The sequence below is a fragment of the Pedobacter sp. L105 genome (assembly GCF_009765875.1).
Classification (GTDB): domain Bacteria; phylum Bacteroidota; class Bacteroidia; order Sphingobacteriales; family Sphingobacteriaceae; genus Pedobacter.
The window spans coordinates 230,687-275,505 of sequence record NZ_LMUP01000001.1; the positions used below are offsets into that span (position 1 = coordinate 230,687).

General features: G+C 38.9%; 31 protein-coding genes and 1 tRNA gene (1 of these 32 cut by a window edge). 21 read left to right on the forward strand and 11 right to left on the reverse strand.

Annotation, left to right across the window (positions count from 1 at the left end):
* Positions 1–725, forward strand: partial view of a hypothetical protein gene (locus tag GSQ84_RS01070; RefSeq protein WP_158795395.1) — the 3' portion only. Its footprint begins 772 nt before the window's first position; 725 of the gene's 1,497 nt are visible here — the last part of the coding sequence; its start codon lies off the left edge, out of view; it ends in the stop codon at positions 723–725.
* A 1-nt stretch (position 726) separates the two neighbouring features.
* On the opposite strand, the gene GSQ84_RS01075 is transcribed toward GSQ84_RS01070, so the two are convergent.
* The 4 genes from GSQ84_RS01075 to GSQ84_RS01090 form a co-directional block, all read right to left on the reverse strand.
* A complete protein-coding gene (locus GSQ84_RS01075) occupies positions 727–2,259 on the reverse strand; it encodes a hypothetical protein (RefSeq protein ID WP_158795396.1) in 1,533 nt (510 codons plus the stop codon).
* A gap of 78 nt (positions 2,260–2,337) precedes the next feature.
* A complete protein-coding gene (locus GSQ84_RS01080; protein WP_158795397.1) occupies positions 2,338–3,165 on the reverse strand; it encodes an alpha/beta fold hydrolase in 828 nt (275 codons plus the stop codon).
* A 20-nt stretch (positions 3,166–3,185) separates the two neighbouring features.
* On the reverse strand, positions 3,186–4,049 hold the full coding sequence (locus GSQ84_RS01085) for a beta-1,6-N-acetylglucosaminyltransferase (RefSeq protein ID WP_216848841.1): 864 nt from the start codon (positions 4,047–4,049) through the stop codon (positions 3,186–3,188).
* Positions 4,050–4,070: 21 nt separating this feature from the next.
* Positions 4,071–6,674, reverse strand: coding sequence for a non-ribosomal peptide synthetase (locus GSQ84_RS01090; protein WP_158795398.1), 2,604 nt, complete (start codon positions 6,672–6,674; stop codon positions 4,071–4,073).
* Positions 6,675–7,011: 337 nt separating this feature from the next.
* Between GSQ84_RS01090 and GSQ84_RS01095 the strand changes: the two genes are divergently transcribed.
* Both GSQ84_RS01095 and GSQ84_RS01100 read left to right on the forward strand, forming a co-directional pair.
* A complete protein-coding gene (locus GSQ84_RS01095; RefSeq protein WP_158795399.1) occupies positions 7,012–7,923 on the forward strand; it encodes a glycosyltransferase family 2 protein in 912 nt (303 codons plus the stop codon).
* Between the two features lie 6 nt (positions 7,924–7,929).
* Positions 7,930–9,096 (forward strand): glycosyltransferase family 2 protein, encoded by a 1,167-nt coding sequence (locus GSQ84_RS01100; protein WP_158795400.1) that lies wholly within the window; start codon positions 7,930–7,932, stop codon positions 9,094–9,096.
* A gap of 9 nt (positions 9,097–9,105) precedes the next feature.
* Here GSQ84_RS01100 and GSQ84_RS01105 read toward each other — a convergent pair whose 3' ends face one another.
* Positions 9,106–9,801 carry a 4'-phosphopantetheinyl transferase superfamily protein gene (locus tag GSQ84_RS01105; RefSeq protein WP_158795401.1) on the reverse strand — a complete coding sequence of 232 codons (696 nt, stop codon included), beginning with the start codon at positions 9,799–9,801 and terminating at the stop codon, positions 9,106–9,108.
* Positions 9,802–10,120: 319 nt separating this feature from the next.
* On the opposite strand from GSQ84_RS01105, the gene GSQ84_RS01110 reads away from it, so the two are divergent.
* Genes GSQ84_RS01110 through GSQ84_RS01135 form a run of 6 tightly spaced genes read left to right on the forward strand, consistent with a single transcriptional unit; the run spans position 10,121 to position 19,939 of the window.
* Positions 10,121–10,708, forward strand: coding sequence for a TetR/AcrR family transcriptional regulator (locus tag GSQ84_RS01110; RefSeq protein WP_158795402.1), 588 nt, complete (start codon positions 10,121–10,123; stop codon positions 10,706–10,708).
* Between the two features lie 21 nt (positions 10,709–10,729).
* Positions 10,730–12,031 (forward strand): Pycsar system effector family protein, encoded by a 1,302-nt coding sequence (locus GSQ84_RS01115; protein WP_158795403.1) that lies wholly within the window; start codon positions 10,730–10,732, stop codon positions 12,029–12,031.
* Position 12,032: 1 nt separating this feature from the next.
* Positions 12,033–14,057 carry a polyphosphate kinase 1 gene (gene ppk1, locus GSQ84_RS01120; RefSeq protein WP_158795404.1) on the forward strand — a complete coding sequence of 675 codons (2,025 nt, stop codon included), beginning with the start codon at positions 12,033–12,035 and terminating at the stop codon, positions 14,055–14,057.
* Between the two features lie 11 nt (positions 14,058–14,068).
* Positions 14,069–14,938 (forward strand): SdiA-regulated domain-containing protein, encoded by an 870-nt coding sequence (locus GSQ84_RS01125; protein WP_158795405.1) that lies wholly within the window; start codon positions 14,069–14,071, stop codon positions 14,936–14,938.
* Positions 14,939–14,982: 44 nt separating this feature from the next.
* Positions 14,983–17,346 (forward strand): GAF domain-containing protein, encoded by a 2,364-nt coding sequence (locus tag GSQ84_RS01130; protein WP_158795406.1) that lies wholly within the window; start codon positions 14,983–14,985, stop codon positions 17,344–17,346.
* A gap of 10 nt (positions 17,347–17,356) precedes the next feature.
* Positions 17,357–19,939: a BamA/TamA family outer membrane protein gene (locus GSQ84_RS01135; protein WP_158795407.1), complete on the forward strand. Its 2,583-nt coding sequence runs from the start codon at positions 17,357–17,359 to the stop codon at positions 19,937–19,939.
* Positions 19,940–19,973: 34 nt separating this feature from the next.
* Here the strand turns inward: GSQ84_RS01135 and GSQ84_RS01140 are convergent, their stop codons facing one another.
* Positions 19,974–20,771, reverse strand: coding sequence for a hypothetical protein (locus GSQ84_RS01140; protein WP_158795408.1), 798 nt, complete (start codon positions 20,769–20,771; stop codon positions 19,974–19,976).
* 218 nt (positions 20,772–20,989) lie between these two features.
* Here GSQ84_RS01140 and GSQ84_RS01145 point away from each other — a divergent pair, with 218 nt between their 5' ends.
* Positions 20,990–22,396, forward strand: coding sequence for a glycogen synthase (locus GSQ84_RS01145; protein ID WP_158795409.1), 1,407 nt, complete (start codon positions 20,990–20,992; stop codon positions 22,394–22,396).
* A 12-nt stretch (positions 22,397–22,408) separates the two neighbouring features.
* The gene (locus tag GSQ84_RS01150; protein WP_216848842.1) at positions 22,409–23,683 is read left to right on the forward strand and encodes a glucose-1-phosphate adenylyltransferase; all 1,275 of its coding nucleotides are present in this window, start codon (positions 22,409–22,411) and stop codon (positions 23,681–23,683) included.
* A 161-nt stretch (positions 23,684–23,844) separates the two neighbouring features.
* On the opposite strand, the gene GSQ84_RS01155 is transcribed toward GSQ84_RS01150, so the two are convergent.
* The 4 genes from GSQ84_RS01155 to GSQ84_RS01170 form a co-directional block, all read right to left on the reverse strand.
* Positions 23,845–24,711 carry an Rpn family recombination-promoting nuclease/putative transposase gene (locus GSQ84_RS01155; RefSeq protein WP_158795411.1) on the reverse strand — a complete coding sequence of 289 codons (867 nt, stop codon included), beginning with the start codon at positions 24,709–24,711 and terminating at the stop codon, positions 23,845–23,847.
* Between the two features lie 162 nt (positions 24,712–24,873).
* Positions 24,874–25,926, reverse strand: a complete 1,053-nt coding sequence (locus GSQ84_RS01160) for a ferredoxin--NADP reductase (protein ID WP_158795412.1) — start codon at positions 25,924–25,926, stop codon at positions 24,874–24,876.
* Positions 25,927–25,948: 22 nt separating this feature from the next.
* The gene (locus tag GSQ84_RS01165; RefSeq protein ID WP_158795413.1) at positions 25,949–27,307 is read right to left on the reverse strand and encodes a PAS domain-containing sensor histidine kinase; all 1,359 of its coding nucleotides are present in this window, start codon (positions 27,305–27,307) and stop codon (positions 25,949–25,951) included.
* Between the two features lie 4 nt (positions 27,308–27,311).
* Complete coding sequence (locus GSQ84_RS01170) at positions 27,312–28,682, reverse strand: sigma-54 dependent transcriptional regulator (protein ID WP_158795414.1); 1,371 nt, start codon at positions 28,680–28,682, stop codon at positions 27,312–27,314.
* 176 nt (positions 28,683–28,858) lie between these two features.
* Between GSQ84_RS01170 and GSQ84_RS01175 the strand changes: the two genes are divergently transcribed.
* From GSQ84_RS01175 to GSQ84_RS01215, 9 genes are all read left to right on the forward strand, one after another.
* Complete coding sequence (locus GSQ84_RS01175) at positions 28,859–30,103, forward strand: efflux RND transporter periplasmic adaptor subunit (RefSeq protein ID WP_158795415.1); 1,245 nt, start codon at positions 28,859–28,861, stop codon at positions 30,101–30,103.
* A gap of 34 nt (positions 30,104–30,137) precedes the next feature.
* A complete protein-coding gene (locus GSQ84_RS01180) occupies positions 30,138–30,836 on the forward strand; it encodes an ABC transporter ATP-binding protein (RefSeq protein ID WP_158795416.1) in 699 nt (232 codons plus the stop codon).
* A gap of 100 nt (positions 30,837–30,936) precedes the next feature.
* Positions 30,937–33,312 carry an ABC transporter permease gene (locus GSQ84_RS01185; protein ID WP_158795417.1) on the forward strand — a complete coding sequence of 792 codons (2,376 nt, stop codon included), beginning with the start codon at positions 30,937–30,939 and terminating at the stop codon, positions 33,310–33,312.
* Between the two features lie 57 nt (positions 33,313–33,369).
* A complete protein-coding gene (locus tag GSQ84_RS01190; RefSeq protein WP_158795418.1) occupies positions 33,370–35,739 on the forward strand; it encodes an ABC transporter permease in 2,370 nt (789 codons plus the stop codon).
* Positions 35,740–35,762: 23 nt separating this feature from the next.
* Entirely contained in the window at positions 35,763–38,147 is a 2,385-nt protein-coding gene (locus tag GSQ84_RS01195; protein WP_158795419.1) for an ABC transporter permease, read from the forward strand.
* Positions 38,148–38,171: 24 nt separating this feature from the next.
* The gene (locus GSQ84_RS01200; RefSeq protein ID WP_158795420.1) at positions 38,172–40,562 is read left to right on the forward strand and encodes an ABC transporter permease; all 2,391 of its coding nucleotides are present in this window, start codon (positions 38,172–38,174) and stop codon (positions 40,560–40,562) included.
* A gap of 40 nt (positions 40,563–40,602) precedes the next feature.
* Complete coding sequence (locus GSQ84_RS01205) at positions 40,603–41,289, forward strand: ABC transporter ATP-binding protein (RefSeq protein ID WP_158795421.1); 687 nt, start codon at positions 40,603–40,605, stop codon at positions 41,287–41,289.
* A 90-nt stretch (positions 41,290–41,379) separates the two neighbouring features.
* Positions 41,380–42,177, forward strand: coding sequence for an ABC transporter substrate-binding protein (locus tag GSQ84_RS01210; RefSeq protein ID WP_158795422.1), 798 nt, complete (start codon positions 41,380–41,382; stop codon positions 42,175–42,177).
* Positions 42,178–42,284: 107 nt separating this feature from the next.
* Positions 42,285–42,366 (forward strand) — tRNA-Leu (locus tag GSQ84_RS01215).
* 92 nt (positions 42,367–42,458) lie between these two features.
* Here GSQ84_RS01215 and GSQ84_RS01220 read toward each other — a convergent pair.
* Positions 42,459–43,133: a DUF6266 family protein gene (locus GSQ84_RS01220; RefSeq protein WP_158795423.1), complete on the reverse strand. Its 675-nt coding sequence runs from the start codon at positions 43,131–43,133 to the stop codon at positions 42,459–42,461.
* Positions 43,134–43,509: 376 nt separating this feature from the next.
* Between GSQ84_RS01220 and tig the strand changes: the two genes are divergently transcribed.
* A partial coding sequence (gene tig / locus GSQ84_RS01225) for a trigger factor (protein WP_158795424.1) occupies positions 43,510–44,819 on the forward strand: 1,310 nt, incomplete at its 3' end.

Consider the following 44,819-nt stretch of genomic DNA (forward strand, 5'->3'; position numbering starts at 1 on the left):
ACCTATGTTTTGATGTAGTTAATTTTCACATGTATTCCAACGATAATATTGGCTGGTATGATAAATTGAAATATAAATTTAAATCTAAAAAAAGCGGTGTAGCCCCTGAAACAAATTCTATGGGTGAAATGGCTGATAGTTTTGTAGCCTTAGCTGGGGAGTTAGGGAAAAATATGGAGGTGTGGACCACGGAAACGGGCTATGACCTTAGAGATGGAAGTATTCAGGGTGTAAAAACTATAGAGGGAAAATCGGCGATGCTTACACAGGCGGATTGGATTTTAAGAACTTCTTTAATGTATGCCAGGCATGGTATTAATCGTGTGTTTTTCTATGAGGCTTATGATTCTGATGCTCCGGGATCTGATTCAAAGAATCCTTTTGGAACTTCCGGTTTGTTAAACGAGGGTAGCAGGCGCCCGTCAGCAGATTATCTTTTGCAGGTAACTAAACTGATGGGAGAATATGTCTATGACAATACGGTTAGCCAAGATCCCGCTGTTGATATCTATAAGTTCAGGGATAAAACGATGTATGTATTGGTAGTGCCTGATGAAAATGACAGAAGGGAAGATTATACACTCAACCTGAAAAAGGCAAAAAAAGCACGTATCTATACACTCCAGCCTGGTGCCAATGCCATGACTTTTAAAGATTATGAAACTTCCCATGGCAATTTAACTGTACATGTAACTGAGACACCTGTTTTTGTAGAGGCGCTGTAAATTAAAATTTAATAGGCTGCCCTGCATAATTGCAAACGTGCATTTTATGGTTGCCTGTTTGTATAGCGTCTCCCAGCTGCATACGGTAAAATAATGTTTGAGGTGACTGAACTGTATTCAGCAGGTGCAACTGCCATGTTTTGCCGTCGCCGCTTAATGAAATTACTTTATTTCCAGGAACGTCATAACCTTCTATTTTAGATTGTGTAACCGGTTTATCGTACAAGAGCAGTATGATTTTTCCCTTTGCAACAATACTGGTGATTTGCGGAGGCAGCGCATCCTGATATGGATCAATTACTTTAGAACGGTCTGTTTTATAAATATTTATTAAGCCGGTTAAAGGATTAAAAGTAATATCATTGCTACCCTGTCCGTGTACGGTACTGATAGTTCCACCGGTAATTTTAAGGCTTAGATTTCTTGAAACTACATTAGGATCTACATTTTTCATATCCAGGATGATGATGAATTTTTTTGTAGCCGCGTCATAATGTTTGGAAATGACAATTACAGCTGCCTTGGTTTGTTCATAATTCATCAGGTCTTTGGAAGAAGTGATCCATGCGCTGTCATGGTTCCCCGGGTGGTTCTGAATATAGGTTAGGAAAGCGAAGAAATTATCGGGAGCATCTTTACTCTCTTTAAATGGTCCATGGCTAAAAGCCGCTCCGATTGGTTTTTTGCCTGTATTTGAACCACTAAATATCTCGTCTATAAAATTTTCGGAAACTTTTAGCTCGGCACTGTTCCATTGGTCACCCAGGTTATATCTTGAAACCAATACTTTATTGAAATTCTGTGTAGTCATGGGAATAAAACTTCCCCATGAAATATTTTGGTTCCCAGGGTCGTTGTTTCCATCAGGAACGGGCTCTCCGAATTGTGACGTGATTAAATGATAACCCAATTGCAGACCGCTTGTTACATAACCTTCATCATTCGATGGGACTGCAATCTCTGTCATTCTATAGTGAGTATGTGTCCACATATTTTTTTCCGCATCTTTAATGGCTTTTAACTTGTCTGTACCACCATGAAAAAGCGAATGGTTCATGAAAGCATGTCCTTTAGCAATGATTTGATTGATCTGATCCCAGCTAGTTACGTTTTCCAGGTCGGTGGTATGACCTTCGTTGGGATTAATGGCAAATGAGTATTTATAGCCTATTTTTTTTCCTGTGCCGTCTGTATAAGTAAAACCAGGATAAGTTTTACCATTGACCACACCACCGCTTAAAATCTTCAGCACCATGGTATAGTCTGTTATGGAGGCATCATCTTTCATCAGCATCAAACCTTTATTCTTATCATATGGCAGATCTGTAAAATAGAAATCGGGCTTAATGGCTTTTTTCATCTCTATTTCCAGCCTCACATATCTTGCCGTATCCCCCAAGGGAAGTTTTGGGGCAATATATATTGAAGCCGTTTCTTTAGCTGCTCCTGCAGGAAGAGGATGATTGCAATACGGGATGTGCGCACTTACCAGTACAACAACATATTTTAATGCTTTGTGAAGCGTATGTAGCATTTACAATTTTTATTTATACTACTAATATAAGTTCATTTGGATGAAATTACGATGATGGTTTAGGATATTCGAGCTTAATTAATATGTATTTGTTTTCTGATAATCACTGCTGAAAAAATTATTGACATAATGTTCAAATTTCCATCGGTGTTCAAATAGGGTTCCGTGACCCGAATTGTCAAGAATCCATAGATTTGCCTGAGGAATATTTTTATAGATAGCGGTAAGATGGTCTTTTCTGATCATATCATGATCACCACCCATTACTAAAACCGGGCATTTTATATGATGGAGTGATGAAAGCGTGATATGAGGCTGATCCCAGTCTAACATGAAAAACTTCCAGTCCTCTTTTTCCTGAGCTGTTTTTCTTGGATTGTTAACGGTTAGCGTATATTTTTTATTTTCTTCTTCCCATATTTTAGGATCTATAGCGGTAGAATCGGGCCACAGATTCGGGCCGGAGGCAGCGATCTTTTTCACTTTTTCAGGGTGGCGCATAGCCATCAGTAATGCGTTAATGCCGCCGTCACTCCAGCCGATGATATAAGCCGAATCGATATGCAAGGTATCCAGTAAGGCGGCATAATCATCGGCCATCATTTCAAAACTTAAAGAATCTTTACTGTCGTAAGAATTACCCTGAGAACGGCCATCAGCAACGATTACCTGATAATGGTCTGAAAAATAGGGAATGATACCTGCAAATGTTTTAATGCTGCCTTCATTTCCGTGGATCATTAACATCGGCTTTCCTGTGCCATAAGTCTCACAATACATCTTAAATCCGCGGATATTATAATATCTGCCTGCTTTTTTGTTATTTCCATAGGAAGGAGGGCTACACCCTGATATGATGATTAATACGGATAAACAGCAAAAAAGCACGACAGTAATCTTTATCATATGATTTTTTAATTATTTAGTTACTCCTTGTATTCATTGATGTCAGCCAGTTGATCCAGATAATCCAGTATCTCACTATCCACTTCAGCGCTAAACTTACGGGCATAAAATTTACCTGAGTCTGCTAATATTTTTTTATCCTGTATGGTTAGTGTTTTTGGTCTTGAGCCGCCTTTATCAAACCTGATATAGCGCAGGTGATCATTTACGATCGTATCTTTCAGCTTTGAATTTAACAGAATGGTTTGAAAAACCAGTTCATCAACACCCCATGTCATCCTGAAAAACCTTCTTACTGCATTATTCTTTTTTAGATAATCGAGAGTGTATCTGATGCATTCCGGAGTCATGGTAAGCCATTGGGAAAAACCATAGGGTTCTAATTTATTGGGTAATTTCCGGTCTGGCAGGAAACGGTTCATTAAAGACTGAACCTGGAATTTAAGAGGCAAATTGTAATCCCCAAGGTTGTATTTGGTAAACCTGGATTTTGATTCCTGCCATTCACTATCAATATGGCGGAAGCGCATAAATGTTTTATCAGCATGTGCGAACAGGAATTTTTGGATCGTACCTGCGCTTTTAAGTGGATAATCCACACCACTCAGCAAATTGATATGGCTATAAGCTTTTCCCGTTTCCAATATTTCTTCAAAGCTCTTTAAGGTGGCTTTGACCATGCTGTAATCGCCCCATATAATAGCCGTTCTGTTGCTGATGAAATAAACATTTTCCAATGCTTTCAGATGCAGGAATGGGGTCAGGTCTTTTTTCTTGTCCAGATGGATGTAAATATCTGTATCTGTGTAAATGAGACGTTTGATTAGACGTTCCAATTGTAGTTGATTGTCGTGGGCAAGAATTAAATGTGCTAATCTCATCATATTATTATGCCGTGTTCATCATTACAGTAGTTGGATTTTGTTTAATCTTTGTTGCAATACTTCTGCCAAAACTTTATCATTGGGTGCGCTGAACATTTCTTTATGATCGCCAGGCACATTGAAAACGCTTACTCCTTTGGTCGCATATTTTCCCCATCCCAGATATTTAGGATCGTCTACATAATACATTCTGGTACCAGCCCTGAATAAATCAATTTTAACATCCAGAGGTTTTATTTTGTAATTATAAAATGCAGCGTATAAGCGTTTTACAATTTCCTGCATAAAATCTGGCAGCTCATTAGAGTCATAGACTTCCAATAAACCTTTTTTGCTGACAGGGAGGTTTAATTTCTGCGTATAATACGCTTTAAGGTATTCCATAGTCAGCACAGGATGAGTAAGTAATGTATTTGTCCTGAAGAAAAGTTTATGAACTTGTCTGCTAACCTTTACAGCTATTTTTTTTGCCGTAGGGTATTGATGGGTTGGATATTGAATATTGGTATCGAACATACCCAAAAAGCATACTTCTTTCCCCATCTTTTTTAACTGTCTGGCCATTTCGAAGGCTATAACTCCTCCAAAAGAGTAACCTGCTATAGCATAGGGGCCTGAGGGATTATGTTTAATAATCTCGCGGATATAAAATTCGGCAATAGCCTCCATATTATCCAATGGTTCAACAGTACCATCTAGCCCAACTGCCTGCAATCCGTACACAGGCTGGTCGGGGTCTAAATTCGAAACCATACTGTATAAATTCAATATGTTTAAGCCAATGCCGTGCACAATATACAAGGGCGGCTTAGTTCCTTCAGGTTTAATTGCGGCAAGTGATTTATAGGGTGAATCTGGCTTGTCATTTTCCAGATAAGTAGCAAGCTGTTTAATGGTAGGACATCCGATCAGGATGGATAGCGGGATTCTTTTTCCCAGCTGTTTTTCAATCTGTACCATTATTTTAACAGCAATCAGCGAATCTATTCCTAACTCAAAAAAGTTATCATTGATACTGATTTCACTCAGCGCTATATTCTGAAGGCAAATTTTCGTTAACAGGACTTCCATCTCTGTATTTGGAGACTTAAATTCATGGAGACCCGGTTCTCTGAGAATAGGATCAGGTAGTGATTTCCTGTCTACCTTTCCATTTGCCATGAGTGGAATAGCAGGGATAACCATATAGTTATCCGGCATCATATATTCCGGGATAACTTTTTTTAGTTCTTCCTTCCATCCTTTTATGCGTTCTGCATTCCTTGTAGCATCTGCGTTATAGTCTGAAACGATGTAAGCAACCAGGTGCATATTTTCCAGTGCATCTTTGAAGAGTACAACAATAGCCTCTTTAATATGATCCAGGTTTTTTAACTTGAATTCGATCTCTTCAGTTTCAATGCGGTAGCCCCGGATCTTTATCTGGTGATCAATCCTGCCCAGGCAGTGTATCTCCCCGTTTTCCAGCCATTTTCCAAGATCGCCGGTTTTATACATTTTCTCACCCGCTATTGTCGAAAAGGTATTGTCAATGAATTTTTCTTCTGTTAGATCTGGTTTATTGATATAGCCAAGGGCAACACCGGCACCGGCTATACAAATTTCACCAACTTCACCATTGGGCACTTCTTTTTGATGTTCGTCCAGGATATACACCTGTGTATTTAAAATAGGTTTTCCTATCGTGATGATTTCATCATTGAGGGTTACCTGTTTAATGATAGAATAAATGGTGGTTTCTGTAGGGCCATACATGTTCCATAAGGAATTGCATTTACCCAGGAGTTTTCTGGCGAGATCTTTTGCCATAGCTTCTCCACCGCAGAAAACTTTTATCGAAAGAGGTTCATCCCATCCGGCTTCCAGCATCATGCGCCACATAAAAGGGGTTCCCTGCATAATGGTCACCTGCTCGGCTTTAGCGAGTTCCAATAAAGAACGGCCATCTTTAGCTGCCTGGGCTTCTGCAATGATCATGGTAGCACCACTAATCAGGGGGAGAAATACCTCCAGCTCAGCAATATCAAAGGAAATTGTAGTAGTGGCCAGAATAATATCATCACTATTCATTCCCGGTTCCTGCTGTACGCTCAGTAGCAGGTTCAGTAAGCTGGAATGTTTAACTTGCACACCTTTTGGGTTCCCAGTTGATCCGGAAGTGTATAATATATAAGCAAGACTATCTGCTGGAATCTCTATTTCTAAGTTTTCAACCGGATATTTTTCATAAATCCCCCTTATTTCCTCCAGAGTGATCACCTCTGTTTCTGGCCGATATTTGTCGCGGAAGTTCTCTGAAGTGACTAAAACTGTTGCCCCGGCATCTTTGAGCATATAGTTGATACGTTCAATCGGGAAATTATAATCAATAGGTAAATACGTTGCACCGACTTTTATCAAGGCAAGCAATGTGATAGGTAAAGATGCAGATCTTTCAACCGCTACACCAACCATATCTCCTGGTTTGATGTTTCGTTCTATAAAATAGTGAGCGAGCTGATTGGCAATTTCATTGACTGTTTTATAGGTGAACGTCCTTGAACCATGTTTAATTGCAACTTTATCGGGCGACTTGACCGACTGAGCGTCTATTAATTGGTCAAGTCTATATATATTTTTATGCACAAAATTCTTTTTAAGATTTATTGGGGAAAATATCCAGATGTTACTAATTTATAAAAAATTCGATAATTAGTTCGTATCATTTATAAGACCATTTCATTTGTAGTTAAAGCAAAAGTATACTGTCATTTTACATCTATCGGTGTTGGCATACTTTTATAAGTAACACTTATTAATTTTACTACAAAATCACTTTTTTAATGTATATTGATAATATCATGCCAAACATATTTGTATAATTTTCATCGCTTATTAATCCGATATTAATGCTTTTTTAATCGTTTTCTAATCTTTTCGGAATCTAATAATATTCAAATGAAAATATATACTTTTACTTTAGATGAAGCGTATCTCCATAATTACTGTTAATTTTAATCAGCCCAAAGTTACCCTTGATTTTTTAAAATCAATTAAACTTTATACAGTTCAAAAAGAGGTGGAAGTAATTATTGTTGACAATGGAAGCCGTGAGGATTGTGGTGCTCAGTTTGTAGAGGAATATCCCGGATTGGTGTACCTCCGTTCTGAACTCAACCTGGGTTTTGCAGGTGGGAACAATCTGGGAATTAAAGTTGCTAAGGGAGAATATCTGTTGCTGCTAAATAATGACACAGAAATCACCGCTAATTTACTTTCCGAACTAAGCGCTGAACTGGATGCGCATCCTGAGATTGGGATGGTCTCACCTTTACTACTATATTTTGATGCTCCTGATGTAATTCAATATGCAGGATTTACCGAAATGAATTACGTTACCTGCAGAAATAAAGGGATAGGGAGTATGGAAATTAACAAAGGACAGTATGATAATGACAGCAGGGAAACAGCTTTTTGTCATGGTGCTGCGATGATGTGCCGCAGAAAAGATCTGGATACGATAGGTTTGATGGAAGAACAGTTTTTCCTTTATTATGAGGAACTGGACTGGTGTGAAAAATTTAGAAGAGCGGGTAAAAAAATCTGGTTTACAGGCCGCACATCCGTATATCATAAGGAATCCATGAGTGTAGGTAAAGAAAGTATCATTAAAACTTACTTTATGACCAGGAACAGGATGCTCTATATCAGAAGAAATACGAGTTGGGTAAATGCATTTGTTTTTAGCTTGTACTTCATCTTGCTTGCCTGCCCGAAACAGCTATTAATATATCTTAAAAAAGGCAGGGGAGATTTAGCAAAGTGGTTATATAAAGGTATATTATGGAACCTCACCCATTCAAAGAATAGTACCAATTTAGGATTTAAAATTTAAGTTTTCATGATTATAATTTTCTGGATCAGCATTTTTCTGATCGTTTATACCTTTGTTGGTTACGGTTTTATTTTATTTCTGCTGGTAAAAATCAAGCGTTTATTTAGTAAGCCATTTTTATTTAAAACAGAGGCTATTCTGCCTACCGTTACCGTCCTCATCGCAGCTTATAATGAAGAAGATATCATTGCAGAGAAAATTACCAATACCCTGGAACTGAATTATCCTAAAGATAAGATACAGGTGATTTTTATTACTGACGGCTCTTCAGACCGTACAGCGGAGATCATCAAAGATTTTGATGAAGTTACTTTATTGCACCAGGACCAGCGTTCTGGTAAAATGGCTGCTATAAAAAGGGCCATTCCTTTTATTGAGGGGAATATTACTGTTTTTACAGATGCCAATACATTTTTAAATAAAGACGCTATTCTGGAACTGGTAAAACATTATCAGAACGCCAAAGTTGGTGCTGTAGCGGGTGAAAAAAGAATCCTGGTAGAGGAGACAGCAGATGCAAGTTCGGCAGGAGAGGGTTTCTACTGGAAATATGAATCGAAGCTAAAAAAATGGGATTATGAGCTCTACTCCAATGTTGGTGCTGCAGGAGAATTGTTCAGTATCCGCACTTCCCTTTATCAGCCTGTAGAAAGTGATACCATTATCGATGATCATATGATAGCCATGCGTATTGCAGAAAAGGGTTATATCATTGCTTATGAACCGGAGGCCTATGCAATGGAAACCGCATCGGCTGATGTAAAAGAAGAACTCAAAAGGAAGATCAGGATAGCTGCGGGTGGTATACAATCAATTTTACGTTTAAAACAAGCTGCGAACCCATTTCATAATCCGGTTTTTACTTTTCAATATATTAGTCATAGAGTATTGAGGTGGACAATCACACCTTTTCTTTTATTCCTTGTATTTATCCTGAATGCTGTTATTGCTTTTGAAACACAGTCTGCATTTTATACCCTGTTTTTTATTCTGCAGGTTTGCTTTTACGCACTTAGTTTAATTGGCTTGTATTTTGAAAGCAGAAACATACGGGTGAAAGCACTTTTTATTCCCTATTATTTTTGTGTGATGAACTATGCTGTGCTGGCAGGAATTATCAGGTATTATAAAAAGAATCAAAGTGCTGCCTGGGAGAAATCTAAAAGAAAATAAACCGGGTTCTTATTCCCAATTCCAGAATTGGAGGATCGTATTTTCCTGCGGATGAAAAGCAGCAGTAACGATATAATCATCACTGACTTCTATACTTTGAACCTTAAATAATTGTCCTTGACGATGAACTTCGGTGGCTAAAGAAGGCACGAGATGAAGATGGTCTGTTAACCCTTCTCCTGTTGCCTTAAGTATGGCTTCCTTCCTGGTCCATAAAAGAAAAAAGCTGGAAAGCTGATCCTCGTTGCTGAGGATGAAAGATGATTCTTCTTCTGAAAAACACATTTCCATTAGATCCATGAATTTAAAATCCTTTTTGATAAATTCTATATCCACACCAACTGGAAGCTGGCTTACAGCAATGACCACATAATTTCCTGCATGGCTAAGATTAAATTCTATGCCCGAGAGAGCTGGTTTGCGATGACTAGTGTAACTGTATGTAATGGCAGAGTTAGCTAAATGGAGAAAACGGGATAACAGCAGACGGAGATAATATTTGCTCACGAGATAACTCTCCCTGTCGTGCTGATGAACAAAACGATTGCCTTTGTCTATTTCATCAGCAGATAAAATAGAGGTATCAATGGCCGGGTAATGTGTGTCTACTTTTATTTTAATAACCTGTACAAAATCTTCAATGGATAATTTCTCTCCACTATAGGGTAACCAATTTACATCATTTTCCAGGAGATTTTCTTCCATTTAAGGCGAAATTAGTGATTTTAAGATGATTCTCCTATTGGTTATCACAGGCTTATTCTTTTAGTAGCAATGTGATTTTGTCTTTAAGGTTAAACCCCACGCTTGTTGTTCTGGATAAGGAAGAAGAAAATTTGACGTTTCCATTTTACAAGCTTTGTTTTTTTAAAACTTATTGATTAATTACGTTGTAGTTTGTTTAAGCAAAAATAAAATACATTAGAAACAAGCTTTTTTATTATAAATGGTATTATTATCCCGGATAATAATCAATACTTTTGAAATAAAGCGGATTAAACATTATGTTGATAGCGTTGCAATTATGGAAAAGGACGAAATAGTTATTGGTGAAATATTGGTAGCTGCAAAGTCTTTATTTGCGAAATTTGGATTAAAAAAGACAACTATTGAAGATATTTCTATTGCGGCAAACAAGGGGAAAAGTACCTTGTATTATTATTTTCCTGGTAAAAATGAAATATTTGAAGCAGTAGTGAAGTACGAACTAGAAACCGTGATCAGAAACCTGAGGGAAAATGTGAGTGCTGTACATTCCGCTAAAGACAAGCTGAGGGCATTTTTAACTATCCAGGGAATTAACATTCTTGAATTGCGTAGCCTTTATAAGGTGCTTTTTGAGGATATTCTCGAATCCCGCAGAATGTTAATGCCTTTACGGTTGAAATATGAGCAAATCCAGATAGAAATGATCACGGAGATTCTTTCCGGCGGAGTGATCAGCGGGGAATTTAAAAACCTGTCTGCGGAAAACATAAAAAAATTATCCTTTTTCATGATTATTGCCTTTAGAGGACTCCATTACCCGTTGTCCATTAATCCCGCAGAAATACAATCTCAGGAATATTTTGATGAACTTATAGATATGCTTATTGAAGGCATTGGAAATTAATAATTTAAAGTGACATACGATATGACAAACTACCTGGAATTACTGGATCAGGTCAGGAACTATACCGCCGGCTTGTTCCATGATAATAAAGACGACAAATTAATCTATCACAATATTCTTCATACAGAACAGGTGGTAAAAGCGGTAGTGAAAATCGCTAACCATTATCAGTTATCAGATCAGGATTTTTTTGTGGTCAGTGCAGCTGCATGGTTCCATGATATCGGATACCTGACCAGTTTTGAACTCCATGAAGGAAGGGGGGCAGAAGCTGCAAAAGTATTTTTAACTTCAAAAGGTATTGAACCGGATATCATAAAGCTGGTAGCCAATTGTATCCTGGCTACAAAGATGCCACAGCATCCTGTAGGGCTATTGGAACAAATTGTATGTGATGCTGATCTTTTTCATTTAGGCAGTGACGATTTTAAAGGAAGGAATAAACTGATGCGCAAAGAGGCAGAGGCTTTTTCCGGGCATGACATCGATAAAAATGAGTGGAGATTAAAAACCATCACACTATTTGAAAACCATCATTACCATACTGAATACTGTCAGGAATTGCTGAATGCAAAAAAGGAACTTAATTTACAGGAACTGAAGGATAAGGCGGTCAAAGAAGAAGATGCCCATATGGATAAAAAAGAGAAAAAGCACGATCAGCACGACAAAAAGCATGATCATAAAAAAAAGCACGGGGAAGAGAAAGAAGAAGTCATAGAAACAGATGATAAAGGGCTGGCTGTTCTGGAGGACAAGGCAGAGGTAAAAAAGAAAAAGAAAGATCGTCCAGAAAAAGGGATAGAAACGATGTTTAGGATCACCTCGGGCAATAATCAGCGGTTAAGCGATATGGCTGATAGAAAAGCACATATTATGATACAGACCAATGCGATCATTTTATCAGTCATCCTGAGTATACTGATGCGCAAACTGGAAGATAATCCGCATCTGATCATTCCTACCTTGCTGTTACTGATCATTTGTGTGACTACCATGGTATTTTCTATTCTGTCAACCAGGCCAACTGTACCTACAGGAACATTCACTGCTGACGATATTACCAGGAAAAAGGTAAACTTACTGTTCTTTGGTAATTTCTATAAGATGCACCTTCCGGATTATCAGGCTGGTATGGAGCAGATGATGGAAGACCGTGAGTTTTTATATGGCAGCCTCATAAAAGATGTATATTCTCAGGGCGTAGTTCTTGGACGTAAATACCGGCTGTTGAGAATTGCCTATAATGTATTTATGTTTGGGATCATTATAGCAGTTCTGGCGTTTATGATTGCTATTGCATGGGTTAGATTACAGGGTTAATATGGCGGAATATTCATTTTTTAACCGCGACCTGAGCTGGCTTAGTTTTAATGACAGGTTATTAATGGAAGCGGAGCGTGCTGATGTCCCTTTATTGGAGCGGATTAAATTCCTGTCTATCTTTTCTTCTAACCTGGACGAGTTTTATAGGGTTAGGATGCCTGTTCTGATGGCTATTGACAATTTTGATGATCGTAACGGGTTAAATAATACCTATTACAAAGCCCGGTTCCTGATCAATCAGCAGCAGGAAAGATATGGACATCTGCTGGCAAATTATATCTTACCGGCGCTGAAAACAGAAAATATTCATTGGTTATACAATGAAGCAATCCCTGATCACATACAGGATGAGTTGGCTGCTCTTTTTTTTAATGAAGTGCTGGCTTATATCAGGCTGTTTTCTGTAGACAAGGACGACGATGGTTTTTTTGCTGAAAATAACAAGCTCTATCAGGCGGTGATGCTGACGGATAAAGCAGGAGTTGAACGCTTAGAGCTGATCACCATTCCTTCGGATGTATTGCCAAGATTGTATGCGGTAAACAAGGGAGAGGATAAATATGTAGTTTTCCTGGATGATATCATTAAAAATAACCTGGCTTATCTTTTTCCGGAGGAAACAATTACAGGTGTTTTCAATATTAAGATCACCAGAAATGCTGAGTTGAACCTCAGGGATGAGATAGGTGAAGATATCACTGCTGCCTTAGAAAAGGAATTAAAAAAACGTGATCTAGGATTTGCCACCCGGTTTTTGTGCCAGCCGGGTGTTCCGCTGCGACATCTTTATCGAATTATTTACACACTTAATTTATCCAATTCTTCTATTGTAGAGGGAGGATATTATCATAACCTGAAAGATTTGAATAGCTTTCCATTGCAGGATGCGAAGCTAAGTGATTCCAAATGGCCTTCCATTAAAAGTCTTGCAATAAAAAAGGAAGAAACCCTATTTGATCTGATCCAGAAAAAAGATCTGATGGTACATGTGCCTTATCAGCAATATGATCCTGTACTCAGGTTTTTCAATGAGGCGGCAAATGATGCTTTTGTGGAAGAGATTTCTGTTACACTTTACCGGGTGGCCGACAATTCCAGAATTGTTAATGCGCTGATGACGGCGGCCAAAAATGGTAAAAAGGTAACCGTGATGGTAGAACTAAAGGCCAGATTTGATGAAGCCAATAATATTAGATGGGCTTCCAGGATGAAAGCTTCGGGCGTGAAGATCATTTACAGTGATGCGGATATGAAAGTGCATGCTAAAGTTGCACTGGTAAAAAGAACATTAAGGGATAAAAGTCAGTATCTTGGTTTGCTGGCTACCGGTAATTTAAACGAGTCTACAGCCAGATTTTATACCGATCATATTCTATTAACGGCAAATCAGCTTATGCTGCAGGAATTGCAATGGCTTTTTGACTTTTTAGGAAAAAAGAAGAAAAACCCGCTCATAGAGGAAGTGATTAATTTTAAACATCTGCTGGTTGCTCATTTTAACCTGCAGCAAAAATTTCTATCCCTGATAGACAGGGAAATCGTTAATGCAGAAAAAGGCCTTCCTTCCGGTATCACCATTAAATTAAATAATCTGGAGGAGAAAATCCTTATTTCCAAATTATATGAAGCTTCGGCTGCGGGAGTGAAAATCAATTTAATTGTACGCAGTATATGTTGCCTCATTCCCGGGGTTCCCGGACAAAGTGAAAACATTACGGTAAGACGCATTGTTGATAAATATCTGGAGCATGGACGGTTGTTTTTATTTCACAATAATGGCAAGGAAGAAGTTTTTATGGGTTCCTCAGATTGGATGAACAGAAATATTTACAGCCGTATAGAAGTTTGTTTTCCAATTTATGACAACGTACTCAAACAGAAACTGATAGAATTGTTAAATTTACAATGGAAGGATACTATTCAGGCTGTGCAGCTAAACGAGGCCATGCAAAATAATTATGTGACAGGAGAGGAAAAGATCCGTTCCCAGCAAGCTATATATTCGCTTTTAAAAGGGGCATAAAATGTAAAACAATGAAACTGTTTTTTAAAAAACCGACTTATGTATTTCTGGTTCTGACCCTGGTTACATTTTATGCTTGTAAACCTATCGCGAGGTCGTACCCAAGTCCTAAAGGTTATAACCTGAACCATCCTGAAAAATTCAGTATGCCAGAGAGCCTGCATGAAATTTCGGGTATTGCTTTTTATCATAACAGGGGCGACTCCGTTTATTCTATTCAGGATGAAGAAGGCCGGCTTTACAGGCAGGCATGGCTGGGCAAAAAACAGAAACATTCAACTTTTGCTGAAAAGGGTGATTTCGAAGATTTGGCCATTTTAAATGAAACCGCAGTAATTTTAAAAAGTGATGGCAAGCTCTATACCTTCCCCTTTAATGAAGCCAGGGATGAAAAGGTAAAAGACGTAAAAGAATGGGAAGATATACTGCCAAAAGGTGAATATGAGAGTATCTACGCTGATCAGCAAACGAATCAGCTTTATCTCCTTTGCAAAAATTGCAAACAGGATAAAAAAGATGAAACCGTATCGGGCAGCATCTTTACTTATAATGCCGCAAAGCAGGATTTAATTGGATCTGGTAATTTTTCTATGGATATCTCGAAGCTGGTAACGGAGAATAAGGTATTAAAAACCGGGCTTAAAGCTTCTGCACTGACTAAAAATCCACATACAGGGGAGTGGTATATTCTTTCTTCGGTTAACAAACTACTGGTTATCGCTACTCCCGACTGGAAAATTAAAAGTACCTACCGTCTGGATTCATCCATATTTACACAACCTGAAGGTATAGCATTTGATGACCAGATGAATTTGTATATCTCTAACGAAGGCGATGAAATTTCGACGGGTAATATTCTAAAGTTTACTTATAAGCCCTAAAGCTCATCATCTCCGTAAAGGCGTAAAACTTAATCACAAGAAACATGCAGGCAATAACTTTAGATTTAAATAAGAGCATATACGGTAATGGAAAGAGTATACTTGAAGCAGATATTGAACTCTCTTTAAAGCCTTTTATTGTCTTTCTTAAGGATCGGGCCGATCGTGAAAAAACCGGCAAGATAAATTTCTACAATTATTTACTGGAGCAGTTTTCTGCCTATCCTGAATTGTTGTTCTCTATTCATCAGGAGGATACAGCGAAATATAACCATCTTTTTGAATTGATTTATACGGCGCTTTCGCCTATTATAAATGATGAACATGAGCAGCTTTGGGCGGTCGGAAAGCCGGTTTCCGCCTGTTTTTACTATGGGACCAATGCTTTTTACAATGTTCTACTGGACCATAAAAAAGAAAGCCTTAAGCCAGATCTTAGCCTGCCTTCCAAAACGGATATGGATAAGAATATGCTTAGGAATTTCTATAATCTGATCCTGCAAAAATTTTACAACTTTACTTTAGGCGGAAAACAATATACTATTAAGTCGGTAACGGATCAGAAAACACACTTAACGAAGTATTACCGTTTGAATGTGGATAACCGGTTTATGGACGTTCAGTGTGAAGGAGAACTACCGGAACTCACTTTGCAGCATGCAAAGGATTACATGAACGATGAAAATAATAGTCTCGAGATATTAACGAAGTTGCTGCCATCAAAGCTATTTAGTATTCAGGGTATTTCTATTGTTATTCTGACTGATGTTACCGGAGAATATGCTCTGGAAGGCATAAAAAATACAATCATTGAGCATAATCAATGTATGGAAGGGTGGAATAGTTCAACGATCTCAGGGGCACTCAAATCGTTGGTAGGAACAGATGCCATAGACTTTGGTTTACTTCCTTATATCCGGCTAAATAAAAAAACACTGCTGTACAGTCATCCAGGATTTCAAAGCGTAATCATTCAACAGGCAAAAGAAAGTGGAATGCCTGAAACTGAATATACTGCTCTCGTAGATTCTTTTGTTGATCATCCCCGCAGCCTGATTTTTTCTGATATTGAAATGGAAGCCTCTGCTGAATACCCGATGCTTAAGCTGATCAAGGACAAGGGAATCCATTCCTATGCGTTATTTCCTTTGTATTTCAATGCCAAACTGGTAGGCTGTTTAGAGTTATATACCCATGATCCTGCAGAGTTTAATGGAGCTACCCTCTCAAAAATTGAAACGGCATTTCCGTTACTGGCCCAGCTCTATCAAAATATTATTACTGATTTTAATAATGAGATTATCAATATTGTAACCGATAAGTTTACAGGTTTACAATCTTCAGTTCAATGGCGTTTTTATCAGGCGGCGTATGACTATATGAAATCGGGCGACTGGGAGAAAAACCTGCCTATAGAGCGGGTCTATTTTGAAGACGTGCATCCTTTTTATGGTGCTATAGATATCAGAAATTCCAGTATTGAACGTAATCTGATGATCAGAAAAGACCTCTTTACTCATTTTGAGATCTTAAAAACAACTTTAAAAAACCTGAGTGAAAAATTTCCTGGCAGACTGGATAAAGACTTTCCAAAAAGATATATTGACTGGAGCAGTTTAGATTTTGACGAACTATCTGACAAGGAGATCATGAAAGCCGATGACTATCTGCAGCGCCAGCTTCCGCCTTATTTCAGGCTGTTAAAAGATATAGAGCCAGATGCCGCGCCTTTTCTGGATGAATATTTTGAATTGACGCAATCGGGAGGAAAAGTATTTGAAAACAGGGACCATTACGAGCTGAGCATGCAGATGATCAATCATGCTGTAAACCGGAGCCTGGATGCGTTCAACACAGAGCTGCAGGAAATTTACCCTTGTTATTTTGAGAAATTTAGAAGTGATGGAGTTGAATTTGATATTTATCTGGGACAGTCAATTACTCCTGATATCAAATTTAGCGATGATTTACTTTCTGATTTTCGTTTCAGACAATTGAAGGTGATCACTGAAATTGCACAGGATACCGCAAATCTTACTTCGCATTTACCTATTCCACTGGAAACCACTCAGCTGATTTTTGTTTACGCAAATTTGATAGACATCAGTTTTCGTATTGATGAGCAACGCTTTGATGTAGAAGGGGGATATAACATCCGTTACCAGATGGTAAAGAAAAGGATTGATAAAGCGCATATAAAGGATAGTACAGAGCGCCTTACCCAGCCCGGAAAGATTGCAATTGTTTATTTTAACAGTAAAGAAGCGCAGGAATATATGGGATATATTCATCAGCTGCAGGCAGCGGGACTGTTAACCAAACTTATTGAATATATAGAAGTAGAAGAATTACAGGGAGTTGAAGGACTCAAAGCATTGCGCGTGGAGGTTGCAGTGAAAACAGTTTAAATTAGCGTGAATGGTTCTCAAAAAAAATAATACCCGTATAACTGCAATAACTTTATTTCTAATTATTCCTTTTTTTGGGAAAGCACAGGAACACAGGACAAAAGATTCTATAACCATTGCCATCGCTCCGGCTTACGATTCTGTATCGAAAACCCACCGTTTCTTTTTTGGTGAAAGCTACCGTAAGCTTTGGGCAACCCCGGTTAGAATGAGGATTGTAGATCTTCAAAAAGAACACGGTGGAATGAAGATTTTGCAATTGGGTGGAGGAATGCAAACCAAGTCGCTGCGTTTAGAAGATGCATCTGGCCGTGAATGGGCGCTCCGTACCGTACAGAAATATCCTGAACGCGCATTGCCGAAAGATCTGCGGGCTACAATTGCCAAAGACATTCTGCAGGACCAAATTTCTACCAGCCATCCTTTTTCTTCTGTTGTTATCCCGCCTTTGGCAGATGCACTTCAAATTCCACATTCTGATCCAGAAATTGTTTATGTAGGAGACGATCCCGCACTAGGGCAATACAGGAAAGAGTTTGGCAATGCCGTTTATCTGCTGGAAGAACGTTATCCTGTAGGTTATGAAAAAAGTGATAATACAGAAAAGGCTGAGCGAAAGGTGGAGGAGGATAATGATACACGTATTGATCAAAAGCTGGTGTTAAGGGCAAGGCTGCTCGACTTTGTGGTGGGCGACTGGGACAGGCATGAGGACAATTGGAGATGGCTTAAAGATGATTCGGATAAAAAAGAAAAGAGATATATACCTGTTCCGCGTGATAGGGACAAGGTTTTTTATAGTACATCAGGCTTGTTTCCATGGGTACTATCACATCAGTGGCTAAAGGCCAACCTACAGCCTTATCAGGAAAACATCAGGGCAGTCGATCAGTATAATTTTAACCAGCAAACGTTTGACCGGTACTTTTTAAATGGATTATCCGAAAAAGACTGGAAGGAAGAGGTAAAATATGTTCAGGAGAAATTGACTTCAGATGTGTTAAGAAAGGCTATGCTGCGGATGCCGGCTGATATCTTTTCAAAAGGAGGGGAGGAAACCTTAAAGATCATGATTGCTAGAAAAGACAAGCTGGAAACAAGTGCTCTGGCCTATTATCGTTTCCTGGCTGTCACTGTAGAAATTCCTGGTTCTGATAAAAAAGAATATTTTGATGTCAGGCATAAGAAAAATGGTAATATTGAACTGACTATAAGTAATTTTAAGAAAACTGGTGAAAAGGGCCGGGAGATCTATCACCGTACCTTTAATCCCAAAGTAACCCATGAGATCCGCTTATATGGATTAGGCGGAGAAGATGTTTTTGATGTTAACGGTAATACAAAATCACCAATCAAAGTTCGTTTGGTTGGTGGGGATGATGAAGATCGTTTTCAGGTCAGTCCGGAATCAAAGGCAAAATCCACTACCTATGTTTATGACCGCTCTGATCAAAAAAATGAGCTGCCGGCATCTTCAGTGGCCAAATTGCGTTTAGCTCCGGATACAGCTGTTAATTCCTTCAATAAAACCCGTTTTATTTATGATCAGTTTGGACCTTTATTCCATTTGAATTACAATATTGATCAGGGTATACAGGTGGGCGGCGGCCTCATCCTGGAAAAACAGGGGTTCAGGAAATATCCTTATGCTTCAAAACAGGAATTTTGGGTAGATTATTCAACAGGAAGGCAGTCTTTCATTTTAAATTACCAGGGAGATTTTAAGAAAGTCATCGGGGATAACGATTTTAAGATCAATGCAAATTTTCTCGGCCCGAATAACCTGAGTAATTTTTTCGGATTGGGCAATGCTACTGCATTTGACCAGCATGATCCTAAAGGAATTTCTTATTACAGAAATAGATATGACTATTTAACGGCTGATTTTCAGCTATACAGGAAACTAGATAAATGGACAGTGGGAGGCGGGCTGGCAACAGAATATTATACCAGCAGCCGTACTGGTAATGAGAGTAGATTTCTGAATGTCTTTAACCAGAGTAATCCCGGAGAAGCTGTTTTTAACGACCATATATATGCTGGTGTGATCGCCGATTTAAAATATGATTCGAGGGATAATATTGCTATTCCAAAAAAAGGTATTTACTGGAATACGCAGCTAAATGCAGATCAGGAATTAAGCGGAGACAATAAACGGTACGGGAAGGTGCAAACAGAATTTCGATATTACCTGAACCCTGGCAATTCAGGTTTTGTAATTGCCAACCGCCTGGGTGGAGGAACCACCTTTGGTGATCCCGAATATTTCCAGCTGATGCAACTGGGGGGCGTACATAGCCTGCGTGGTTTTCATACAGACAGGTTTACCGGAAAGACAATGGCTTATTATAACTTAGATTTAAGGTTAAAACTGTTAAATTTCACCTCTTATATCACCCCCGGATCATTGGGCTTGCTTGGATTTAATGACGTAGGCAGGGTATGGCAGCCAGGACAATCTTCAAATCAGTGGCATCAGGGATATGGCGGAGGGATATATATTGTACCTGCAGATTTAATTCTGATACAGGCGGCAGTAGGCTTCTCTAAAGAAAGCACAATGCCTTATATCTCTGTAGGGTTCAATTTCTAATTAAATTAAGCCAGGCCGCAACCTGGCTTAATTATTATTTTACCTGTTTATAGGTAACCTTAAAAGTTGAAGAGATACCATTTGAGGTTGAAATGATAGTTTCGGGATATTTATCTGCATTATATGCATAACTAAAAGTCTGATTACTGTCTGGCATTAGCGTATAATTACATTGCTGTATATTATTAATTACCGATAGTAATAACCTGTTTTCTTTTTCTACAGCAAAAAGCCATGCATAATTTACATTTTTAAAAAGGCCATTTTTATCGTCATACTGATAACTCAGGGAAAGCCCGGGTGATGTACTATCGTCGCTTAACAGATTGCCGGATGTTGTATAAGTTTTCTGTTGTTCATTCAGCAGCTGATCTTTTGTTGAATAGTAGCTAATTGCAGTTAACTGCGAAGCGGTATTGTAGATTAAATTATAAGATCCTATTGCATAAGAATTCTCGTCTTCTAAAGTAAACTGAGCTGCGCTGATCACTATTCCTGTTTGATCCAGGGAATATTCACTGGAGTAGATTAGTTTTTTGTTTTTGTACCGCAAAAAATTAAGTGGTTTTCCATCGGCAGTATAATTGAGCACCACACTGTCACCTCCTGTATAGTCAATTTTTGAGAGCGACAAATTTGAGGTGTAGCTAAATACCATTTTGGATTTTCCTGATTCCAGCTGAGTGGGAATATAAGCTTTCTCCGGAACCGGAATATTTGGAGGTATTGCAACTGATGTTTTTTGAACCGGTGTTTTGTCTTTTTTGCATGCTGTGGTGATGCTAATTGCTATAAAGAGATATAGCGGCAGGTTTTTTCTATGAACTTTCATAATAATCGTAATTAATGATTGATTTATTTAAGTTCTAAGTTAATTCAGTTTATATATAAAGTGTTTAAATAGTTAAAAATATTTCTGAACATAGAGCCTGAAATATAAGTGCTAATTATTTTAAAATAAAGACAAACAAAGTTTACTAATCCGGGTTATAACTCATATTTTACTCTAGATTTTGTGTCTCTCATTGACTCCAATCCTTTTTTATTTATATGGAAATAATTCATTTAAGCGCAGAGTGTTACCCCGTGGCCAAAGTTGGCGGGCTGGGTGATGTTGTTGGCGCATTGCCAAAATACCAGAACAAACTGGGCCATTTTGCAAAGGTAGTTATGCCTGCTTATAACGTTCCCTTCTTGCAGGAGAATGATTTCGAGGTGGTCTACGACGCCTGGGGCAATCTTGGGGAACGCAGTTATCCTGTCCGTGTGCTCAGGGAAAAAACCAATAAACTAGGGTTCGACCTTTACCTGGTTTATATCGAGGGGTTGACTGACCGTGATAAAGTTTATGGTTACGATGATGATACCGAGCGCTTCCTGGCTTACCAGATTGCTGTACTGGACTGGATCAATCAATGGGAACACCGCCCTGATGTGATTCATTGTCATGATCACCATACAGGTTTAGTGCCATTTATGACTGCCAATTGCGAAAGATATAAATCGCTAAGGGATATACCTACTGTATTCACTATTCATAATGCACAATACCAGGGTCAGTTTGGATGGGACAAACTATACTATCTTCCTGCTTTGGATTTATGGAAAGCCGGTCTGCTGGGATGGGAAGAAGATATTAACCCACTTGCATCTGCTATTAAATGCGCATGGCGCGTCACTACGGTTTCTCCCACATATCTTGATGAGCTGAGTTACCAGGCCAACGGACTGGAAGGTTTACTGGCTAGCGAACGTGGAAAGTCAGCAGGTATCCTTAACGGGATCGATTTTGAAGTATGGGATCCTAAAACTGATCCTATGCTCGAAAAAACTTACACTTCACGGACAGTAGAAAGTGGAAAGAAAACAAACAAAGCAGCTTTATGTGATGTTTTTAACTTAGATCCAACGAAACCCCTGTTTACATTTATAGGCAGGTTAGTAGGCGAAAAAGGTGCCGATTTGTTACCTGATATTTTTCATAATGCATTGGCACATAGCAGAGGCAATATAAATATCCTTGTTTTAGGCTCGGGAGATAGAATGATAGAGGGAAAACTGGAAGAATTGAAGAACTGGTTTCCTGGAAATTATAATGCTTATATTGGTTATAACGAGAAGCTATCCCATCAAATTTATGCAGGGGCAGATTTTTTGCTGATGCCATCCAGGGTAGAACCCTGTGGCCTTAACCAAATGTATGCATTACGGTATGGAACTATTCCTATCGTAAGACGTATAGGAGGATTAAAAGATACAGTGGTAGATATTGGCGATGGAGGATTTGGCATTTGCCATGATCAAACCAGCGTATGGGATGTGGGACAGGCTATGGGAAGGGCCTACGAACTTTACCAGAATAAAAAAAGAATAAAAGATATCCTAAAATACACGATGCAGTTGGATCATTCCTGGGATAGGGCAGCCCAACAATATATAGATCTGTACCAAATATAATTTTCAATGAACATGACTGAAAAAGTATTAGGAGTTATTCTTGGCGGTGGCCAGGGCTCCAGATTATCACCACTTACACAAACGCGCTCCAAGCCAGCAGTTCCTATTGCAGGTAAATATAGACTGGTAGATATTCCTATTTCTAACTGCCTGAATTCTGGTATACACCGGATGTTTGTATTGACACAATTTAACTCGGCGTCGTTAAATAAACATATAAAAAATACCTACTATTTTAGTCATTTCAGTGATGCCTTTGTAGATATTCTGGCTGCTGAACAAACTCCGGATAACCCTACCTGGTTCCAGGGAACAGCTGATGCAGTTCGTCAAACGATGCATCACTTATTACAACATGAGTTTGAATATGTGTTGATCCTTTCAGGAGATCAGCTTTACCAGATGGATTTTAACGAAATGCTGACTGCACACGAAGAGAGTGGTGCAGAGGTTACACTCGCTACAATTCCAAGTACGGCAAAAGATGCTACCAGTTTTGGTATCTTAAAAGCTAATGAAGATAATATTATTACTTCATTCATTGAAAAACCAAGTACAGAATTATTGGTAGACTGGGCTTCGGATACTGGTCCGGAAATGCAGGCCGAAGGCAGAAATTATCTGGCTTCTATGGGAATCTATATCTTTAACCGGGATCTCCTGGTGAAGATCTTCGCTGAAAATCCTGACGAAAAGGATTTTGGTAAAGAGATTATACCAAGGGTATTGAAGGAACAAAAAGTGTTAAGCTTTCAGTATGAAGGTTACTGGACTGATATTGGTAATATTTGTTCTTTTTTTGAAGCCAACCTGGGATTAACTGATGATATTCCAAAGTTTAACTTATTTGACAGTCACCAGAGTATTTTTACCCGTCCAAGGATGCTTCCTCCTACAAAGATATTAAGCACTTCTTTAAATAAGGCGGTAATTGCTGAAGGGTGTATTCTGAATGCAGATAATATCCAGCATTCTGTGATTGGCATACGCTCCAGGATAGGGAATGGAACGACGATTGAAAACGCCTATATCATGGGTAGCGACCGTTACCAGACACTTGCTGAGATCGCCGAAGAAAATGCGAAGGGAAATCCGTTGATCGGAATTGGCGACCGCTGTAGAATTGTAAATGCAATTGTTGATAAAAATTGCCGTATTGGAAACGATGTAGTGATTAACGGCGGCATACATATACCTGATGGTAATTATGGCTTTTATACCGTAACTGATGGAATTGTTGTTGTGAAGAAAGGTTCACTTGTTCCAAGTGGCACAGTAATAGGTTAAGGTTCCTAATTTTATTGTAGAGGATGATTTAACGATCATCCTCTTTTTTTTGGTTTTTATTTTAAGTTTCTATTTCTTCTATTGGAAGTTTAGTGACTTTCGAAATCATATCAACCGAGAATCTTTTATTAACGTGTTTTTAAGAATTGAATTTAATTCTATCATGCCGGTATATCTAAATTTTCGATTTCTTGAACAGGTAGCTTTGTGATCTCTGCGATCTCTTCTTTAGAAAACCCTTTCATCTTCAATTCTATTGCGATTTCAATTGCTTTTTGCCTTTCTCCTTTTTCTTCCGCAATTTCTGCTGCATAAGCTATGGAATTGTGATAATCCCAATAAGCTTTTAAACCTGAATCATAATCCATACGTTCCTCCTTTGTTAAATTTGCTAATTCTGCTATTTTAAATATTTTCTCAAATACCGGGCTATCAAGTACATCTGGTCTTTCAGTTAACTCATGTATGTTTTTTAATATGTATAGCCATTTATCCAAATCTGTAGTCAATTTTTCTACCGGTTTATTGAAATTTGGTAACTCTATGAATTTAATCCCTATTTTTTCATAGAATAATTTTTTAGTGTATTTCTCCACCAGTGAAATGTGATGCAAATAACCCTTCTCATCGCCATATTCTAAGGGAAATTCAACTACTCCAATAAGATATATCTCTTTAAATTCTGCGTTCCAGTTGGATTCGCCTCTTGGCAGCTGCTCATTGAACAAACGTGATAGGTAGTAGATGCATCTTTCACGAAAGTACCGCTGTGGATTACGCTGCATTTCAATAATGAACTGTTCACCATTTTCTCCTGTACACAATACATCGAAATACACTTTTTTTAGTTCTTTATACTCGCCTGCATATTCTGTAGGATTATAAATAATATTGGCGATCTTTTTTTGATCCTCAAAAATCACATTTAAAAAGTCGATCAGGATGTCTTTATTGGATTCCCTTCCAAAAAAATGTTTAAACCCGAAATCAGATAGCGGGTCGAGGTAACGGTGATTTTTTTCTGACATACACATAGTTGGTTAGTGATAAGTCAAATGTAATCTGTATTATTTATTTAAGCAAATAATATTTCATTTAAAGTAAATATAATTAATCAAATATTTATTTTAAATTCAATAGATTTATTTCTCTCTTCAAAAAATATGAATTGAATAATCCAATAATATTTATCAAAACACAATTTTTGTGTTATTAGCAGTAGGGTGACCGGTACAGATCAATACCCTTCCTTTTGCTATTTCCTGATCAGTCAGGATCTCATTGTAATCCATTTTTACGCCTCCTGCGGTGCAGGTCGCTACACATGAACTACAAATTCCTGCCCTGCAGCTATAAGGTACATTGATGTTATGTTCCAGTGCAACCTGTAGAATCCGTTTATACCAGGGTACTTCCAATTGGTATGTATTACGGTTAAAATCAAGGATAACGGTATAGGTATTTTTATCCTTTACTTCTTTCTCCGTCATGTCATCATCATCGGCCTCATCCTCCGGAATAAAATAGGTTTCCCTTTTTATCTGGTCCATTCGGAATCCCATCGCCAATAACGAAATCCTGCACATTACCATATAATCAATGGGTCCGCAAGTATAACAAAGCGCGTCAGACTGATCAAATTCAAGATTGTCATTAAACAGATCATGAATTAAAAAGCCATTTAACCGCGCAAACTGAAGTCGTTTTGCATCACTGAATAAATAGAACAGTTTAAACCGTTGCGGATACCGCAGCTGCCAATCGTTTAGTTCCTCATAAAATAAGGTTGAATCTTTTGATTTATTGCTGTATATCAATACAATATGGGATTGCTCTTCCTGGATTAAAGCTGTTTTTATAATTGAAAAAACTGGTGTAATACCTACTCCGGCGGCAAAAAGAAAAACGCTGCGTTTAATGGAAGCGACAGGAGTGTAGGTAAAAAGACCATTAGGCGGAAGCGCTGTCAGGATATCGCCTACAGCGGTTTTATGATGCAGGTTTTTAGAGATCTCTCCGTTTTCTACCAGCTTAACCGCAATGCTGAGCGGTTCATCTACAGCCGGAGAGCTGCAGATAGAATAAGAGCGTCGGATCTCTTTACCATTCACCTGGAAAAGTACAGTTAGAAACTGCCCCGCCTCATATTCGGGTTTGATCCCATCAACAGGTTCAAGTTGTATAAAAACATTTTCGCCTGGCTTTTTTGAAATTTCCGTGATACGTAGCTGCAATAGGGTCATACTGCAAAGCTAAAGATTTCCTTTAAACATAATTAAAGACCAGGGAGAAGATTGTCCTTTCAAACGGAGCGGATGTTACGTCAAGACTGCCATAATGCATTTTCATAATATTGCGCGTAATCGTCAGGCCAATACCGGATCCGTTTTTCCTGGTGGTGAAAAAAGGAACGAAAATCTTTTCGAGCAATTCCTGTTCAATTCCTTTACCATTATCAGCAACATCAATAAATAATTTATTTTGTTCAAGTCGGTAATCGATCTCTATCAGCGGATGTTCAACTCCTTCCAGCGCATGTATGCTATTCGTAACCAGATTGATCAGCGCTTGTTCTACCAGTTTAAGGTCGGCCTGTATGGTGATTTTTGAAGAGGTTTGTCCTACGATAAGCCGGATGTTTTTTACGGCAGCAAATGGCTGCATCAACACATGGATATGCTGTAATATTCCGCCGATACTGTGCGACTCCAGTTCGGGGGTAGGCAACTCAGCAATCAGCCGGTAATCCTTCACAAAATCAAGTAAACCTTCAGATCTTCTTTTTATCGTTTGTATGGCCGGTCTCAAATCGTCCAGATCTTCTTTATTGAGGCTTTCTTTATTTGCCACCATGCTATTTACCGTATCAGAGAGAGAGCTGATAGGGGTAATGGAATTTAATATCTCATGCGAGATTACACCAATCAGCCTGTTCCAGGCTTCTATTTCTTTCTGTTCAATCTCATCCTTAATATTCTGAAAAGAGATGATCATATAATCTGCACCATACAAATTAAGCGGAATTACTTCTGTAGATAATTGAATCATTTTATCCTGTATCTTCAATTCCAGAAATCTTTTACCGCCTTTGTGTATGCTTTCGATTTCGGCGGTAAATAAAGGCAGGTGTTGTTTTAGCCGGTGCCAGTATTTATAGGCCGGAACATTCAGCAATGCAGCTGCGGCCTCATTAAAAAAGGCAATTTCAGTTTGCCCATGCGCATTTACTGTTTCTTTCACTACGATTACCCCAACTGGAACCTGCTGCAGAATAGTTCTGATCAGTTGGAACATGGCATCCTGCTCTAGCTGTATGTCTTTGTGGGTTTTAATGATATCATCAAAAGAACTGTAGAGGTCGGGGAAACTTCCTTTAGTGCTTTTGTTTTTAAAATTAAGAGTATGGTCTCGCGTTTTTACAGCCAGGATAAACCTTTTGATGTCCGACCTGATCTGGTTGATATAATTATATAAAGAGAAAACAGCAACTAACAGAATGATGGAAACGCCTGCAATAGTAAACCAAAGCCGTGTTTTAAGAACCAGGTAAACCAGCAGTAAAGCAAGTATATTGATAAATAGCAGTTTGAAAATTAATCTGAATGTAAAGCGCTGATAAAACATAAGCCTATAATCCGAATTTTTCTATCCTGCGGTATAAGGCTGCCCTGGTTAATCCTAATTCTGCTGCGGCCCTGGAAATATTTCCTTTATGGGTATCGATTGCTTTTTGGACCATCATTTTTTCCATTTCCTCCAGATCCATATTTGTCGTTACAGGCATTGCGCTACCAAATCTTTGCGGACTGAGCTGCAGATCGGAGTCGGTGATTTCGGTTCCGTCTGTCATAATGATAGCCCTTTCTATTACATGCTGCAGTTCGCGTACATTACCGGGCCAATGGTAATTTAATAGAGTTTTTTCGGCTTTATCATGGATACGGCTAATGTTTTTGTGGTATTTAGAACTAAAGGTGTGCAGGAAATGACTGGCGAGCAGTAAAATATCTTCCGCACGCTGATGCAGGGGAGGAAGGATCAATTCAACGGTATTGATCCTGAAGAGCAGATCTTGTCTGAAAGTACCCTTTGCCACCATTTCATTTAGCGGCATATTCGTTGCCGTGATCAGACGTACATTCACTTTACGTTCTTTGCTTTCACCCAATCGCGTAACTGTTCTGTTCTGCAGTACGGTCAGCAATTTTGATTGTAATGGCTGAGAAAGGTTTCCAATCTCATCCAGGAATATCGTCCCGTTATCAGCCAGCTCAAATCTTCCGGGCCTGTCGTCCCTGGCATCTGTAAAAGCACCTTTTGCATATCCGAACAGTTCACTCTCAAACAGGTTTTCATTGAGAGATCCCAGGTCTACGTGCATAAAAATATTATTCTTTCTCAGTGAATGTTTATGCAGCTCATAAGCAAAAACCTGTTTTCCTGTTCCATTTTCTCCAAGGATCAATACATTGGCGTCGGTAGGTGCTACTTTAACCAGTGTTTGCTGCAGTTGTCTGATAGGAGCAGAGCTGCCGATAATATGTTCGAATTTTCTTGCGATGTCATTCTGCATGGAAGAAGATATCTTTTCCAGCTTTTTAACTTTTTTGGTTGACTGTCTTAATTTTGAAGCGGCCGACAGCGTAGCATATAGTTTTTCATTTTCCCAGGGTTTTAGAATGAAATCCGTTGCCCCCTTTTTTATGGCCTGTACAGCTAGCTCAACATTTCCATAAGCAGTCATTAAGATCACCACATAATCTTTATCGATGGAAAGAATGTGTTCAAGCCAATATAATCCTTCGCGGCCGTCGCTGGCCCCTTTCTGATAATTCATGTCCAGCAGGATGATATCTATTTCATTGTGACTGAGCAATACATTAATCTCTTTGGGAGATTTGCAGGTCACCACCTGATTGAAATGCTGTTTTAAAAACAACTTTGCACTTAGCAGGATATCGTCATCATCGTCTATTACTAAAACGTTTGCTTCTGTCATGATTAAAAGATTTATTCAAAAATAAATGAAATGTCCGATGTTGTACATCAAGTGTCCGTTAATGAACGGTGTTTTTTAATTTAAATATTTAAATTACTGATAATCATTGTTTTATTTGATTGTTTTTCAATTGGCATATCCTTGGCTTAGACCCTGACAGAATACAATTGCGAAACATGGATAAGATCATAGAGAAAAAGAGGTTCAGTAAAAAAATGATTTTGATGATCACGGGGGGGCTGGTGCTTGTTACACTGGTGGCTTATGGTTATAAGCTGTCGTTAAGTAAAGTCTATAAAGCTGACGCGGATAAACTGACGATCAGTAAAGTTGCTTATGGCGATTTTGAAGATGTCGTTTTACTGAATGCCAGTGTAGTACCGCTTACTTCTGTAATTGTCAGTTCTTCTGAAGGAGGTACAGTTGCAGAGATCTTCACAGAGAATGGTGCAACGGTAACTAAAGGTGCTCCTTTATTGCGGATTGCTAATCCGCATGCGCTTTCTGGTTATACTACAAGTGAGACTGGAATCATAGAACAGCAAAATCAGCTGCGCAAAGTAAGGCTCGATCTGGAGCAGAACCAAAGGGTAATGACCCAGGATGCGATGGTTATAGAGGATGCTTTGAGAACTACTATGCGGAAATATAAGCTTGACAGTGTATTGTTCATTAAGAAAGTTATTACCAGGGAAGAATTTGCTACGGCAAGTCAGGATTACGAGTATAACAAAGGAAGAAAGAAGATCATGGAGCAGGCGGTAAAACAGGAAAACCAAAGCCGGGTAATGCAGCTGCAGCAAATTGATTTTTCGGTTGGCAGAATGAATGAAAGCCTGGAATCCATCAGGGAGAATATTGACAACATGACGATCAAGGCACCGGTTTCCGGCAGACTTTCTTCTTATGATCCCGTGATTGGTAAATCGTATACGGCAAATGAAATGCTGGGGAAAATTGATGTGATGCAGGGATATAAGCTGCAGGCTGGTGTAGATGAATATTATATCAACAGGGTAAAGGAAGGGCAGTCTGCCAATTGTGAGTTTAATGGTAAAACCTATAAACTGACCGTCAGAAAGGTGATTCCAGAGGTTACTGCGGGGCAATTTCAAGTGGAGCTTGTTTTTGAAGGAAAATCGCCCGATGAATTGCGCAGAGGTTTATCTTTACAGGTAAAGCTTACCCTTTCAGATAATAGTAAATCACTTTTACTGGCACAGGGCCAGTTCTTTCAAAGTACGGGTGGCTCGTGGGTTTTCGTATTAAAAGATGGAAAAGCGCAGAAAAGGAATGTAAAAATAGGACGCAAAAACTATCAGTATTACGAGATCATGGAAGGGCTTCAAAAAGGGGAGGATGTAATTACCTCTTCTTACGACCAGTTTAACCAGTACGATGTGATAGAAGTCAGCAAATAAATTATAGATCAACAAATCATAAAATAATAGGACCATGATAAAAATTGAGAACCTGGAAAAAATATACAAAACAGAAGAAATAGAAACAACGGCATTAAATGGGATCAACCTGCATGTTAAAACAGGTGAGTTTGTCTCTATAATGGGCCCTTCAGGTTGTGGGAAATCTACGTTGCTTAATGTAATGGGCTTATTAGATAAACCGGAAAGCGGCAGTTATAAATTTATGGAGACTGAGCTTTTAACCATGAATGACAGGGAGCGTTCCAACTTCCGGAAGCGTAACATGGGGTTTGTGTTCCAGAATTTCAATTTGATTGACGAACTCACGGTATTTGAAAATGTGGAATTGCCATTGATCTACAATAAAGTTCCTGCCGGGGAACGGAAAAAGCTGGTCAATGAAATTATAGAGCGAATGAATATTGTAAACCGGAGCGGTCACTTTCCTCAGCAGTTATCAGGTGGTCAGCAGCAGCGGGTGGCAGTAGCCAGGGCTTTGGTGACCAAACCAAAATTGGTGCTGGCAGATGAGCCGACAGGTAATCTGGACAGTTCGCATGGTAACGAAGTGATGGAACTGCTTTGTGAGTTAAATGAGCAGGGCACAACGATTGTGATGGTTACCCACTCTTCCCATGATGCCAGTTTTTCTAACCGGATTATTAACCTGAAAGACGGTCATGTGATCTCCGAGAAAATCAATAAAAGCAGAACTGAAGAATTGATCTAGTTGGGTAGATCCCATATAGCAGGACGGTTGGTGAATTAAATATAGCAGGTGTTTAGATCCAACCGCCCAATGATGGAAATTATAATTTAAGATAGATAACATGTTTAAACTCAACTTTAAAATAGCCTTAAGAAATATCTGGAAGAACAAAACTTCTTCGCTGATCAATATCAGTGGATTGGCTATTGGACTTGCCGCCTGTTTGCTGCTATTGCTTTATGTAGCTTATGAGTGGAATTATGACAGGCAAACGATTGATCCTTCCAACACTTATAAAGTACTCTCAAATTCTATTGGGGTTAACGGAGATATCACACAAACAGGAGGTAGTACCACTAATGCTATTGCGCCGCTGTTCAAATTAACTTATCCGGAGGTCAAAGCAGCAAGCCGGATTGACGATCTGGGAAAGAAACTCATTGCTAATGGTCAGAAAAGTTTAAAGCGGACAGCTCTTTTTGCAGATCCTGATATCCTGAAGATTTTTGATTATACTTTTATTGCAGGTGATGTCCGCACTGCGATGGCTGCGCCCAATACTATTATTGTTAGTGAGTCTACAGCGAAGGCATTATTTGGAACGGCAGACGTATTGAATAAAGTACTCCGTTATGATGATAAGACAGATTTGAAAATAACAGGTGTAGTGAAAGACTTACCAGGCAATACTTCTGTTTATTTTGATTTTCTACTACCATGGTCATTAGATGAAGCATTAAATAACTGGATAAAAGAACCTTCCTGGGGAAACTACAATTACCGTACAATGGTAAGAATGGAACCTGGAACTGATATCAATCAATTCAATGCCAGTATAAAAAAAATAATGAAACAACATGCTTCATGGTCAGATCAGCAGCTTTGGGTTTTTCCATTGAGCAAACTACATCTCTATGATAATTTTGTTAAGGGTGTAAGTGGAGTAGGCGGACAGATTGAACAACTGCGTTTGTTTATGGGGCTGGCCATAGGAATTCTTTTGATTGCCTGCATCAATTTCATGAATATGGCTACAGCCAAGTCAGAAAAAAGGGCTAAGGAGGTTGGTATAAAAAAAACTATTGGTGCTACGAGAAGTAGCCTGATTAGTCAATTTCTAATGGAATCTATGGTACTCACTTTATTTAGTTCTATCATGGGTATAGTACTGATAGAGTTATGTATTCCTCTGTTCAATCACTTGCTGGATATTCACCTGGATATTAATTATTCTAATTTTTTTATATGGATAAGTTTATTCGGAGTGATTTTATTAACAGGTCTTATTGCTGGCAGTTATCCTGCTTTTTACCTGTCCTCTTTTAACCCGACGCAGATTTTAAGGAAGCGAAATTTAAGAGGTGGCATACTTTCTATTAATCTGCGTCAGGTACTGGTAGTTGGACAATTTTGTTTTGCTATCATTCTGATCATTGCAACTGCAGTCATTTATAAGCAAATACAATACATTAAAAACCGGCCCATTGGATACGAAGTAAATGAGTTGGTTCAGATACCGCAGGATGGAGAGCTGAATGGTAAGTTTGATCTGTTAAAGGAAAGATTATTGAAATCTGGTGCAGTAAAAGCATTGTATCAATCATCGGGGACAATTTCAAAACCTACCTCATCATTTTCCGGTTTCGAATGGAGGGGCGCATCTGATGCCGATAAACTGATTAGTTTTAGTCAGCTGGCCACTACTTACGATTTCATTAAAACAACTGGTGTAAAACTGATCGATGGCAGGGATCTTTCCAGAAAATTCGCTTCGGATAGCGCCGGTTTATTATTAAGTGCTTCTGCAGCTAAGCTGATGAATTTAAAACATCCGGTAGGGGAACCTGTGCTTTTCCACGGCAACAAATTTACTGTGGTGGGTGTCTTTGAGGATTTTATCCTGGGCTCGCCTTCTTTTAAGGAAGCACCGTTGGTAGTAGCTTTTATTAAAGGCTGGGGAGGTACGATCACCATGCGTTTGAATAAAGCTAATACTGACTCTGATAATATAGCCACGATAGAAAAAATTGTTAAAGAGATTAATCCTGCTTATCCGGTTGAAATTTCTTTTGTAGACCAGCTCTATGCAGAGAAACTAAAAAATCAAAAGGTACTGGGAATATTATCCAATCTATTTGGTGGCCTGGCCATTTTTATTTCATGTTTAGGCTTATTTGGCCTGGCTGCTTACAGCGCGGAACAAAGAACAAAAGAGATTGGTGTGCGAAAAGTACTGGGGGCTTCAGTGGCGAGTTTGATGCAGCTGCTATCCCTCAGCTTTTTAAAAATGGTGATTGTTGCCATTATCATAGCTATACCCCTTGCCACTTATATGATGGATAACTGGCTAAAAAGCTTTGAGTTTCATACTACAGTAAGCTGGGTGATGATTGTGACGGCGGCGGTCGGCACAATGGTAATTGCCCTGCTCACTGTCAGTTACCAGGCTTATAAAGCTGCAAATGCTAACCCGGTGGATGCTTTGAAATACGAATAATATTCCTTGCCTGATCAATGTAAATGTTATTAATAACCATGCTTAAACCGATACGATATGTTTAAACTGAATCTCAAAATTGCTTTAAGAAGCCTGTGGAAGAACAAGGTTTCCTCTTTCATTAATGTGATCGGTCTGGCGATTGGCCTTGCAGCCTGTTTGATGCTGCTGATCTATGTTTCTTATGAATGGAATTTTGATAAGCAGGCTAAAAACTCAACTCATGTATATGAGACAATGACCAATGTTTTTGGTGATAAAGGTGAGATTATGACCACATTTGATGGTACGCCAACCGCCTTTGCCCCTTTAATTAAACAGGAAATACCTGAGGTGAAATATATCTGCCGGATAAATTATGGCGATAAAAGCCTGATTGCGAATGGAACTAACAGTTTTAAAAGAATAGCCAGATTTGCCGATCCGGATATCCTTCATCTATACGATTACCAGTTTATACATGGCGACCCGAAAACCGCAATGACTAGTCCGGGGTCTGTGATCCTTACCGAAACCACTGCCAGAATCCTTTTTGGCTCAACGGATGTACTGAATAAATCTGTCCGTTACCAGGATCAACATGAGCTGACAATCACAGGGATCATTAAAGATCTTCCGGCAAACAGCTCTAACCAATTTGATTACCTCATGCCCTGGTCTTTTTATCAAACAGTAGAGGAGCAGGCCAGGGATCTCAACTGGAGTAATTATGGCTATATCACGCTGATGTCTCTTGATCCGGGAGCAAACCCTGATCTGGTCAACAAAAAAATCACCGCAGTGGTGAAGGAAAAGAATGCACAGACATTTGCTTCGCATTTTATTTTTCCTTTAAACAAATTGCATTTATACGGAAAGTTTAAAGACGGAAAAAGTATAGGAGGAGATATTGAAAAGATCTGGCTATTTATGGGGTTAGCTTTTGGGATTTTACTCATTGCCTGCATCAATTTTATGAACATGGCTACGGCTAAATCAGAGAAACGGGCTAAAGAAGTAGGAATTAAAAAGACTATTGGCGCTACGCGGTCTTCATTGATTATCCAGTTCTTAACAGAATCCATGGTGCTGACTATGATCAGTATTATAATGGCTATTGCACTGGTAGAAATTTTTCTTCCGGCTTTTAATAACCTGCTGGATATGAAATTGAGTCTGGGTTACTTTAATGCTTACAGTTGGTTTGGCATTATGGGAATAGTTCTTTTTACGGGTTTAACAGCGGGCAGTTATCCTGCTTTTTACCTTTCCTCTTTTAATCCTATACAGACCCTGAAACGGAATATAAAAACCAAACACCTTTTTTCTATCAGTTTAAGGCAGGTGTTAATTATTGGTCAGTTCTCTTTTACTATCATATTGATCATAGCTACCCTGGTTATTTATAGGCAGATACAATATATTAAGAATAAACCTCAGGGTGTTGATATAAATGCCCTGGTAGAAATGCCGCAGGATGGAGCCCTAAAAATCAAATATGAAGAATTAAAAAGTCAGTTGATCAAAAGTGGGGCTGTTACCAGTGTAAATTCTTCTGTCTCTGGCTTAGCGCATCACGGCAACAATTTTAGCGGATTGAAGTGGCCCGGGATGAAAGAAGAGAATAAGATTATGTTTAATAAGGTACTCACGACAAGTGATTTTGTTAAAACGTCAGGCTTAAAGCTTTTACAGGGCAGGGATTTCTCTGAGAAATATGCATCTGATACTGCTGCGGTCCTGGTGAGCGCTTCTGCGGTTAAAACAATGGGTTTGCATAATCCTTTAGGGCAGGTAATCAGTATTTTTTCTGACCGGATGACGATCATCGGGATCTTTGAAGATTATGTATGGGATTCGCCCTATAAATCCAATAACCCAATGATCGTGAGTTATAGCAAAAATTATACTGGAACGATCACCATGCGGTTAAATCCTGCCAACAGCTTACAGCAAAATGTGGAAACTATTGAAAAAATAACCAAACAAATGAATCCAGCTTATCCTGTAGAAATCAACTTTTTAAGTGCAATCTATGCCAATATGCTTCAGCAGGAAAAAACCCTAGGTTTATTGTCTAATCTTTTTGGCGCACTGGCCATATTTATTTCCTGTCTGGGATTGTATGGTCTGGTCGCTTACAGTGCGGAACAGCGTACCAAAGAATTTGGTGTAAGGAAAGTGCTAGGGGCCTCGGTATACAGCCTGATGGAACTCTTATCACTGTCTTTTATTAAGATGATAATGATAGCAATATTGATCGCCGTCCCCGTAGCTTATTACGTGATGGGAATATGGCTGCGGAATTTTGAATTTCACACCTCAATCTCGTGGTGGATTATTCTAATTGCAGCCTGCGGAACGTTAGTGATGGCTATTTTAACAGTAAGCTGGCAGGCTTATAAAACAGCCAGGGCTAATCCTGTTGATGCCTTGAAATACGAATAATTCATTCTTAGAACTATCTTATCATGTTTAAACTGAATTTTAAAATTGCGCTGAGAAACCTTTGGAAAAACAAAGCTTATACCTTTATCAATGCCGGCGGACTGGCGATAGGATTAGCCAGTTGCATGTTACTGCTTTTATATGTTACTTATGAATTGGGTTACGATAAACAGTTTACCCATTATGAAAATACATACATTGTTTATAGTAATCAGAAGAATGCAGGTGAACTAACTACGAATGCCTATACACCAGCTGTAATGGCATCCGAATTGAAGGCCAAGATACCCGGTGCAATTGCTGTTTCACATTCTACTTATCCGGAAAATCATTTGATCAGCTATAAAGAAGGAAGTTTTAACAAACTAGGGCTATTTGGTGATCCCGACTTTTTGAAAATACTGGACTATAAATTTTTAAAAGGCAATCCAGCCAGTGTACTGAGGGAAGTTAATTCGGTTATCCTGACAGCAACGATGGCCAGGAACCTTTTTGGCTCGGAAGATCCTATCAATAAAACGATTAAAATAGACAATAAGGAGTGGTTAAAGGTGGAAGCTGTAATTGAAGATGTGCCTAAAAACAGTAGTATCCAGTTCAGCTATTTGATGCCATGGCGACTATTGGCTCAGGAGAATCCTGCAGTAGAGTACGGAGGTTGGGGGAATTTTTCTTATTTAACTTTGGTGCAATTACAGGGGGAGCAATTTTTTTCACAGGCTAATGATCTGATCAGGACAGTTTATAAACAGCATGATAGTTATTCAACGATGGAGGCTTTTCTACATCCTTTATCCAAATGGCACTTATATGCTCAATTTGAGAATGGGAAATCTGTTGGAGGTAAGATTGGTCAGGTGCGGATTTTTCTGCTGCTCGCTGTCTGTATTTTACTGATTGCCTGCGTCAATTTTATGAATCTTTCTACCGCAAGATCAGAAAAAAGGGCAAAAGAAGTGGGCGTAAGAAAAGCCATAGGATCTTCAAGAAAATCCTTGATCGGACAGTTCATGCTTGAGTCTTTATTGCTTTCGTTTTTAGGGATGCTGGCGGCTTTTATTTTGCTGGAAGTAGCTTTGCCTTATTTTAATAACTTATTGAACATTCAGCTGGCCATCTACTATACAGATTGGAAGTTCTGGTCGGCTTTGATTGGGCTAACGCTGCTTACGGGTGTTGTTGCGGGTAGCTATCCCGCCTTTTATCTCTCTTCTTTTGAGCCTGTAAAAGTATTAAAAGGATTCAAAACGGGCGGAGGTTCTTCTTTATCCATACGGCAGGTCTTAGTCGTGTTTCAATTTTCATTTGCTGCTTGTTTAATTGTTTGCACAGCAGTGATCTACCAGCAACTGAACTATATCAGGAATAAACCCATTGGATATAGCAAAAATAATCTGCTGGAGATCAGGATTGATGGCAACCTGAAAAGCAAAGAAAAACTTCAGCTGCTGGAAGACCAGTTGCTGACTTCTGGGGCGGTTACCCATGTGGCTCACTTTAACCAGAGCATAAGTGAAGGGGGTATGCTTACCTGGGGTGTAGACTGGCCGGGGAAAAACAAGAACGATGAAGTCATTTTCGCCTATAGGAGTACAGGATATGGTTTCGCAAAAACCATGGGTACCCCTATGGTATTGGGGAGAGAATTCTCTCCGCGGTTTGCAGATTCTGCCAGTGTTATTGTAAATGAAACCGCAATTAAGATTATGGGTTTAAAAAATCCAATAGGTTCTTATTTTAAGGCGGATGATAAACGGGTGAAGATCATTGGTGTAATGAAAGATTTCGTTATGGAATCTCCTTATGAGCGGGCTAAACCTATGATTATAGATAACCAGATGAATTTTTCAGACGGTCAAATGACCCAGGTTAGGGTGATCGTCGCACGCTTAAATACCTCAGAAAATATCAGTTCATCAATTGATAAAATTGACGGAATATTTAAAGCTATTAATCCTGGTTTTCCGGTACAGCGGAAATTCGTAGATGATAATTTTGAAGCTAAATTTCAAAACGAAAAACTATTGGGTACCATGGCCAATTGGTTTGGTGGTTTTGCCGTGTTTATTTCCTGTTTAGGTTTATTGGGACTCGCTTTGTTTATGGCGGAGCAGAGAAAGAAGGAAATCAGTATCAGGAAAGTGTTGGGGGCCAGTAACCTGAATATTGTTACCCTGTTGAATAAGGAATTTATCAGGCTGGTTGCCCTTGCTAATCTGATGGCATTCCCGCTTGGATATATTGTAATGAACCACTGGCTGTCGTCTTATAGCTTTAGAGTAGCCATATCCTTTCTACCTTTTGCAATTGCCTTATGCCTGTCATTGCTCATTGCCATCTTAACGGTGAGTGTGCAGTCGGTAAAGGTGGCAAACGCCAATCCAATTGATGCTTTGAAATACGAATAATATTCACTCCTAAAACGCCCTGAAATGTTTAAACTCAATCTCAAAATCGCTTTAAGGAACCTTTGGAAAAATAAAGGTTATACGTTTATTAATATTGCCGGTCTTTCCATTGGAATGGCTAGCTGTATACTGATCTTCATCTTTATCAGGTACCAGTTAAGTTATGATCAGCAGTTTAAAAATAAGGACAGGATCTATCGTGTAGTTTCCTATTTTAAATATGCAGGAGGCGAAGAATTCCAGAATGGCGTTCCGCATCCACTAGTGCCTGCCATGCGTAATGATTTTGGTATGCTGGAACAGGTAGCGGCGCTGCAAAGTTCTGATGGCATTTTTAAAATCAAGGATGCACATGGGACGGTAAGGCTTAAAACTGATGAGCAGGCATTTTACATCGAACCTCAGTTTTTTAAGATATTCGACTATCCCTGGCTGGAGGGAGATCCTCAGAAAGCTTTATCTGCCCCAAATACAGTTGCACTGTCAGAAGATATGGCGGTTAAGTTTTTTGGCGACTGGCACAAAGCCGTTGGGAAATCAATTAATTACGAAAATAAAACGGACCTTAGAGTAACTGGTGTTTTTGCTAACATTCCGGAAAATAACAGTAATCCTATTGAAATAGCTATCTCTTATGCAGGTTATGAAGATCGGAACATGAAAAACTGGGGTGCCGTATCTTCGGGATCTGAGTGTTATATTTTGTTAAAGCCCGGTGTAAATATTGCGGATCTTGCTAGCCCTAAAGCTGCGTTTCTTAAAAAATATTATCCGATAAAAGGGGTAGAAGAACCAGACCATATTTTCCAGCCCTTATCTGAGATCCACAAAGATCAGCATTATGGTAACTTCTCGGGAAAAACAACCAGCAAGTCTGATATTCTTGGATTGATTGTGATCGGTATATTTTTGTTGATTACGGCCTGTATAAATTTCATTAATTTGGCTACGGCGCAAGCCGTAAGCAGGTCGAAGGAAGTAGGGGTAAGAAAGGTAATGGGCAGTAGGCGCAAACAGTTGATGTCACAGTTTCTAATGGAAACAATGACGCTTACTGTAATCGCTCTTTTATTCGCCTGTGTGATTACTGAGGCGGCATTACCCGGGATGGCTTCATTATTTAAAGAGAAGATCACCTTTAGCCTGATAGAAAATCCTGTCATTTTCGTTTTTATGATAGGTATGGTATTGTTTGTTGGTTTTTTTGCCGGATTTTATCCCGCCATGGTCATGTCCGGCTTTAGTCCTGCTTTGGCGATTAAAAATAAGGTCAGTTTAAGTCACACAGGGGGAGGGGCATTACGTAAGATACTGGTGGTGGTGCAGTTTGCGATTACCATTATCCTTATCACCGGTACGCTGGTTATCCTGAAGCAGATGAAATATATGCGGGAGAAACCACTGGGATTTAATTCCTCTGCAGTTGCTAAAGTTTCTGTACCCTGGGATAGTTTGAGCGTTTTGAAATTTAATATCCTTAAAACCCGCATATTAAAAGAACCAGGCGTGCTTTCTGCATCTTTTTGCAGTGAGGCACCTTCTTCAACTAATAATTCGATGAGTTCATTTTCTTTTGATGGATCAAAAGATGCAGACTTTCAGGTTAACTCTAAGTCGGCAGATGAAGATTATTTCAAAACCTTCGGCCTGCAGTTCTTAGTGGGCAGGGCGTTGTCAAAAAGTGATACTATAAAAGAGTTCGTGGTTAATGAAACCTTTTTGAAAAAATTGAACATCGTAAATCCACAAGATGCCTTAGGAAAAATAGTGGACTTTGGAGGGGCCAGGGCACCGGTTGTGGGTGTAGTAAAAGATTTTAATAATTTGAGCCTGAGGCGGCCAATTTCACCCATCATTCTTTTTTCCAGGAAAAAGTATTCAAACTATATTGCGGTAAAGATGGATGCCCATCAAATTCCTGCCGTGATGAAAAACATTGAAGTCATCTGGAACAGCTATTTTCCGGATAATGTTTACCACTCAATTTTTGTAGAAGATAGTATCAATAAATATTATCAGAATGAGAGGGTGATGGGAACATTATTCAGGGTCTTTGCCGGGGTGATCATTTTCATATCTTTCATTGGTCTGTTTGGGTTGGTATCTTTTGTTGCTACACAAAGAACAAAGGAAATGGCAATCAGGAAGGTGTTGGGTGCTTCAACGCTGGAGCTGGTTAAAATGTTGAATACAACGTTTATCATCATGGTGTTTTTTGCTAACCTGGTGGCCTGGCCTATAGCTTATATCTTTATTCATCAATGGCTTTCTGGTTATGCTTATAGGATAGAAATCAGTATCTGGCCCTTTGCTGTGGCCATGTTTATCTCTATGGGCATCACATTGCTCACGGTAAGTTTGCGGTCGTATAAAGCTGCGAGAACAAATCCTGTTGATGCATTGAAATACGAGTAAATGCTTTTATTAATTAAACAATATTATATTTAATCATAAGATGATCAAACTAGAAAATATAGAAAAATATTACGCCAATAAAGGATTGAAAAGTTATATCCTCAGACATGTAAGCACTACAATTGAGCAGGGTGAATTTGTATCTATCATGGGGCCTTCCGGCGCGGGAAAATCTACCCTGCTGAACATACTCGGTATGCTGGAAGAACCTACTTATGGTACTTATGAATTTATGGGTGAAAATGTAACAGCTTTAAATGAGCGGAAGCGGATTGAATTATACCGTAACCATATTGGTTTTGTCTTCCAGGCCTATCACCTGATTGATGAAATGACTGTTGCTGAAAACATTGAAGCTCCGCTATTGTATAAAAAAATTGGTAGTGCAGAGAGGAAAAGCAGGGTGGCAGATATGCTGGACAGGTTTAATATCGTTGGAAAAAAAGACTTGTTCCCCAATCAGCTTTCTGGCGGACAGCAGCAGCTGGTTGGAATTGCGCGTGCACTTGCCGCTCAGCCTTCTATTATACTGGCCGATGAACCGACTGGAAATTTGCAATCCGCGCAGGCATTGCAGATCATGGAACTGTTTAAAACGCTGAACAGGAAAGAGGGAATTACCATTATACAGGTTACCCACGCAGAAGTAAATGCTGCCTATGGTTCCCGTATTCTGCACTTGCTCGATGGTGTCATTAAAGAAGATCTGAATCTAGTTAATGTTTAATTATCTATTACATCAAGCGGACGATCGGGAGCAGTATCAAAGAAACTGAAATGGATAGGTTTTAGGTACATTGGTTACTATCTTTGCTCCATGCAAAAGATCTTTACTGATCAGCTTGGCAGGGAAGTTAGTATTAACTATCCGCCTAAGCGGATCATTTCAATAGTACCTTCACAAACTGAGCTGTTATTTGAACTGGGCTTGTCGGAGGAAATTATCGGTATTACCAAGTTCTGTGTTCATCCTGCAAAACATTTTAAAGAAAAAACCAAAGTAGGAGGAACCAAAAAGCTTAATCTGGAACTTATCAGAAGCCTTCAACCCGATCTGATCATTGGAAATAAGGAAGAGAATACCAGGGCAGAGATAGACTTGTTAAGTGAAGAATTCCCGGTCTGGATAAGTGACGTTACTACTTTAGAAGATGCCATGAAAACAATCACACAGATTGCCGAACTGGTAGACCGGCAGCCTGAAGCTGCTTATCTCAATTTTCTGATCAGTGCCGGATTCAATGATTTGCAGACTTTAGCCTTACAGCAGGGGATAGATAAAAAAGTTATTTACCTGATCTGGAAAGATCCTTATATGATAGCAGGTAAGGATACTTTTATTGATGATATCCTGACCAAAAATGGGCTGACCAATGTGATCAGGGAAAGCCGTTATCTGGAAATTGAGTTAGAAACGATCATCGCGTTAAAGCCAGAATTGGTTTTCCTGTCTTCAGAACCTTATCCATTTAAAGAAAAACATATTGCTGAGCTTAGGTCTGCCATTCCGGATGCTAAAATTATGCTGGTTGATGGTGAAATGTTCTCGTGGTTTGGCAGCAGACTGGTTAAAGCAGTGCAATATCTTTTCCAATTTCAGAAAGAACTAATTTAAATTGGCTTAGAATGAATGATTTAAGGAAGTTAAGTAGAAATAAATACAAAAGGTTTTTGAGAAGTGATAACTATCCCTATCTTTGCAGTCCTAAGAAACTAAAAAACGCGGATGTGGCGTAATTGGTAGCCGCACCAGACTTAGGATCTGGCGCTTCACGGCGTGGGGGTTCGAGTCCCTTCATCCGCACAGAACGATAAAAAGCAGTCTTAACGGACTGCTTTTTTGTTTTCCGGGCATTTTTTGAAGGCATCGAATGTCGGCAAAAAATGTAAAATGTCTTAAATTTTTTCCGGAGTCTGAAAAATAAAATTCCCCAGATATACGCTATCTGATTGCCTGCTGCGGTCTGCAGCTAAGAAAGCAAGATAACAATGGAAGGTTGCTGCTATTAATTTTTTGTTTTTGATACCGGCGCCGGGTATTTTAAGGATAGCTTCGCCGGTTTCTCTAAATGGCCCGGTGGTTAAATGATATGCAACCCGATTTTGGACATCGTAAGCAAGAAGCATGGCTTGGTCATAAATATTCATTCCTGTCGCCAATACATTATCCCAGGTGAATTTCAAATGAGATTCATCCAGTTTGGTTGCCGTCATGTTCGAAGCCAAAGGCAGATTGCCATAACTTACTTTTGCCAGCGCAGGATTGATAGTTAAATCAGGTGTTTTACCCTCAAAAGCATTCAGCAGCAAGTGAGACTTTGCAGCATTGTAACCCTGCGAATTTTCTTTGTAATGGAATCCTTTGAACCCCTGTTTTACAAAATCCAAGAGCGGGTACAACCATAGATGTGCCATTTTGAATTTGTTTCGGTTTTGCTTTTCGCCCTTTTTAGCAGGTTTAGTCCTTTTTTTGTATTCCCCTTTAACATAAGGTTTTCCGTCGATCGACGAGCCATGTAATGCTCCCACTTTTCCTTTGAAAGCATACTCTTCTTTAATGAATTTCCCCATTTTGATCTATATTTTGGTTTACTCTAATTTAGAGTAAACCAATTTAAGAAGCAAATTAATCCGATAAAAATTCACTAAAAATTCAATAAAAACGCACAGAAAACCCAGTGAAAATGCAGTCAATGAGTGTGCTTTCACTGGGTTTTCTGTGCGTTTTCTGTGCATTTTCACTGGGTTTTCTACTTTTTAACCTGCCGCTAACCTCCCTCTGTTTTTCTGTCTAAAAAAGGAGGTGCCTAAAACATCCTTTACAAAATTATTTTTACTGCCTCTAATTCAAGAAAAAGTAATACTTTTGGCACCCTATAAGGAAAAACTATCCAAGGCCTATTTTGGGAGATTTTCAAAGGACATTTTAAAACATTGATTCAGAAAGATGAATATTACACAGGAAAAAATTGACGATTTAAACGCAGTTGTAAAACTTAAAATTTCGCCTGAAGATTACGCTGAAAAAGTCGATAAATCTATAAAAGACCAAGCTAAGAAATCTACGCTCCCAGGTTTCCGTAAAGGAATGGTTCCGGCCGCACACATCAAAAAGATGTATGGCAGAAGCATTTTAATTGAAACTATCAATACATTATTAAGCGAGAACCTGAATACATACCTTACAGATAATAAAATTGAAATCTTAGGTCAGCCTGTTCCAATGCTGAACGATGCCAAAGATTTTAAATGGGATGGGTCAGACGAGTTTGAGTTTGACTACGAAATTGGTTTAGCTCCCGTAGTTGATGTTAAAATAACTGCAAAAGATAAATTCGTTCAATACAATGTAAAAGCAGACGAAGAAACTTTAGCTTCCCGTATTAAAAATATCCGTCGCAGCTATGGCAAAATGACAAACCCGGAAGTTTCGGCAGACGAAGATGTACTTTATGCCGAATTAGCACAACTTTCTCCTGATGGTTCAGTTTTTGAAGGTGGCATCACCAGTACAGGTTCTATCCGCCTGGACCAGATTAAAGATAAAGCGATTCTTAAATCTTTAATCGGTTTGAAAAAAGATGATGTAGTTGAACTGGATGTTCGGAAAGCTTTTGAAAACAATGAAGCAGTAATTGCCAAATTGTTGAACATAGGCGAAGAAGAAGCCAAAGATGTACAATCTAAATTTCAGGTAACGGTTAAAAATGTAAACCGTTTAGGTGAAGCGGATCTGAACCAGGAGTTCTTTGATAAAATATTTGGTGAAGGTGTAGTAACTGACGAAGCTGGTTTTACTGCAAAGATCACAGAAGAGATTGAAGGTATGTTCAAACAGGATGCCGACCGCAAACTGCAGAATGACATTTATACTCAGTTAACTGAAACTGTGAAAATTGATCTTCCGGACGACTTTTTGCGTAAATGGTTAAAAGTGACTAACGAGAAATTATCTGATGCTGAACTGGCTGAAGGTTATGAAGATTTTGCAAAAAACCTGAAATGGACTTTAATTGAAAATAAGATCATTAAAGACAACAGCCTTGAAATTAAATACGAGGATGTGTTTGCAACTGCAAAACAACGCTTAGACGCACAGTTCAAAATGTACAGTCCGGCTCCGATGCCTGAAGATCAGCTGGCACAATACACAGCTACTTTCCTTCAGGAAAAAGATAATGCCAACCGTATCTTTGAAGAAGTAAAAGCGATTAAAGTTTTTGAATACATTCAGTCGGCTGCTACTTTAGACCAAAA

Coding starts and splice junctions, on each gene's coding strand:
- GSQ84_RS01075 (WP_158795396.1), bottom strand. CDS start 2,259: ATGCTACATACGCTTCACAAAGCATTAAAATATGTTGTTGTACTGGTA.
- GSQ84_RS01080 (WP_158795397.1), bottom strand. CDS start 3,165: ATGATAAAGATTACTGTCGTGCTTTTTTGCTGTTTATCCGTATTAATC.
- GSQ84_RS01085 (WP_216848841.1), bottom strand. CDS start 4,049: ATGATGAGATTAGCACATTTAATTCTTGCCCACGACAATCAACTACAA.
- GSQ84_RS01095 (WP_158795399.1), top strand. CDS start 7,012: ATGAAGCGTATCTCCATAATTACTGTTAATTTTAATCAGCCCAAAGTT.
- GSQ84_RS01100 (WP_158795400.1), top strand. CDS start 7,930: ATGATTATAATTTTCTGGATCAGCATTTTTCTGATCGTTTATACCTTT.
- GSQ84_RS01105 (WP_158795401.1), bottom strand. CDS start 9,801: ATGGAAGAAAATCTCCTGGAAAATGATGTAAATTGGTTACCCTATAGT.
- GSQ84_RS01110 (WP_158795402.1), top strand. CDS start 10,121: ATGGAAAAGGACGAAATAGTTATTGGTGAAATATTGGTAGCTGCAAAG.
- GSQ84_RS01115 (WP_158795403.1), top strand. CDS start 10,730: ATGACAAACTACCTGGAATTACTGGATCAGGTCAGGAACTATACCGCC.
- ppk1 (WP_158795404.1), top strand. CDS start 12,033: ATGGCGGAATATTCATTTTTTAACCGCGACCTGAGCTGGCTTAGTTTT.
- GSQ84_RS01125 (WP_158795405.1), top strand. CDS start 14,069: ATGAAACTGTTTTTTAAAAAACCGACTTATGTATTTCTGGTTCTGACC.
- GSQ84_RS01130 (WP_158795406.1), top strand. CDS start 14,983: ATGCAGGCAATAACTTTAGATTTAAATAAGAGCATATACGGTAATGGA.
- GSQ84_RS01135 (WP_158795407.1), top strand. CDS start 17,357: ATGGTTCTCAAAAAAAATAATACCCGTATAACTGCAATAACTTTATTT.
- GSQ84_RS01140 (WP_158795408.1), bottom strand. CDS start 20,771: ATGAAAGTTCATAGAAAAAACCTGCCGCTATATCTCTTTATAGCAATT.
- GSQ84_RS01145 (WP_158795409.1), top strand. CDS start 20,990: ATGGAAATAATTCATTTAAGCGCAGAGTGTTACCCCGTGGCCAAAGTT.
- GSQ84_RS01150 (WP_216848842.1), top strand. CDS start 22,409: ATGACTGAAAAAGTATTAGGAGTTATTCTTGGCGGTGGCCAGGGCTCC.
- GSQ84_RS01155 (WP_158795411.1), bottom strand. CDS start 24,711: ATGTCAGAAAAAAATCACCGTTACCTCGACCCGCTATCTGATTTCGGG.
- GSQ84_RS01160 (WP_158795412.1), bottom strand. CDS start 25,926: ATGACCCTATTGCAGCTACGTATCACGGAAATTTCAAAAAAGCCAGGC.
- GSQ84_RS01165 (WP_158795413.1), bottom strand. CDS start 27,307: ATGTTTTATCAGCGCTTTACATTCAGATTAATTTTCAAACTGCTATTT.
- GSQ84_RS01170 (WP_158795414.1), bottom strand. CDS start 28,682: ATGACAGAAGCAAACGTTTTAGTAATAGACGATGATGACGATATCCTG.
- GSQ84_RS01175 (WP_158795415.1), top strand. CDS start 28,859: ATGGATAAGATCATAGAGAAAAAGAGGTTCAGTAAAAAAATGATTTTG.
- GSQ84_RS01180 (WP_158795416.1), top strand. CDS start 30,138: ATGATAAAAATTGAGAACCTGGAAAAAATATACAAAACAGAAGAAATA.
- GSQ84_RS01185 (WP_158795417.1), top strand. CDS start 30,937: ATGTTTAAACTCAACTTTAAAATAGCCTTAAGAAATATCTGGAAGAAC.
- GSQ84_RS01190 (WP_158795418.1), top strand. CDS start 33,370: ATGTTTAAACTGAATCTCAAAATTGCTTTAAGAAGCCTGTGGAAGAAC.
- GSQ84_RS01195 (WP_158795419.1), top strand. CDS start 35,763: ATGTTTAAACTGAATTTTAAAATTGCGCTGAGAAACCTTTGGAAAAAC.
- GSQ84_RS01200 (WP_158795420.1), top strand. CDS start 38,172: ATGTTTAAACTCAATCTCAAAATCGCTTTAAGGAACCTTTGGAAAAAT.
- GSQ84_RS01205 (WP_158795421.1), top strand. CDS start 40,603: ATGATCAAACTAGAAAATATAGAAAAATATTACGCCAATAAAGGATTG.
- GSQ84_RS01210 (WP_158795422.1), top strand. CDS start 41,380: ATGCAAAAGATCTTTACTGATCAGCTTGGCAGGGAAGTTAGTATTAAC.
- GSQ84_RS01220 (WP_158795423.1), bottom strand. CDS start 43,133: ATGGGGAAATTCATTAAAGAAGAGTATGCTTTCAAAGGAAAAGTGGGA.